General features: G+C 47.3%; 47 protein-coding genes (2 of these 47 cut by a window edge). 23 read left to right on the forward strand and 24 right to left on the reverse strand.

From position 1 onward, the window contains the following. From SHEWMR4_RS14015 to SHEWMR4_RS14045, 7 genes are all read left to right on the forward strand, one after another. Positions 1 to 1,602, forward strand: the 3' portion of a protein-coding gene (locus SHEWMR4_RS14015) for a PfaB family protein (RefSeq protein ID WP_083757920.1). It extends 813 nt beyond the left edge of the window; only the last 1,602 of its 2,415 coding nucleotides appear in the window; the start codon falls outside the window, past its left edge; its stop codon occupies positions 1,600 to 1,602. Continuing rightward, positions 1,599 to 7,556: a beta-ketoacyl synthase N-terminal-like domain-containing protein gene (locus tag SHEWMR4_RS14020; protein ID WP_041408819.1), complete on the forward strand. Its 5,958-nt coding sequence runs from the start codon at positions 1,599 to 1,601 to the stop codon at positions 7,554 to 7,556. The genes SHEWMR4_RS14015 and SHEWMR4_RS14020 overlap by 4 nt, the downstream gene beginning before the upstream one ends. 157 nt (positions 7,557 to 7,713) lie before the next feature. Then, the gene (gene pfaD, locus SHEWMR4_RS14025; protein WP_011623420.1) at positions 7,714 to 9,366 is read left to right on the forward strand and encodes an eicosapentaenoate synthase subunit PfaD; all 1,653 of its coding nucleotides are present in this window, start codon (positions 7,714 to 7,716) and stop codon (positions 9,364 to 9,366) included. Positions 9,367 to 9,880: 514 nt separating this feature from the next. After that, positions 9,881 to 10,300: a hypothetical protein gene (locus tag SHEWMR4_RS14030; RefSeq protein WP_041408820.1), complete on the forward strand. Its 420-nt coding sequence runs from the start codon at positions 9,881 to 9,883 to the stop codon at positions 10,298 to 10,300. 607 nt (positions 10,301 to 10,907) lie between these two features. Next, a complete protein-coding gene (locus tag SHEWMR4_RS20820; RefSeq protein WP_011626732.1) occupies positions 10,908 to 11,084 on the forward strand; it encodes a DUF1328 domain-containing protein in 177 nt (58 codons plus the stop codon). Between the two features lie 22 nt (positions 11,085 to 11,106). Continuing rightward, positions 11,107 to 11,301 (forward strand): hypothetical protein, encoded by a 195-nt coding sequence (locus SHEWMR4_RS14040; RefSeq protein WP_011623423.1) that lies wholly within the window; start codon positions 11,107 to 11,109, stop codon positions 11,299 to 11,301. A gap of 154 nt (positions 11,302 to 11,455) precedes the next feature. Next, a complete protein-coding gene (locus SHEWMR4_RS14045) occupies positions 11,456 to 13,153 on the forward strand; it encodes a diacylglycerol kinase family protein (protein ID WP_011623424.1) in 1,698 nt (565 codons plus the stop codon). An 86-nt stretch (positions 13,154 to 13,239) separates the two neighbouring features. Here SHEWMR4_RS14045 and SHEWMR4_RS14050 read toward each other — a convergent pair whose 3' ends face one another. Continuing rightward, on the reverse strand, positions 13,240 to 14,649 hold the full coding sequence (locus SHEWMR4_RS14050; protein WP_011623425.1) for a sigma-54 interaction domain-containing protein: 1,410 nt from the start codon (positions 14,647 to 14,649) through the stop codon (positions 13,240 to 13,242). A 253-nt stretch (positions 14,650 to 14,902) separates the two neighbouring features. Here SHEWMR4_RS14050 and SHEWMR4_RS14055 point away from each other — a divergent pair, with 253 nt between their 5' ends. Both SHEWMR4_RS14055 and SHEWMR4_RS14060 read left to right on the forward strand, forming a co-directional pair. Beyond that, on the forward strand, positions 14,903 to 15,379 hold the full coding sequence (locus SHEWMR4_RS14055) for a hypothetical protein (RefSeq protein ID WP_011623426.1): 477 nt from the start codon (positions 14,903 to 14,905) through the stop codon (positions 15,377 to 15,379). Between the two features lie 272 nt (positions 15,380 to 15,651). After that, the gene (locus tag SHEWMR4_RS14060; protein ID WP_011623427.1) at positions 15,652 to 16,200 is read left to right on the forward strand and encodes a BON domain-containing protein; all 549 of its coding nucleotides are present in this window, start codon (positions 15,652 to 15,654) and stop codon (positions 16,198 to 16,200) included. Positions 16,201 to 16,333: 133 nt separating this feature from the next. Here the strand turns inward: SHEWMR4_RS14060 and SHEWMR4_RS14065 are convergent, their stop codons facing one another. The 6 genes from SHEWMR4_RS14065 to SHEWMR4_RS14090 all read right to left on the reverse strand — a co-directional run bounded on the left by SHEWMR4_RS14065 (position 16,334) and on the right by SHEWMR4_RS14090 (position 21,676). Then, on the reverse strand, positions 16,334 to 16,750 hold the full coding sequence (locus tag SHEWMR4_RS14065) for a DUF3224 domain-containing protein (RefSeq protein WP_011623428.1): 417 nt from the start codon (positions 16,748 to 16,750) through the stop codon (positions 16,334 to 16,336). A 124-nt stretch (positions 16,751 to 16,874) separates the two neighbouring features. Continuing rightward, positions 16,875 to 17,684: a hypothetical protein gene (locus SHEWMR4_RS14070; protein ID WP_041408821.1), complete on the reverse strand. Its 810-nt coding sequence runs from the start codon at positions 17,682 to 17,684 to the stop codon at positions 16,875 to 16,877. 167 nt (positions 17,685 to 17,851) lie between these two features. Beyond that, entirely contained in the window at positions 17,852 to 18,442 is a 591-nt protein-coding gene (locus tag SHEWMR4_RS14075; protein ID WP_011623430.1) for a histidine phosphatase family protein, read from the reverse strand. 69 nt (positions 18,443 to 18,511) lie between these two features. Beyond that, positions 18,512 to 19,117, reverse strand: coding sequence for a histidine phosphatase family protein (locus tag SHEWMR4_RS14080; RefSeq protein ID WP_227499204.1), 606 nt, complete (start codon positions 19,115 to 19,117; stop codon positions 18,512 to 18,514). 81 nt (positions 19,118 to 19,198) lie between these two features. Beyond that, on the reverse strand, positions 19,199 to 20,242 hold the full coding sequence (locus SHEWMR4_RS14085) for a porin (RefSeq protein WP_011623432.1): 1,044 nt from the start codon (positions 20,240 to 20,242) through the stop codon (positions 19,199 to 19,201). Between the two features lie 90 nt (positions 20,243 to 20,332). Further along, a complete protein-coding gene (locus SHEWMR4_RS14090) occupies positions 20,333 to 21,676 on the reverse strand; it encodes an MFS transporter (RefSeq protein WP_011623433.1) in 1,344 nt (447 codons plus the stop codon). A gap of 319 nt (positions 21,677 to 21,995) precedes the next feature. Here SHEWMR4_RS14090 and SHEWMR4_RS14095 point away from each other — a divergent pair, with 319 nt between their 5' ends. The 4 genes from SHEWMR4_RS14095 to SHEWMR4_RS14110 all read left to right on the forward strand — a co-directional run bounded on the left by SHEWMR4_RS14095 (position 21,996) and on the right by SHEWMR4_RS14110 (position 27,360). Further along, complete coding sequence (locus tag SHEWMR4_RS14095) at positions 21,996 to 23,309, forward strand: ABC transporter substrate-binding protein (protein WP_011623434.1); 1,314 nt, start codon at positions 21,996 to 21,998, stop codon at positions 23,307 to 23,309. Positions 23,310 to 23,359: 50 nt separating this feature from the next. Continuing rightward, positions 23,360 to 25,684: an ATP-binding protein gene (locus tag SHEWMR4_RS14100; protein WP_227499205.1), complete on the forward strand. Its 2,325-nt coding sequence runs from the start codon at positions 23,360 to 23,362 to the stop codon at positions 25,682 to 25,684. Further along, positions 25,674 to 26,951: a sigma-54-dependent transcriptional regulator gene (locus SHEWMR4_RS14105; protein WP_011623436.1), complete on the forward strand. Its 1,278-nt coding sequence runs from the start codon at positions 25,674 to 25,676 to the stop codon at positions 26,949 to 26,951. The genes SHEWMR4_RS14100 and SHEWMR4_RS14105 overlap by 11 nt, the downstream gene beginning before the upstream one ends. Before the next feature lie 166 nt (positions 26,952 to 27,117). After that, positions 27,118 to 27,360: a hypothetical protein gene (locus SHEWMR4_RS14110; RefSeq protein WP_011623437.1), complete on the forward strand. Its 243-nt coding sequence runs from the start codon at positions 27,118 to 27,120 to the stop codon at positions 27,358 to 27,360. A gap of 8 nt (positions 27,361 to 27,368) precedes the next feature. Here the strand turns inward: SHEWMR4_RS14110 and SHEWMR4_RS14115 are convergent, their stop codons facing one another. The 6 genes from SHEWMR4_RS14115 to SHEWMR4_RS14140 form a co-directional block, all read right to left on the reverse strand. Further along, entirely contained in the window at positions 27,369 to 27,875 is a 507-nt protein-coding gene (locus tag SHEWMR4_RS14115) for a YgjV family protein (protein WP_011623438.1), read from the reverse strand. A gap of 133 nt (positions 27,876 to 28,008) precedes the next feature. After that, the gene (locus SHEWMR4_RS14120) at positions 28,009 to 28,617 is read right to left on the reverse strand and encodes a Crp/Fnr family transcriptional regulator (RefSeq protein ID WP_011623439.1); all 609 of its coding nucleotides are present in this window, start codon (positions 28,615 to 28,617) and stop codon (positions 28,009 to 28,011) included. A gap of 4 nt (positions 28,618 to 28,621) precedes the next feature. Next, the gene (locus SHEWMR4_RS14125; RefSeq protein WP_011623440.1) at positions 28,622 to 29,248 is read right to left on the reverse strand and encodes a fumarylacetoacetate hydrolase family protein; all 627 of its coding nucleotides are present in this window, start codon (positions 29,246 to 29,248) and stop codon (positions 28,622 to 28,624) included. A 48-nt stretch (positions 29,249 to 29,296) separates the two neighbouring features. Further along, positions 29,297 to 30,310 carry a succinylglutamate desuccinylase/aspartoacylase family protein gene (locus SHEWMR4_RS14130; protein WP_011623441.1) on the reverse strand — a complete coding sequence of 338 codons (1,014 nt, stop codon included), beginning with the start codon at positions 30,308 to 30,310 and terminating at the stop codon, positions 29,297 to 29,299. 69 nt (positions 30,311 to 30,379) lie between these two features. Beyond that, positions 30,380 to 30,916 (reverse strand): MarR family winged helix-turn-helix transcriptional regulator, encoded by a 537-nt coding sequence (locus tag SHEWMR4_RS14135; RefSeq protein ID WP_011623442.1) that lies wholly within the window; start codon positions 30,914 to 30,916, stop codon positions 30,380 to 30,382. 176 nt (positions 30,917 to 31,092) lie between these two features. After that, positions 31,093 to 31,656: a PhnA domain-containing protein gene (locus SHEWMR4_RS14140; protein WP_011623443.1), complete on the reverse strand. Its 564-nt coding sequence runs from the start codon at positions 31,654 to 31,656 to the stop codon at positions 31,093 to 31,095. Between the two features lie 342 nt (positions 31,657 to 31,998). Between SHEWMR4_RS14140 and SHEWMR4_RS14145 the strand changes: the two genes are divergently transcribed. Then, positions 31,999 to 32,712 (forward strand): DUF2461 domain-containing protein, encoded by a 714-nt coding sequence (locus tag SHEWMR4_RS14145; protein ID WP_011623444.1) that lies wholly within the window; start codon positions 31,999 to 32,001, stop codon positions 32,710 to 32,712. Positions 32,713 to 32,774: 62 nt separating this feature from the next. Here the strand turns inward: SHEWMR4_RS14145 and SHEWMR4_RS14150 are convergent, their stop codons facing one another. Further along, complete coding sequence (locus tag SHEWMR4_RS14150; protein ID WP_011623445.1) at positions 32,775 to 33,386, reverse strand: TetR/AcrR family transcriptional regulator; 612 nt, start codon at positions 33,384 to 33,386, stop codon at positions 32,775 to 32,777. A 155-nt stretch (positions 33,387 to 33,541) separates the two neighbouring features. On the opposite strand from SHEWMR4_RS14150, the gene SHEWMR4_RS14155 reads away from it, so the two are divergent. The 5 genes from SHEWMR4_RS14155 to SHEWMR4_RS14180 all read left to right on the forward strand — a co-directional run bounded on the left by SHEWMR4_RS14155 (position 33,542) and on the right by SHEWMR4_RS14180 (position 40,541). Beyond that, positions 33,542 to 34,168: a glutathione S-transferase gene (locus tag SHEWMR4_RS14155; RefSeq protein WP_011623446.1), complete on the forward strand. Its 627-nt coding sequence runs from the start codon at positions 33,542 to 33,544 to the stop codon at positions 34,166 to 34,168. Positions 34,169 to 34,229: 61 nt separating this feature from the next. Further along, complete coding sequence (locus SHEWMR4_RS14160) at positions 34,230 to 34,898, forward strand: glutathione S-transferase family protein (RefSeq protein ID WP_011623447.1); 669 nt, start codon at positions 34,230 to 34,232, stop codon at positions 34,896 to 34,898. A gap of 176 nt (positions 34,899 to 35,074) precedes the next feature. Then, on the forward strand, positions 35,075 to 36,448 hold the full coding sequence (locus tag SHEWMR4_RS14165; protein WP_011623448.1) for an RsmB/NOP family class I SAM-dependent RNA methyltransferase: 1,374 nt from the start codon (positions 35,075 to 35,077) through the stop codon (positions 36,446 to 36,448). Between the two features lie 569 nt (positions 36,449 to 37,017). Beyond that, entirely contained in the window at positions 37,018 to 37,176 is a 159-nt protein-coding gene (locus tag SHEWMR4_RS14175; RefSeq protein WP_011626757.1) for a hypothetical protein, read from the forward strand. A gap of 239 nt (positions 37,177 to 37,415) precedes the next feature. Beyond that, positions 37,416 to 40,541: an NAD(P)-binding protein gene (locus SHEWMR4_RS14180; protein WP_011623450.1), complete on the forward strand. Its 3,126-nt coding sequence runs from the start codon at positions 37,416 to 37,418 to the stop codon at positions 40,539 to 40,541. A gap of 104 nt (positions 40,542 to 40,645) precedes the next feature. Here the strand turns inward: SHEWMR4_RS14180 and SHEWMR4_RS14185 are convergent, their stop codons facing one another. Then, positions 40,646 to 42,313 (reverse strand): diguanylate cyclase, encoded by a 1,668-nt coding sequence (locus SHEWMR4_RS14185; RefSeq protein WP_011623451.1) that lies wholly within the window; start codon positions 42,311 to 42,313, stop codon positions 40,646 to 40,648. 197 nt (positions 42,314 to 42,510) lie between these two features. On the opposite strand from SHEWMR4_RS14185, the gene SHEWMR4_RS14190 reads away from it, so the two are divergent. After that, entirely contained in the window at positions 42,511 to 43,362 is an 852-nt protein-coding gene (locus SHEWMR4_RS14190; protein ID WP_011623452.1) for a DMT family transporter, read from the forward strand. Positions 43,363 to 43,421: 59 nt separating this feature from the next. On the opposite strand, the gene SHEWMR4_RS14195 is transcribed toward SHEWMR4_RS14190, so the two are convergent. The 3 genes from SHEWMR4_RS14195 to SHEWMR4_RS14205 all read right to left on the reverse strand — a co-directional run bounded on the left by SHEWMR4_RS14195 (position 43,422) and on the right by SHEWMR4_RS14205 (position 46,033). After that, positions 43,422 to 43,961, reverse strand: a complete 540-nt coding sequence (locus tag SHEWMR4_RS14195) for a YfaZ family protein (RefSeq protein ID WP_011623453.1) — start codon at positions 43,959 to 43,961, stop codon at positions 43,422 to 43,424. A 163-nt stretch (positions 43,962 to 44,124) separates the two neighbouring features. Beyond that, positions 44,125 to 44,634, reverse strand: a complete 510-nt coding sequence (locus SHEWMR4_RS14200) for a GNAT family N-acetyltransferase (protein WP_011623454.1) — start codon at positions 44,632 to 44,634, stop codon at positions 44,125 to 44,127. Positions 44,635 to 44,662: 28 nt separating this feature from the next. After that, entirely contained in the window at positions 44,663 to 46,033 is a 1,371-nt protein-coding gene (locus SHEWMR4_RS14205; RefSeq protein ID WP_011623455.1) for a magnesium transporter, read from the reverse strand. Between the two features lie 147 nt (positions 46,034 to 46,180). On the opposite strand from SHEWMR4_RS14205, the gene SHEWMR4_RS14210 reads away from it, so the two are divergent. Beyond that, positions 46,181 to 46,666, forward strand: coding sequence for a glutathione peroxidase (locus SHEWMR4_RS14210; protein WP_011623456.1), 486 nt, complete (start codon positions 46,181 to 46,183; stop codon positions 46,664 to 46,666). A 599-nt stretch (positions 46,667 to 47,265) separates the two neighbouring features. On the opposite strand, the gene SHEWMR4_RS14215 is transcribed toward SHEWMR4_RS14210, so the two are convergent. From SHEWMR4_RS14215 to SHEWMR4_RS14235, 5 genes are all read right to left on the reverse strand, one after another. Then, on the reverse strand, positions 47,266 to 49,083 hold the full coding sequence (locus SHEWMR4_RS14215) for a M1 family metallopeptidase (protein ID WP_011623457.1): 1,818 nt from the start codon (positions 49,081 to 49,083) through the stop codon (positions 47,266 to 47,268). A gap of 468 nt (positions 49,084 to 49,551) precedes the next feature. Beyond that, entirely contained in the window at positions 49,552 to 50,523 is a 972-nt protein-coding gene (locus SHEWMR4_RS14220) for a PstS family phosphate ABC transporter substrate-binding protein (protein ID WP_011623458.1), read from the reverse strand. 226 nt (positions 50,524 to 50,749) lie between these two features. Then, positions 50,750 to 52,048 carry a phosphate regulon sensor histidine kinase PhoR gene (phoR, locus tag SHEWMR4_RS14225; RefSeq protein ID WP_011623459.1) on the reverse strand — a complete coding sequence of 433 codons (1,299 nt, stop codon included), beginning with the start codon at positions 52,046 to 52,048 and terminating at the stop codon, positions 50,750 to 50,752. Between the two features lie 80 nt (positions 52,049 to 52,128). Then, positions 52,129 to 52,818, reverse strand: a complete 690-nt coding sequence (phoB, locus tag SHEWMR4_RS14230; protein WP_011623460.1) for a phosphate regulon transcriptional regulator PhoB — start codon at positions 52,816 to 52,818, stop codon at positions 52,129 to 52,131. A 185-nt stretch (positions 52,819 to 53,003) separates the two neighbouring features. Continuing rightward, positions 53,004 to 53,948 (reverse strand): porin, encoded by a 945-nt coding sequence (locus SHEWMR4_RS14235; protein WP_011623461.1) that lies wholly within the window; start codon positions 53,946 to 53,948, stop codon positions 53,004 to 53,006. A 292-nt stretch (positions 53,949 to 54,240) separates the two neighbouring features. Between SHEWMR4_RS14235 and rdgC the strand changes: the two genes are divergently transcribed. Next, complete coding sequence (gene rdgC / locus SHEWMR4_RS14240) at positions 54,241 to 55,155, forward strand: recombination-associated protein RdgC (RefSeq protein WP_011623462.1); 915 nt, start codon at positions 54,241 to 54,243, stop codon at positions 55,153 to 55,155. A 227-nt stretch (positions 55,156 to 55,382) separates the two neighbouring features. On the opposite strand, the gene SHEWMR4_RS14245 is transcribed toward rdgC, so the two are convergent. Then, positions 55,383 to 57,194, reverse strand: a complete 1,812-nt coding sequence (locus SHEWMR4_RS14245) for a M61 family metallopeptidase (protein WP_011623463.1) — start codon at positions 57,192 to 57,194, stop codon at positions 55,383 to 55,385. Between the two features lie 140 nt (positions 57,195 to 57,334). Here SHEWMR4_RS14245 and SHEWMR4_RS14250 point away from each other — a divergent pair, with 140 nt between their 5' ends. Further along, on the forward strand, positions 57,335 to 57,671 hold the beginning of the coding sequence (locus SHEWMR4_RS14250) for a tetratricopeptide repeat protein (protein ID WP_011623464.1). Its footprint extends 1,826 nt past the window's final position; the window shows 337 of its 2,163 coding nt (coding positions 1-337); it begins with the start codon at positions 57,335 to 57,337; its stop codon lies beyond the right edge, outside the window.

A 57,671-nucleotide genomic window follows, 5' to 3' on the forward strand; every position in this document is an offset into this window, starting at 1 on the left:
TTGCTCAATGCCAACAGGCTTTTTATTCCCATTAGCGGCAACACACATGAGTCTTTAACGGTACAGTTATCACAACTAATTGATTCATTAGATTTATCGGCAAACTTTCCCGATACGGACTGGCTCAGCAGCAAAGGCAATAATTGGTTTAAGCGCTATCAAGCAAAGGATAAATTAACCTTAGTGCTGATGGCTGGCTCAGTTGAAGAGCTTATGCAAGAAGCCAAGGCGATGCGCGCTTATATTGAAAAGACGCAACAGACTCCTGCGCCAGCGCCAGTACCAGCCCAAACGCCATCGGCCAATCTAGCCTTTAAGACCCCTGCGGGCAGTTATTTTACGCCAACGCCCCTCGGCGATACGGGCTTAACCTTTGTCTACCCCGGCGTCGGCACGGTTTACCCGAATATGTTCAGCGACTTGCATGGCTATTTCCCTGAGCTTTATCGCGAGCTTGAACGCGAAGGGGATTTAGCCGCCATGCTGCAGGCCGAGGCGATTTACCAAAGCGCTGCTTATGCCAAAAGTGCAGTTGATGTAAAAAGTGCTGTTGATTTAAAAGATTCTGCAGACATGAGCTTAAGCCAACTTGCGATTAGCGGTGTTGGCGCCAGTTACCTTTTTAGTCGACTGCTAACTCGAGTCTTTAATATCCAACCGCAACTCGCTCTGGGCTATTCCATGGGTGAAGCGGCCATGTGGGCAAGTTTAGATATCTGGCAAACGCCACATGCCCTGATTCACGCCACCCAAAACAGCGCCATCTTCAATCAGGAGATTTCAGGCCCACTGCTTGCGGTGCGCCGCGATTGGCAATTGAGTGAAGATGCACCGCTAGTATGGAACAGCTTTTTAGTGCGAGCCGCTCGCGCCGAAATTAATACTCTGCTAGCTGATTTTCCACGGGTTTATCTGGCGATTGAACAGGGTGATACCTGTATTCTCGCGGGCTGCGAAGCAAGCTGCTTACAACTCCTTAAAAGGCTGAATAAGCGTGGCATTGCCAGCAATAAAGTCACCGCCATGCATACCCCGCCCTCGCAGTCACAGCACAGTGCTATCCAAGGGTTTTATACCTTGGGCTTAAAGGCGAATGCCTACGAGACTCAGGTGCGTTTTATTAGCGCGGCGCAGCAAAGTACAGTCAGTATCGATAGCCAAAGCATTGCCAAGAGTATTGCTGACACCTTTTGTGCGCCGCTGAATTTTACCGCGCTGATTAACACCGCGTATCACCAAGGTGCGCGCTTATTTGTTGAGGTGGGCGCCGATCGGCAAACCAGCACACTTATCGATAAAATCGGCCGCCAACTGGAGTTGAGCGCCGATGGCGTTCAAACACTGGAACAACCGATATTAGCCATGGCATGCAATGCCAAGGGCAGCGATACGATCACCAGTTTACTCAAATGCTTAGCTCAACTTATCAGCCATAGAGTGCCACTCTCCCTTGCGCCGCTTATGCATCAATCGGCAGCTCAGTCAGCCACTCCTGTTGCGGATAAGATTGCAGATAAGACTACAGCGAAAACGATAGCGCCACATTCAGCCAGCGCATTAGGCCATTATTCAAACGTATTCCAAGAAGGAGAACCCCTTTGAGTTCTCAAATGCATGCTCACCCGACTCAGCAAGACAGCACAGCTGTGCCAAACGACCAGCGCCAAAGCTCAAAGGCGATGCCAAAGATTGCCATCGTCGGCCTTGCCGTTCAGTATCCCGATGCCGACACACCTGAGCAGTTTTGGCAAAATCTGCTGGATAAAAAAGATTCCCGCAGCCAAATCGATGCGGCCAAACTCAATGCCAATCCAGCTGATTACCAAGGTGTTCAAGGCCAAGCCGACCGTTTTTATTGCGACAAGGGCGGCTATATCCGCAACTTTCGTTTTGACCCGCAGGGTTATCAGTTACCGCCGACGGCCTTTGATGGGCTCGATGAAAGCTTTTTATGGGCATTAGATTGCAGTAAAAAAGCCCTGCTGGATGCGGGTGTGGATTTAACGGCACCATTACTTGAGCGCACAGGGATTGTAATGGGCACGCTGTCGTTCCCGACCGCAAGCTCCAATCAGCTGTTTTTACCGATTTATCATCAAGCGGTTGAAAAGGCATTAAAAACCAAGCTTAATCAACCCGAATTTGCCCTAGCACCCTTCGCCAATGGTTCAATTGCGGGCACGCAACAGGCCGCCAATGGTGCCATTGCCCACACGGCGTCTAAATTGTTAAGCGATGCCCTCGGCCTTGGCGGCGCACAGCTCAGCCTCGATGCCGCCTGTGCCAGCTCAGTGTATGCACTTAAATTGGCCTGCGATTATTTAACCACAGGCAAGGCCGATATGATGCTCGCGGGCGCGGTATCGGGCGCCGATCCCTTCTTTATCAACATGGGATTCTCGATTTTCCACGCCTATCCAGACCATGGAATTTCGGCGCCTTTCGATAGCAATAGCAAAGGCTTATTCGCAGGCGAAGGCGCTGGCGTATTAGTGCTTAAGCGTTTAGAGGATGCCGAGCGCGATGGCGATAATATTTATGCCATGGTCAGTGGTATTGGCTTATCGAACGATGGCAAAGGCCAATTTGTCTTAAGCCCCAACAGTAAGGGCCAAGTGCAAGCCTTCGAGCGCGCCTATGCCACCGCTAACACGCATCCGAGCAATATCGAAGTGATTGAATGCCATGCCACCGGCACGCCGCTGGGGGATAAGGTTGAGCTCACTTCGATGGAGCGTTTTTTCGAAGATAAGCTCGGCGGCACTATGGCGCCGTTGATAGGTTCGGCTAAATCCAACCTTGGACATTTGCTCACCGCTGCCGGCATGCCTGGGATCATGAAAATGATCTTTGCCATGCGTTCAGGCCAGCTGCCCGCGAGTATCAACCTTAAAGCGCCGATTTCATCGCCTAAGGGATTGTTTAGCGGTAATAATATTCCCACTCAGCTACAGGCTTGGCCCGATAAAACAGGCAACGATCGCCGCCATGCGGGGGTATCTGTATTTGGTTTTGGCGGCTGTAATGCCCATCTGTTGTTGGAATCCTATCAGCCAACAATTCACAGCGCCGAGAAGCAAGCCAACAAACCTGTTTATCAGCAGCAAGCATTAACCGTTATCGGCATGGCGTCGCATTTTGGGCCTTTGGCCTCCATCAATGCGCTGGATAAGGCGCTAATAGCCCAAACAGATACCTTTATTCCGCTGCCACCTAACCGCTGGAAAGGCTTAGATAAACACCCCGATATCCTTAACCAGTTTGGCCTAAATCGCGCGCCCAAAGGCGCCTATATCGAGCAGTTTGACTTCGACTTTTTACGCTTTAAAGTGCCGCCTAATGAGGATGACAGGCTGATCTCCCAGCAATTGTTGCTGATCAAAGTCGCCGACGAAGCGATTCGCGATGCCAAGCTAACCGCGGGCAGCAAGGTCGCGGTGTTAGTGGCGATGGAAACCGAGCTTGAACTGCACCAATTCCGTGGCCGGGTGAATTTGCACACCCAACTTGCGGATAGCTTAAAGAAACAAGGCGTTCACCTCTCTAATGATGAATACCTCGCCCTCGAAGCCATCGCCATGGACAGCGTGCTCGATGCCGCCAAGCTCAATCAATACACCAGCTTTATTGGCAATATTATGGCGTCGCGCATCGCCTCGCTGTGGGACTTTAACGGCCCGGCGTTTACCATTTCAGCCGCCGAGCAATCGGTCGCTCGCTGTATCGATGTGGCGCAAAATTTACTGTCCCAAGAGGCCCTCGATGGCGTAGTGATTGCCGCCGTGGATTTAAGCGGCAGTGTTGAACAGGTTATATTGAAAAACGCTCAAATCGCCGTTGATCTCGATGCCAACAGCGCGAATCCACAGTGGAAGGTGGGTGAAGGCGCGGGCGCTATCGTGCTGACAAACCAGCAAGCGAGCAACAGTCAACAAACGAGTAACAGTTCTCAAAAGGGCTACGGCCAAATTCGTGCTCAGGCATTTGGCACACATCATCAGCTGCCCAAGCTGCTTGATTCGCTGATAACCGAAACGGCTATCGCCAATCCTTCAGTGCCCGCTGCCATCCATATGGTTGAGCAATGTATTGCCCCAGAAGAGCAACTGCCAGCGGAGCAGCTATTAGCGCAGCTTAATCTTATGGGGACGCCATGCAATCGAGTCGCCAATACCCTTGGGCATAACTTTGCCGCTGCGGGTATGGCCAGTCTTTTGAATACCCTGTTAAGCCTAAAGAACGGGTCTGCGGCTTCAAATAAAAACACCGATAAGCATGCATTAGTGTCTACCCAAAGCCAAGGGGTGAGTTCGCTGCTGCTGTTAAGCCAAACGGCAACGCAGTCGGCGCAACTAGAACAGCGCCTTGAGCAAGATTTAACCTTAAGTGAGCAAAAACATTTAATCAAACCAGTGACGCTCGGTGGCCGCGATATCTATCAACATATTGTGGATACGCCACTGCCCGCACTTGCCGCCATCCAAGGCAAGATGCGCCAGTTGCAGCCTGTCGCACCGCAGGCGACACAAACTGTGCCCAGAGTACAAGCTGCACTTGATTTCACGGCTGAAAACGCCACCCCATTTGCCACACCAATAGCAGTAGAGAGCGGTATGTCATCTAACGCACCACACCAATATTCGGCGGCGCCCTTGGCGCAGGATAGGGCATCGCAGGATAGTGCGGCACTATTACAAAACCAGCAACTGTTACAAAACCAGCAATTGGCCCGCGAGGCGCACTTAGCCTTTTTACAGAGCCGTGAGCAAGGGCTCAAACTGGCCGATGCCCTGTTAAAAGCGCAATTGTCCCAGACGACACAAATGGGGTCTGTTGCACCTCATGTTGCCACCAGCGCCAATGTTGCTCCCATCGCAGCGCAGCAAGCGGTATCAGTCCCAGAACTAAAACCAGATCACGCAAATGTCGCTCCCTATACGCCACCCATTCCTGCGGCTAAGCCCTGCATTTGGAACTATCAGGATCTGGTGGAATACGCCGAGGGCGACATTGCCAAGGTCTTTGGCGCCGATTACGCCATTATCGACAGCTACGCACGTCGGGTGCGTCTGCCAACCTCGGATTATCTGCTAGTCTCGCGGGTGACTAAGCTCAACGCGCAAATGAACCGCTATCAGCCGAGCACTATGACCACAGAGTACGACATTCCCGTGGATGCGCCCTTCTTGGTCGATGGCCAAATTCCGTGGGCGGTGGCAGTCGAATCGGGCCAGTGCGACTTAATGCTCATCAGCTACTTAGGTATCGATTTTGAAAACAAAGGCGAGCGCGTCTATCGCCTGCTCGACTGCACCCTTACCTTCCTTGGGGATCTGCCCCGCGGCGGTGACACCCTGCGCTACGATATCTCCATCAACCACTTTGCCCGTAATGGCGATACCCTGCTGTTTTTCTTCTCCTACGAATGCTTCGTGGGCGATAAGCTGATCCTCAAGATGGATGGCGGCTGCGCGGGATTCTTTACCGATAAAGAACTGGCCGATGGCAAAGGGGTGATCCGCACCGAGGCCGAAATTAAGCTGCGCGAGCAAGCACAAATTGCACTGGCCAATGAATATGCCCGAAACGGCAATAAACCACGCTTCACGCCGCTACTTAACTGCGCGCAAACGGCCTTCAGCTACGGCCAAATCCATCGTCTACTGAGCGCCGACATTGGCGGCTGTTTCGGCGGTGAACATGCGGCCCATCAGGCAAAGTTTGGCCTCCAGCCTTCACTGTGCTTCGCCTCGGAAAAATTCCTGATGATCGAGCAAGTTAGCAAGCTCGAAGTACATGGCGGCGCTTGGGGCTTAGGCTTGATTGAAGGTCACAAGCAATTAGCCCCCGACCATTGGTATTTCCCCTGCCATTTCAAGGGCGACCAAGTGATGGCCGGCTCCCTCATGGCCGAAGGTTGTGGTCAGTTATTGCAATTCTTTATGCTGCATATTGGTATGCACCTTGGGGTGACTAACGGTCGTTTCCAACCCCTTGAAAACGCATCGCAAAAAGTGCGCTGCCGCGGTCAAGTATTGCCACAATCTGGCACGCTCACCTATCGGATGGAAGTCATCGAAATTGGCATGAGCCCTCGCCCCTATGCCAAGGCGAATATCGATATTCTGCTCAATGGCAAAGTAGTGGTGGATTTCCAAAACCTCGGGGTGATGATTAAAGAAGAAGCCGATTGCACCCGCTATTCGCAAAGCGATTATTCGCAAGGCAGCTCTTCGCAAAGCAGTTCTTCACAGAGTAATGGTGCCCAAGCAGCAAATATCGCAATCCTCGCGGAACAAGCGCCACTGATGGCGCAAATTCCAGATGTTTCAGCTCCCCTGAATAAAGGCGTTGTACCACTTAAACATGTGAGCGCGCCGATTGCGCCAGCAGGCTCTAAGTACGCCAACCGCGTGCCCGACACCCTGCCGTTTACGCCTTACCATTTGTTTGAGTTTGCCACCGGCGATATTGAAAACTGCTTCGGCTCCGATTTTAGTATTTACCGAGGCTTAATCCCGCCGCGTACGCCCTGCGGCGATCTGCAACTCACCACCCGAGTGGTGGCCATTGAGGGCAAACGTGGCGAACTGAAAAAGCCATCCTCCTGCATTGCCGAATATGAAGTGCCCAGCAACGCGTGGTATTACGCTAAAAACAGCCACCCGAGCGTGATGCCCTACTCTGTGTTGATGGAAATCTCCCTGCAGCCCAATGGCTTTATCTCGGGTTATATGGGCACGACTTTAGGCTTCCCGGGGCAGGAGTTATTCTTCCGCAACCTCGACGGCAATGGCAAATTACTGCGCGAAGTGGATTTACGCGGTAAGACCATAGTCAACGATTCGCGCCTGCTGTCCACCGTGATTGCAGGCAGCAATATCATTCAAAACTTTAGTTTCGAACTGAGCTGCGATGGCGAGCCCTTCTACCGTGGTAATGCGGTTTTCGGTTACTTTAAGGCCGATGCGCTTAAAAACCAGTTGGGGATCGACAACGGTAAAATTACCCAAGCTTGGCATATTGAGCGCGATATCAAAGCCGACAGCCAAATCAATCTGTTAGATAAAAATGGCCGCAGTTTTGTGGCGCAGCAGGGCAAGCCACACTACCGCCTTGCGGGTGGTCAGCTGAACTTTATCGACAAGGCCGAGATAGTAAAAACTGGCGGTAAGAAGGGACTGGGATACTTGTACGCCGAGCGCACCATTGACCCGAGCGATTGGTTCTTCCAGTTCCATTTCCATCAGGATCCTGTAATGCCAGGCTCCCTCGGCGTCGAGGCGATTATCGAATTACTGCAAACCTATGCCATAGACCAAGACCTAGGTGCAGGCTTCAATAATCCGAAATTTGGCCAAATTCTGTCAGAAATCAAATGGAAGTATCGCGGTCAAATTAATCCATTAAACAAACAGATGTCGCTGGATGTGCATATCACCAGCATTGAAGATAAAGACGGAAAACGCATCATCAAGGGCGATGCCAACCTGAGTAAGGATGGCCTGCGCATTTATGAGGTAACCGATATCGCAATCTGCATCGAAGAAGCATAGCGCTAGCGCCTAACTTGCAGCATTAACGACAGTTAGCTTAAGAACAATTAGCTTAAGAACAATTGGTTTCAGAACAATAGACTGCCGCAGTGCAAGGGAATAACCCCACTGCGGCAAACAAATTCAGGTCCCAAACACCTAAAAGTGAATAGCCCAAATGACGAATACCACACTCGATAATAAAAAACTCAGTCCTTGGCCATGGCAGGTTGATGAAGCCGCCATCAGTTTCGATATCGATTCCCTTGGCAAAAAACTTAAAGATCTCAATCAAGCCTGTTACTTAGTCAATCATGCCGAAAAAGGCCTAGGCATAGCCCAAAGTGCCGAGGTTGTGGGTCTTGCAGAAGCTCAACCCAGCAATGGCTTACACAAAAGCAATGGTTTGCATCCTGTGAGCGCCTTCGCCCCCGCCCTTGGCACCCAAAGCTTGGGTGACAGTAACTTTCGCCGTGTGCATGGGGTGAAATACGCCTACTACGCGGGCGCCATGGCCAACGGCATCGCCTCGGAAGAGTTAGTTATCGCCTTAGGTCAGGCGGGCATTTTGTGCTCCTTTGGCGCGGCAGGGTTAATTCCATCGCGCGTTGAAGCCGCGATTAAACGCATTCAAACGGCATTGCCCAATGGCCCCTACGCCTTTAACCTCATTCACAGCCCGAGCGAGCCAGCGCTTGAACGTGGCAGTGTCGAACTCTTCCTCAAGCATCAAGTGCGTACGGTTGAGGCTTCGGCCTTCTTGGGCTTAACACCGCAAATCGTCTATTACCGCGCCGCAGGCCTGAGCCGCGACGCCAACGGCGAGATTGTGATTGGCAATAAAGTGATTGCTAAAATCAGCCGTACCGAGGTAGCGACCAAGTTTATGGAGCCCGCCCCCGTTAAGATGCTGCAACAATTAGTGAACGAAGGGCTTATCAGCGAAGAGCAAATGTTGATGGCACAATCTGTGCCCATGGCCGATGACATTACCGCCGAAGCCGACTCTGGCGGCCACACCGACAATCGCCCTCTGGTCACACTATTACCGACCATTTTGGCGCTAAAAGATACCATTCAAACCAAGTACCAGTACAAAACGCCGATCCGTGTGGGCGCAGGTGGTGGTATCGGCACGCCCGATGCGGCGCTGGCGACCTTCAATATGGGCGCGGCCTATATTGTCACTGGCTCAATCAACCAAGCCTGTGTTGAGGCTGGAGCCAGCGAACATACCCGTAAATTACTCGCCACCACTGAAATGGCCGATGTAACTATGGCGCCCGCCGCCGATATGTTTGAAATGGGCGTTAAGTTACAAGTGGTTAAGCGCGGCACTCTATTCCCAATGCGCGCGAACAAACTCTATGAAATTTACATCCGCTACGACTCAATTGAGGCTATTCCGGCAGAGGAAAGACAAAAGCTGGAAGAGCAAGTGTTTCGCGCGTCATTAGATGAGATTTGGGCTGGCACTGTGGCGCACTTTAATGAACGCGATCCTAAGCAAATTGAGCGCGCGCTGGATAACCCAAAACGCAAAATGGCGCTGATTTTCCGTTGGTATTTGGGTCTTTCGAGCCGCTGGTCGAATACGGGCGAAGTTGGCCGTGAAATGGATTACCAGATTTGGGCAGGCCCCGCCCTCGGCGCCTTTAATGCCTGGGCAAAAGGCAGTTATTTAGATGATTACCGCGAACGCAATGCGGTGGATTTGACGAAACATTTAATGCAAGGCGCGGCCTACCAAGCACGGATTAACCTGTTGTTATCCCAAGGGGTAAGTATTCCAGTCAGCCTGCAACGCTGGAAACCACTGCAGCGTTGCTAATTCGCTTTGCTAAATCGTATCGAGCGGGTTAAGTGAAAACTTAACCCGCTTTTTTACGTTCATTTTTTGGGTTAAGAGCCATTTTTCATCCAGCTTCCGCTCGGCATAATTGCTTTCAATCAATCGAATAAACAATGCCAAAAGCCGATTGGAGTTCCGTTTCCGCTCTGCATTGCCGCTCCAGTGGCACGCCGTAAACCCATCCCTGGGGGCTCAACGGAAAAATCCCTTTTTCCGATGTCCACTGCCGCGACAATGCTCGCCTGCAACACTACCGAATAAATACCACCGGATTTAAAGATGAAGTTCTTATTAACTAGGCGTCTTATGAAATAGTGATGAATTGAATAAAACCACCTGAAATCATTACCATAAGCACTATCTACCCAAAAATATTTTTGCTATGGTAGAAATCAAATTTTAAATCAGTGAGTTGCAAGTTATTTTTGCCAAATAGTCAGAGGTGAAATCATGCGAAAGCTCATAATACAAATTGCTAACTGAATGGTGGAATATGGAAACTATTATTGATCTCGCTAAATTACTTTTCCCTTTAGTCACCTTGCTTGTAGGCTCAGTATTAACTTATGTATTCGCTGTAAAAGCTAAACGGGACGAAGCAGCATTAAAGCATCGAGAAGAACAGTACTCAAAATTACTCGTAAAGCTTCAAGGTTTTGTTGGAGCTACTGCAAATGCTAAAACCAAACGAGAGTTCTTTGAAGAACAATATAAAGGTTGGCTCTATTGTTCTGATGAAGTTGTTGAAGCTATTAATCATATGGTGCAGTTGGTCATAGATAACCATGGCAAAGCACCAGATCCAGAAACTGGTCGGCAAGCTATTGGTAACATTGTAGTTGCAATGCGTAAAGATCTAAAAGGAACAAAACTTACTTATAAATCATTTCGTTATACTGACGTTGTTGGCTAACTCAGTTAACAAGAAGGAAAAACCAGCCATCTATTTTAGAGCAAAAACATATTGTGCTTTTAGTTTACCAACAACCTACTTTCGCAAAATTGCTCAAGTTAGAGTTTTCAAAAGTCGGCAAGATTGAGGATAGAGTATAAAAGTGAGCTAGTCTCTTCAAAAATAACGTTTTTCAGACGTGGCTGCTCAGTCCATAGTATATAAGAGATGTTGGCTACAATTATTTTCAAAATGCTTTATACCACTATAATTAAAGATAAAAATGCTGACAGTTTGTCGCAAAATGTCATTCTTGTTTTTCCCTCGATTTCCTCACTGCAACTCTTACCGAATCGCAGGTAAAAATTGCCTATCTCGCTTATATCAGCCAATACTTCCGCCGATATAAAACTCAAAAATTACACTAATAATCAGCAGATTAACCAAAAATCTCAAAGTTGGCATTAAGCTCGCAATATCCCCTTTGTGAGTTTATTGCGGGATTGAGTGATAACAGGATGTAAGACGTAACCTTGCTTATCCAACTCACCCAGCAACTAGCTCACTCGACGTAAACATGCAGAGTGAAAGAAGACAGAAAAACCGAAATAAGACAAAGGAGGTGGCTATGTTAGGTTGGACCTTAATGTTTCTGGTTGTGGCCATTATCGCCGGACTGTTTGGATTTACGGGGATCGCTGGCGCCGCAGCGGGGATCGCAAAGATTATTTTCTTCCTATTTATTGTATTACTTGTGATTTCCCTGCTGGTCAACGCCCTTAAGGGCAAGGCACCACGCGCTTAAATTGGATAAAAGGAGAATCGATATGAAACCTATGACCATGATTACCACTGCATTTTTAGCCTTATTATTAACCTTTGGACTGTCAGCCTGTAGCGACAACCACGCCGAGGACGCAGGCGAAAAAATCGATGAAGCCATCACAGATACCGGCAATGCGATTGAAGATGCCTGTGAAGAACTGAAAGAAGGCGTTAAAGCGAAAGATACTCGCTGCTAGAACGGATGACGGAAAGTAGATAGTCCCGCAAACGAGTCTATCAGGGGAACCACAGTTCAATTGAGTACCTCCGAACCACTTTATCGTGACAGCTATTGGTCACGATAAAGTGGGTTTCCCTGAGGCTCGCCGCTTATCGATGGAGGAGATGCCAATGCTGAGTAGGATCCACATTAAGTATTTCTACCTGTTCGGAGCGCTGTTATTTGGCTATTTCGCCGTAAGGGGCCACTCCCCTATCCTCACCTTTATTTGGGCATGGAGCAGCCTTTCCCTCGCCCTTGTCGGCTCAGCCTATTGGTTTAATCTCGCCAGTATTTTTAGAAAACGTCAGGATGGATCCATCCCTTGGTATATCCGTTGGGGCTTTATTCCATTTTTATTAGGATGCCGACTCTATAATCTCTGGGCACGGCGCCGCGATAGCGTGCCTTCAATGCAAGCCATTGATAAATATCTATACTTGGGTAGCCGCTTAAGCGCTGCCGATTTACCTAAACTGAATCGTTATGGCATTACCGCCATTTTAGATGTCACCGCCGAATTCGACGGCCTCGATGTGTCCCTGTATGAGGATCATATTGACTATCTGAATATCCCTATTCTTGACCACAGTGTGCCGACTAGCGCCCAATTAAATCAGGCGATTAACTGGTTACATCGCCAAGTACGCGCCCAAAAGCGGGTATTAATCCACTGCGCGCTCGGCCGCGGGCGTTCCGTAATGGTGCTGGCCGCTTATCTTGTGTGCCGCCGCCCCGAACTCAGCTTCGCCGAGGTGCTGCAACAGATTAAAAGCATTCGTAAAACCGCAGGCTTAAATCGCTGGCAACTCAAAGCGCTGGAGCAGATGTACACTCAAGGGGAAATCAAACTGCATAAGCGAGCCTGGATTATCGCCAATCCCGTCTCTGGCGCGGGTAAATGGCAGAGCCATGGCGAACAAATTTGCACTGAGCTGAAACGCTATTTTGAGGTGCAGTTAGCGCTCACCACGCCAGAGATTAGCGCCCAAACCCAAGCGAAAAAAGCACGGCTTCAGGGCGCCGATATCATCATCGCTTGCGGGGGCGATGGCACAGTCACAGAGGTCGCGGCGGAGATTATCGACACAGATATCACCTTAGGCATTATCCCGCTAGGCACCACTAATGCCCTATCACACGCCCTCTTTGGTTTAAGCAGTAAGCTCAATGCCGTCTCTCAAGCCCTTGATAATATTATCCAAGGCCAGACACAGACCATAGACACGGCGCGTTGCAATGCGCGACTGGTGTTACTGTTGGTCGGCATTGGGTTTGAGCAGCAAATGATTGAGTCGGCGAGCCGCGAGCGTAAAAATGCCCTCGGCCAACTCGCCTACCTCGATGGTTTGTGGCGCGCGGTGAACACCGACACCAACCTCGAGTTGCAGCTGACTTTAGATGACCAAACCCCAATGACAGTGCAAACCCACAGCCTAGTGGTTGCCAATGCCGCACCTTTTACCAGCTTACTCGCCCAAGGTAAGGGCGAACCCAATATGACCGACGGCTTGTTGGATATCACTTGGTTAGATTCAAATAATGAGCCAAATGAACAGCTTATCAGTTTGGCTGAACTGGCTTTTACCGGCTGGATTAAAGAGGCCGCCAATAGCGACTCTGCGCCCTCGGCCAACACGGGTAAAGTGAAACATGCCCACGCGAAAAAGGTGAAGATCAGCAGTCAGCCCCCATGCAAGTATGTGATTGATGGCGAGATTTGTGAGCCGGAGGAACTCAATATCGATATCCTGCCCGCCTCTTTGAAGGTGTTTGTGCCCTATCAAGCGCAAAATGCTGAACCGCAGTTAGAGTCAAAAATAAGCTAACACTTTCAAAATCAACTCTTAATCAAACTCTGAATCAAAAGCTGAATCAATGTATTAGCTTATTTTCAGGCATTTAATGTAGGTTACTACTTGGCGACGCTATTGCTAACGGAATCTTCGCTAACGGCATCAACAACGGTTTGAACGTCTGACTCCTGCTCATATTTACTGAGCTTGTTATAGAGGGTTTTAACGCTGATCCCAAGCTGCTCGGCGGTGTCGGTCTTATTGCCCAGACTCGTTTCAAGCGCTTGGTAAATGGCGATTTTTTCTAGCTCCTCAAGGCGCATACCTTGGGGGATCACTACATTTTCCTCCGCAGTCGTCTCTTTTTCCAAACTGGGCGTAAGCTGTAAATGCTCAGGGGTAATCTCATGGTCCGCCAGAATATAAGCGCGCTCAATAGCATGCTTTAACTCGCGCACATTCCCAGGCCAAGTGTGGGCCGCAATCGCCTCTAAACTTGAGGGCGAGAACGCTTTGCTCTGTTTTTCCGCCGCATTGCGATAGGCCAGAAAATGCTTCGAAAGTCCCACTATATCTTCCCCGCGCTCCCGCAATGGCGGCACTTGAATGGGGAAATGCGCTAAGCGAAAGTACAAATCTTCCCGCAATTGTCCTTGCTCTATCGCCACTAAAGGATCGCGGTTTGTCGCCGCCACAATACGCACATTGGCCTTGAGCACCTTAGGGCTACCGACGGGACGATATTCATTATTTTCAAGCACTCTTAATAGCTTAACTTGATGCTCTAGGGGCATTTCGGTGACTTCATCGAGGAATAAGGTGCCGCCTTCGGCCTGCTCAAATACCCCTTGATGATCACGATTCGCACCAGTGAAAGAGCCTTTTACATGGCCGAAGAGTTCACTATCGACCAATTCTGGGCTCAAGGCGCCGCAGTTAATCGCAATATAAGGCTTATTCACCCGCGGGCTGGCTAAGTGAATGGTATTGGCGACCAGTTCTTTACCTGCGCCACTCTCGCCGATAATCAACACATTGCTCTCGGCGGCCGACACGCGGCGGATAGTGCGATACAAACGGTGCATAGGTAACGAGGAACCCACCAGCAGACCATATTGGTCTAATTCGCTAGCAAAGGGGCGAATGCGCGTCGAAGTGTTGGCAACCAGATGCTGGGCAAAATCCGCTAAGGTTTCGCACAGCAACGACATATCGATGGGCTTACGGAAATGGTAGCCCGCGTATTTGGATAAGAGTTTATCGAGATGAGGATTCGGTAGGCCATCGGAGAGGAAAATAAACTCCACATCCGCAATGGCGCTGGACTCGAGTAAGGCTAAGTAATCCTCACGGCTTAGACGGGGCAGCTCAATGATCGCCACATCGATACGATTGGCCTCCAGCTGACTAATCCAAGATAAATCATCGGTACTGCGTAGCTTGTTGTAGGTCTGCGCGCCCTCGAGCTGCACTAATGCCTGCTCGGTCTCGACGTCCTGTAGATGATAGAAAAGCGTTGGTCGGATCATCTTGTGCCACTCCCTGTGAATGAAGCACCACTGTATGCCAGCCGTGAAATTTTAACAATCTCAACGGTAAGAGTTGCCGATAATATGCGAGGCACTGGCGACAATGGATAAATATCATCAGTTAAATCAAGTCATTAACTTATCATTAAAAAGTGAACGAAATATGCATAGAAGCTGAATGAAACTGAAATTTCCATAAAATGTTGGGCAATCCGTGTCGGCGGAGCAGCCCAAACTACCACAGGAGGTCGTTATGACGTCTAATGTTGCGCAACATCAGACCGAGTTGAGCGCCGATATTAAGCTGGTTAATGAGTTAATCGAGCTGACCCAAACCGGCGTGGATTTTTATACTCGGGCCAATACCACTGTCGATGACTACAGCCTAAAACGCATTTTTATTGCCCAAATCAAGACATACCAAGGGATGCAGGCACGATTTAAGCAATTGCTCGCCCAAACATTACAACAAATGGGCTCGCACATAGGCCCGCACTCAGTGCCGCCGTCGCAGACTCGGCCCTATGTCGATGTCGATGCTTTACTTATTAAACAGCAACTCGCCGATGCCCTCGCCGTACTCTGTGAGCTTGAGCGTCAGCGCCTTAATCACCTCAAACAGTTAATTAAAAAGGCCAATCACCCAAGGTTAATCAGCCAATTGGCCGAGGATATTGCCTGGCTACAAATCCATTTGGATACCTTACACCTGCGTAGCCAAGCCCTGTAAGGCGGCAATACCATCCAATAACGCGGCCAACTGAGCCGCGTTTTTGTTGCCTGCGATCTATTTGAGCTTAACGCCTATCACACTTAAGCCAAAAAGCTTAATCACCCTCGGTAATATTTACATTTTGTCGGTAAAAAGCGCCGATTTGCCGATTAAGTCAAACACCTAAAACAGGTCACAAATCCGATTTATTCTAATTAAAATCAGTAGGATAAGAATGTTGGCACGATTCACGCTTTAGTTCCTTCGAGATAACAACGGAGGATATCATTATGAAAAACACGACAACTTTAGCCTTAACCACCTTACTTGTCGGTTCTATCAGTTTAAATGTGGCCGCCGCACAGGATTGGAAAGACGATGCCAAAGATGCTTGGCTCGATGGCAAGGCCGAAACGACTTTGTTGCTCAATACTAACCTTAACTCCTTTGACATTATGACTGACGTGAAAAACGGCCATGTCACCTTAACCGGTCAAGTGGAGAGCAGTGTCGATAAGGCGCTCGCCGCTGAGCTCATCAAAAGCTTAGATGGTGTAAAAGGGGTCGATAACAAGTTAACCGTGATGAAAGAAGACGAAGGCACCAATGAGGTGGTGAAGACCTTAACCGACTCTAAGGTCGCAACGGTCGTAAAAACCCGTCTGTTGTTCTCGACCGACGTATCGGGCACCCAAATTAACGTCGATGTTGCCGATGGCGTAGTGACCTTACAGGGTGAAGTGGCTAGCGACGCCGAGCGTCAATTAGCCCTGACCATTGCTAAAAATACCGATGATGTGAAAAAGGTCGTCGATAAAATCAAAGTCAAAACCTCATAATGGTCCTGACATTCAGCCCTTGCTAATTCAGCTCTTGATAACTCAGCTGTTGGTATTAGTCACTCGGGCAAAAACCACAAAACCAGCTTCGGCTGGTTTTGTTTTATTGGCGCGATGTTATGTTAATCGTACCTTAGGCTTCGGCTTCCTGTTCGAGGCAGAAGCTAAATTCATAAAAATGTTGACCATTTTCGATGCTTATCGCCATAGTGCCATATAACCCAACGAGTTCACCCGCGCCAGAATGGGGGACAACCTCAAGGTGTAAGCGGTTTTGCCCATCGGTCATAATGCCAAAATGTTGCAGCACAAAACTGCCCTGTCTGCCGCACAGCTTACCCACCACTTGCTCTATCGCCACATAGCCCGCCGAGCCTTTTACCGCGGTCATTGCACTGAGCATTTCCCCTTGGCTACGGGCATCTAGCTCACCATAAAAAGTTTTATCTAAGGTCATTCTGCCAAGATTCACACCGCCCACGCCTGTGGCATAGGCACTCTCGGGATTGAGCTTAACATCAAATTTGCCCGTGACTTTGGTCATTTCCATGACACACTCCTTGTTTTAATTTTATGTTTTATCTCAAAATCTTAGCTATAAAAACTGCTAGGTGAAATAAATACCTCAGCCGCAGCTGAGGTAAAATTAACTTAGCATACGCCCAGATATAAACCTAATTCAGCGCTTTTATTTCCAACTCACTCACACCGATTTCAAGGGTTTTAGTCACCTTAGGCTCCTCTGCCATGGGTTGGCCGGCCGCCCTATCACGATAGGTAATGGCGACTTTATATGGCGCCTCAAAGGGATACACAGGTTCGATACTCTCCACCTCGATGCGATCGCCAATAAATACACTGCCCAGGTGCTGCAAACGATTTTGTCCATAATCTAAGCTGAACAGACCGAGGTACCAAAACACACCCGAACCTTGGTTAGTCACTATATAAGGCGCAACGAAGGGCATGGTCTGCTGCTTAGGATCGTCCTGTAATGGCGCATCGCTTTGGGTATCAGGCTCTAATGCAGGATCAAAGTTAAGCGGCGTTATCCGCAGATAATCGAGAAATACCCGACCCTTTTCATCACCTTGTTGATAATCCCCCAAGGCAAATTCCGTTTGCTTGATTTTAATAAAGTGCGTCAATACCACGGGCAGTTGGCTATCGGGTAGCTTTACTTCAAAGGGATTCGCCGTATTTAAGCTGAAAAGTTTAAGCATCACTTCAGAGGCATTCGCCACCGGTTTTGCTTCACTTGGCACCACAGATTCGATGGCATCTTCGCTTGAGGATAATGCCGCCTCTTTAGCTTTAGCCTTAGCATCGGCCTGCGCCATGGCCTCATCGTATTGCAACACTTGGCCATCTTCCATGACCATGTAGATATCATCATTGGTCATGTTAAAACGATAAATGCCCGCAGCAAGAATACTGAGAACAAGGACAGTCGCCGCTATGGTTAATTTGACAAACATACTCATCCGCTCCCCCAATGCGCGCTTTACATGCGCTTTCCACATCACTCAATTTCACCTGAATGTCGGAGCAGTATTACAGATACTGAGTTAAAGCGGAGCGGGAAAAATGTAAAAATTAACACTTTTTAGCGATTTGTCAGGTTTAGTTCAGCTAATCTTGCTTCCGACATTCACAGGCATTGAATTTTTGCAACTTTGCCATCTTCAAGCTTGAAAAAGGCATCCTGCGGCATCTCTTGCGCCCACAGGTCGTGGTAATCCAGATTGGCATAAATCCCGCGGAACACGGCGCCTGACAGCGCATGGGATACGATGATCACTCGCTCTGGAACGGCGGGATCCTTCAGCCAATCTTGAATGCGTTCACTGATACTGGCAAACGACTCCGCATTCGGCGCATAGGTATACCAGTCGGCTAATTCATTTAACTCTGGCTGATTTTGCTTGATATCGGGAACGCGTACCTGCTCCCAATCACCCAGACCCAGCTCCTTTAAACGTTCATCTTTTTGTAAACGCTCAACGGGAAAGCCAATTTGTTGGCAGATGATTTCAGCGGTTTGTACCGCTCGCCCTAATGGACTCACATAAAATGCCCAGTCTTCTGCCTGTTGAACATACTCACTAAGCACGCTGCCAACGGTTTGCGCCTGTAATTGACCGAGTTCGGTAAGGGGTGAATTACAATGTCCCTGCAAGCGTAACTCTGCATTAAACTGCGTTTGTCCATGACGTAATAAATAAATCGTTTTTTTAATCAACTTAATAACCTAAAAATCATTTAAAGAGATGAATGTGTATTTTTACAATAAACTAACTTTGCCAATGCCTTAGGCAACGCTTTTACATTGATAATGGGAAATATCGTTATTGAGGATCAAATGGCATCCCTTGGCATCGGAATGTAAGATACTCAAACTGGCTGGACGAATCGTATTCCATTTAGTTTCAGAATTTTGTTCCGTTAAAAAATGGTTAATTAACAATTTCACCATTAAAGGCTCCATCACAATTAGCACGTTGCCTCGGTATAATGCGCCGATATTTTCGACAATCTCTAATAGGCGTTTTTCGACTATTTTCAATTGAGCATGGATGGAGGAGCAAAATCTGCGGGATTGCGCCATCATGGTATAAATGCACAGGGATAAATCAAAGCATTCACCATTAATTTCAAAGTCGGATTTAAAATCCGCTAGGGCTAACCGCTTGATCACAGAGAAAGCGCGCTTTCGGTCCCTGTTTAATATTTCAGCTGTCTCTATCGATAATGGTGAAGAGCAAGAATATACCATATCAAAACGAATCCCCCTTAAGGAATGTGCCAGCATATTCACATGCACCTCCCCAAGACTGGACAACATTGGTTGAGAAGCGACTGCTGGTTGGAATTCTTCTGTTGCGTCTCCCTGACTAATTAAATATAGATTGGCCAATTTAATCACCTCGACTGCGCCATTAAGTTGGAAAGTTAGCCGAGTGCGATTCACTCAACGCGCTCGGCTTTATTTAACGGGTTAAAAAACGTAGCGAACACCGACAGTAATAACCTTATCGTCGCCAATGTCTTGGGTTATGCCAGACATTTGATACTCGCCTTCATACATAGAAAAATGGGTATAAACGCGGGTCGATTTGGTCAGTTTCTTATCCGCGCCAAGGGTAAATTGACTGATATCCACGTCCGTTATTTGCTCATTTGGGCCAACGAGTTTAGAGAAATAGCCACCCAAACCCGAACTATCCTGACCGTACTCCGCTTTTAATGTCGCTCCCCATAGGTCATAGGTTGCGTTAATAAAATAGGAGTCACCTTCCATATTGGAAAATTTTAAACTTTCGGTATGTTGGAAAATCCCACCCAGCTTCATGTCACCCAGCTTAACTTGGGTCACAAAACGATAGGCATCGATATTGGCGATCCCTTTATTAATGGCGGCAGCAAAATAATAAGGGTTCTTTTTAAGGTCTTTATCACCCAGCGTGGTACTTAAGGCATACAACTCATTATCAGCCCCATAGTTATCCTGTAATAAATAAGTCGCGTTGATATCCATCAGGCCGAATAACTTAGGCGAGTAATACCAAACACCATCGGCACTACGCGTCTGACCAGAGACTAATTGATTAATATCCGCATTGGTCGTACCAAAAATATCGACTTTACCTTCGGCGGTTTTGAAAACCGTATCATTTCGACCGACAAGCAAGGTGCCGTAGGCCGTTTCTACGCCCAGATAAGTATTTCTCGCCGAGAATACTTTACTGGAGTCATTCGCCCGATTAGAGGTATTGTTTACGCCAAACTCCATCTTGTAGACGACATTAATGCCATCACTGATAGCTGATTTACCTTTAACCCCAATATTAGATGAGTTGTTTTCAAGATAAGTCCCGCTCTCGCCCACCTTAACGCCGCTGGTACCGCTATAAACGGTGGAACTTAATTCGGAATGGGTAACGGATAAATCCAGTCGGCCATACACAGAGGGTGACTCATCGGCCAACACGGGTAAGGCGGAAATGGCAAATACTGAAGCGGTTAAGATTACTTTTTTCATCGTGTTTCTCTTACGTAGTTTGATATTAATAATGAGAAAAAACGCTTTAAAAAGGTCATGACGATTAACCCCATGACCTGCTTAGGTTAATCAATCAACCACAGTGACTTTTTTCGCGCGCCATACCGAAGCGGCCAGCACAATGGAGAGTACTGAGGTGCCTAACCAGAAATATTGGGCACTACCAAAGTCATAATGCTTAACACCTGCGACTTCAGTTACCAGGATTAATTTAGAAGAAACAATCTCTTGCACAGAGGCTGCGAGGTAAGAGAACAGTCCGATAAAACCTTTTACAGCACCTACCGCGTTTTTAGGCATTAAGTCACAGGCCGTTAAACCCGCCAGGAACACCACCAGACCACCGATTGAGAAACCGATTAAACCAAGGCCAAAGGCATCCATCATGCGGCTCTCAGAACCCCAGAATAACAGGCTCATACCTATGATATTGGCAAGGCCGTATAAGAAGGTTGGAATATGGCGGTTAGCATTGAAAATTTTGTCAGAAATAAGTCCAGACAAAATAGCCCCGAAGAATCCTGCGATGGGGTATGAAGACATAGCCACACCCGCGTCGATCAGGGAATAGTTTTTCTCCGATTGTAAATACAACACGGCCCATGAACTCATGGCATAACGTGATGAATACATTGCCGCACACGCTAACGCGATAATCCATACCACAGGTTGTCTTAATACAAACAGTTGAGCTTTACGAATGGCTGCTGGATCATGGCCTTTTACTGATTCTGGTTCTTCGCCATATGCTGTTGCAGGATCGGGTAAACCATAAGTACGTGGACGGTCTTTTAACAGGATTAACATACAGGCCGCGGCGGCAAATGCAGCAATACCTGCACCAACAAAGCCAATTTTCCAACCAAAGAAACTGACTAATGAGGCGGTCAGGATCCAGCTAATGGCTTCACCAATGTTACGCGAGCCGCCCCAAACGGAGTAAACACTGCCCCGTTGTTTAGGTGAATACCATTGGAAGATAGAGACACATGAAGGCGCAGAGCCCACAGATTGGAACCAGCCGTTCATCCCCCACAGGATAACGAAGAATAAACCAGCGACACCCATCCCCATGGCCATACAGGTAATGGAAGAGAGCATGAGAGACACAGACATAAAGCGACCAATATTGGCATAGTCTGCTAAGAAGCCATTGGAAAACTTACCGATAGCATAGGTAAAGAAGAACGCCGAGCCCATTAGGCCCAACTCTTCAATGGTCACAACACCCGAGTCGAGCATAGGTTTTTTCACCACACTCAACGCCATACGCACTACATAAAACATGGCATAGCCGAACACTAAGCCAATAAAAACTTGCCATTGATATTTTTTATAAATCGAGCGAATTTTTTCGGGCGTTTCGTCCATAATTGGTCGGTCCGCACCGGTTTGGAAGAATTTTTTTATCATAGCTTGCTCCAACAGTTGGAAGTCTAGTTAGCCAAAAAATAACGATGCACATACCTAAAACCCATGTAACATCATTTTCACAGACACACTAATACCCAGTCAGACTTGCAACAAATTGGCAAAAACGAGTTAGTTTTGACACAAACTCGTCCCTAGAAAGCAAATTCCTATGTGTTAGTACAAAGCGGAATCGATAAAGATGACTTAAGCTATTTCAAACCCAAAAAAATCGAGTCAAATTTGACTCAACCACCGCAAAACAAAAATTAAAAATTTTAAAAAATATGCGTGTTGAGTCACCAATTAAGGTGTGAATGGCATGAGTGACATTAAAATGGATGAAAAAAATCCACTTCAGAAAATAAAAATTAACATCTCGATGTTCCTATTATGGCTATGTTTTAGCCTCTTCTTTGGCGCATTTTTCAATTCCGCCAAAGCGGCCGAACCTATCGTGGTGTTAACCACATTTTCTGAAGAACCTATGGGAGCATTATTCGAAGAATTCAAACAGTTAAATCCAGACATCCCTATTCAAGTGGTGTATCGCCGTACCGGCCCCGCCTTAAAGTGGGTGAAACAATCGTCGATCAATCCGGTTGATATGATTATTTCCTCTAGCCCTACCTTCTTTCATGATTTAGATAATGAGGGACTGATAGTCGCCCCTTCGGAGCGGTACGAGATGCCAGCCTGGTTAATGGTGCACGACCTTACAAAGAGCAATAAAACCATTGCATTAGGTTACTCAGGTATCACGATTATGTATAACCAGCGCTATCTGGAGAAAAACAACTTACCTATCCCCCATACCTGGAAAGATCTCGCTACTGCGCAATTCTCAGGGCATATCATGATGAGCACGCCCAACAATTCGGGCACGACGCATATGATGGTCGAAGGGGTTTTACAGCAGAAAGGTTGGGAACAAGGTTGGGCATTGTTGCGTGAAGTGGGCGGGAATTTGGCCTCTGTATCAGCCAGAAGCTTTGGCGTCAGCGAATCTATCTCTCGCGGCCTCGTGGGTGCTGGCGTCGTTATTGATAGTTATGCTATTGATGCTAAAAACAAATTTACCTTCACTGATTATAACTATTTACCCAACACCGTTATTTTACCGACCTATATTTCTGTCACTTCCCGTGGCAGAAATAAGACCAATGTCGAAAAACTCATTCAATATTTTCTCTCAAGCAACGGCCAAAAATTGATTAGCTCCGGCGCCATTGCCAAACATTCACTCACAGATGCCAGCCTTGCGCAAAATTCTCGCCCCGTGATTAATGAGCACATATTATTTAATCGAGCGACTATTATTAATGCCTTATTTGATCAAGTGATTACCTATCAATTACCTAAACTTCAGCTCGCTTGGAAACTGATCCATCAGGCAGAAGATGCAAACAACATCCAAGAAGATGAACGAAAGACAATCAATGAAGCACGAAAATTAGCCAGTTTAGTGCCTATTAGTGAAGCAGAATCCTTACAGTTACAGCATCAATTTATCCGGCAAACTAATGAATACAAACACTCGACTGAAATAGAACAAATAATGTACCAATGGCGTCAGGAAAGTGAATCCCAATTAGACCAAGCCATTAGTTTAATGAATAGCCTAGCTTCTAAATAACTATGAAAAAGAACTATTTTAAAATACCCACATCTTTAGGCGGAAAATTAATGCTCGCCTTTGCGAGCATGACATTTTTAAATCTTTTTATTGGTATTACCACAGTACTGATTTGGGAGGAGCTCAGTAATAAAATCAATCATATTGTCGAGCATAGTCTCCCTCCCCTTAATGGGGCTTATATTCTTGAGCGCTCCAGTGGCAACCTGCAAAGCATTATCTCTAACAGTTATAAAATTAAAGACGAGCTCGGCTATCAAAATTTTGAGAACGATTTAAAAGATGAAATTGAAACCATTAAGCAAGCCTATATCAGCAGTAATCCCGATCATCAATTGCTCGCAGAGCAACGGCAGGCACTCGAACACTTTTCGAACTTAATTGAGCAACAGGATTCATTGTTAAAGCAAAAAATTGCTTATAGTCAAGAGCTTGATAATCTTCAAAAACGTATCACTTGGTTGCATCAAGATCTCAATGATGAAATGACTCCTTTGATGCAGGAAGTCGAATGGCACGTCACCCGATTACTCTCGCACCCTGTCGATAATCTATCGCCAAATGCCCTGATGAATGAGTTCTTTATTCTGCAGGAATTATCGATCAAGGAGACTGAGCTATTTACCCTAGTGAATGAGATTATTGACCAGAGATACACGCGAGAACTAACCAGTGCCTTCTCATATCTGGATCAGAAAATCGCCGAAATTGAAACCTTAGTGGAGAAACTCACCAGCTTCCCTTCGACAATTAGCCATCGACAAATCATGAAGAATCTCATCACCCTGATTAGCTCTAATGGTGAATTGATTCGACTGCTCAAACTCGATACCCAAGCGCAGGCTGCTTTATCCCAGTTAGCCGACCCCTTAACCCAAGTGTTAACCCAATTTCACCTCAAGAACATTGCGACACTCGAACAATCGAGCCAAGCGTTTAATTCCCTCAATACCAATACCAAATCCATGATCATCAATGGCAAGTTGATTATTGTGCTCATTTCAATCATCTCGATTGTGATCAGTGTATTAGTGCTGACTGTACTTATCCGCCAAAGGGTATTAAAGCGCTTAAACACCCTAGAAATTGACCTGAAAAATGTGGCCGACGGCCATTTAGATTGGCCTATCACCACCCAAGGAAAAGATGAAATTGGCCACATGGGAGACTGTTTACGGCAGTTCTGTGTCGATATGCAGGCCATGGTCAAAAGCAATGCGCTCACCCTAATTAATAACGCCCAAGCCAGCTTGATCACCTGTCATCCCAATGGCGAAATCGAATCCGCTAACCCCCATGCATTGCAGTTATTGAGTCTGAGCACACTCGCACCGCACTTGACCCTATGGCAGGCCTTTCCCGCCGCTTGCCAACCGCAATTATTAGCGCAGTTCGCCGCCGACAGCGAGCTAAGCCGAACAGGCCAGAGTGAATGTATTCTCAATTTAGTGAAACATAACGCGCCGCAATACTTACATTTTCACCTGCAGGCTTTCGAACACGCTCGCCAAGCCAAGTATATGGTCACTATTACCGACATCACTAAGCAAGAACTCAACACCCGTGAACTCGAGCATATAGTGGCGGATAGAACCTTAAACCTCACAGTGAAAAACCAAGAGTTAACCGCAGAAATTGAGCAACGCAAACTGGCGGAAGCACATTTGCATCAGGCACAGGCGGACCTTATCCAAGCGGCCAAAATGGCGGCGGTCGGCCAAACCATGACCAGCCTTGCCCATGAGTTAAACCAGCCACTGTCGGCCGTCAGCACCTATTTGTACAGTTGCCGCTTGGCGCTTGAGACCAATCAACTCGAGTTACTCACTGAGATGCTCGGTAAAACCGAAAAGATGAACCTGAGGATGGCAAAAATTATTTCGGCTATCCGTAACTTTGCGCGCAAGTCCCCCACGCAGGTGGAGAGCGTCAGTATCGATATCAATCAACTGGTGAATAACGCGCTGGTGCTGGTCGAAACCCGTGCGCGAAACGAAAACATCATCATTCATAATGAGTTAACTAAAGAATATCTTATCCAAGTGGATGCGGTTCAAGTCGAGCAAGTGCTGCTCAACATCCTGATTAATGCCATGGACGCCACCGCAAGCCAGGCCGATAAACATATCTATGTGACTGTGCTTGAACAAAGCGCTGCCAAACTGACGCTGGCCATTTATGACAATGGGCCAGGATTTGCGCCAAGTATTTTGCCGCAAATTTTCACCCCCTTTACCACCACCAAGGCCGTTGGTCTAGGCTTAGGATTGAGCATCTGCCGCTCGATTCTCGAACGTTTTAACGCTGACATTTATCTGGCATCACACTTAGATGGCGGCGCTATGATTATTTTGGAGTTCCACAATGCCGATTGAAAATTCGACGCCCTTTACCGTGCTACTCGTCGATGATGATGAAGATGTACTCACTGCATACCGCCATTTATTACAGTTATCGGGCTACAGCGCTAAGGGCACCCACTCGCCGAGTAAGGCCCTTGCCCTGCTCAATGAAAATTGGAACGGAGTTGTCGTCTCAGATATTTATATGCCGGCGATGAATGGCATGGATTTGCTCAATGAAGTGAAAAAAATCGATCCCGAAATCCCAGTCATCATGATCACTGGTCATGGTGATATTCCTCTGGCCGTCGAGGCGGTTAAACGGGGGGCATTCGATTTTCTCGAAAAACCCCTCGACTCGGCACAATTTTTACAGCTGCTCAAGCGCGCACAACAGATCCGCCAAGGGATCATTGAACAACGGGAAGCGATTTCGAGCACCTTTAAGGAGCACCTCTTTGGCACCAGCGAGCAAATCAACCAGATCCGCCAGCAACTGAGTCAAATTGCCAGAATCGATAAAGATGTGATGATTGAGGGGCAAATCGGCACGGGCCGACACTTAGTCGCCTCAGTACTTCATAGCTTAAGTCAGCATAAAAACAACAGCTTAATCATCCATGATTGCAAAGAGTACCCCAGCTTAACCGAGTTAGAGGCCAGCATTGCTAAAGTCCAAAATGGCACCTTAGTGCTGCGTTCATTAACTCAACTGAGCCATGAGCATCAACGCTGGCTATGCACTCGTTTGCTGGATCAAGAAAGACTCAACACCAAAAGCCATAGAACCATTTGTATCTTCGATACTAATCCCGACGATGAAGTCAAAAGTGGTGCCCTGTTGCCCGAACTCTATTACTACTTCTCACAGGCTCGGATCCAATTGCCCACTTTGGCCGAACGTAAGAGCGATATTATTCCCCTGTTCCGCAACTTCCTGAGCCAAAGCTGTAAGCGCTTTGACATCCCTATCCCTAAAATTGACTTAAATTACATAGAGATCCTCAAGCGCCACCATTGGCCTGGTAACATTCGCGAGCTGCGAAACCTTGCCGAACTCTATGCGGTTGGCATTATCAAACTCCCCGGCGAAGAAACCCTTAAATTAGTGCAAGCCCCCGAGGCGCCGCTCGATGAACTCGTCGACGCCTATGAGAAGCAAGTGATTGAGAACATTCTGTATTTGTGTTCAGGCAGGGTAACAGATGCCGCTAATTACTTAGGGATCCCACGTAAGAAGCTGTACCTAAGAATGAAAAAACTGAACTTGGAGAAAGATAAGTTTAAGCCTAAGTCATAAATCGACTCCCTCGGCTTACTCATCGCTCAGATGAGTAAGCCGATTTGCGCTTTTCCATCCAGCTCCAACTCAGGCTATAATCCCCACTCTGGTGGATAGGCAAGTCCTTGCACAGCCCCACAGTGAATCGTTAACCCCTGTTGAATCCTTAAGGATCTGATTGCCTATGACCAATGCATCGACTAGCCCCTTTGCCGTGTTAAACCAAAGCACTGCAACCTCGTTTAATGAACAGAAAAACCTGATTAAACGGGTCTTTAAAGGCAAGCCTGTGCAATGTCCAAGCTGCAATCAAACCCTCAAGGTCGTCTTGCCGGAGACGGCTAAAGCCGACCAAGCCGCTGGTATTTTTTGCCCTAAGGGCTGTACCGATATCGAGCTAGATATGGAAGCCGTGGCAGGTATCTAAGCCTTCCTTCAGGATAAGCGTAATTGTCCTCGAAAATAATGGCGGTAATACCCCACGAGATTACTGCCTATAAACAGTAGCTCCATCAATACCGCCACGGGTGAGCCAACTAAGATATTGTGGCATAACCAAAAACTGGTGCCGACTATCATCAATAAGCGCAGATTTTTATCCGCCTGACAAAAGGCGGCGCGGGTTTGAAACAGCGTACCAATACAACTTACCACGCTCACAAGCCCGCTGTAAGTTAAGCCGCTCATCAGCACCGCCGCCCCGCTAAAAAACCACATAGCCTTTTTAGACGTTGTAAAAATGCTGGTGAGGTAACGCACACTGGCAATCCCCATTAGCCCTGCGGCCGTCCATTGTGCCAATAAGCAAAAATGGATGGAGATTAAGATGCCCGAGACGAATAAGCAGGCGACGATGCGCTCACGCGCCTTAAATTGAAACGAGATCAAATCGAAAACGATGGCGATTGCCACCAATAGTTGCGACAGGGTAAAAGCACTCAAGATAGGCTCCTTTAGGGTTCGATATCGGCCTATGAAATAAACCGATACATTCCGCTATGACTCAGACTGGTAGCCGAGGAGCATGCAGGGGATGACCTAAAAGCGCATTAACTTAAGTTAATTGGATAGCTGTTTATACTGAATCTTGCAAACGTCTACGGATCCGCGACAGGCTAATCGCAGTAATACCAATATAATTAGCCAGTTGGGCATGGGTTAACCGTTCAACCCAGAGGGGAAAATGCTCGAGTAAATGTAAGTAACGTTGCTCTGGTGTGTTGAGCAGCAAGAAGGCTTCTTTTTGTTCTTTATACAATAATTGCTGTTTGAGTAGCGCAAGTTGCACTCGCAGCATCGATGGCTCGTTTAGCACGGCAAGTGGCATTTGTATTAACCGACAAGCACTGACAGTTTCTAACTGATAGGGCGCAATATCCTGCTTTAACCAACTGCGATATAAGAAACAAAGCTCACCTTCGAAGTAAAACTCCTTGCATCGCTCACTGCCCTCTTGGGTATAGTGACAAGCGCGCACTATGCCATCCACCACAAAATAGGCAAAGGTTTGACGCTCGCCTTGGGGTAACAAGCACTCGCCAGTCTGAAATGAAAGCGCCCTTGCTTGACTGAGTAGCGGCGCTAAATGCTCAGGCTCTGCCCCTAAGGCGAGCAAATATTGCCAAAGGGGTTTAATTGCCTGCTCAGTAGTCGCCTGATGGGCCAATGCAGAGGGCGCCGTCATTGCATTACTGGCTTTGCCATTCACATTCGACCAAGGGCGCTTGGTGTAGCGCATCCTTCAGGCCTAAGGCCACCTTAAATACCCGATTCGGTGGAATGATGCCGACCCCTTTTGGGGTGCCTGTCATCACAATGTCGCCGTCTTCCAAGGTAGTAAAGCGTTGTAATTCTTCTAGAATAGTCTGCGGGTTATAGATCATTAACTCAATATGGCCCGCTTGGGTTAACGCCCCATCGATCGTCAAGCTGAATTCAAATGCCGCACAGGCATCCTCGATAGCGACAAAGGGACTAAAGAGCGCCGCGCCATCGAAGGCTTTGGCTTTTTCCCAGGGTAATCCCTTGGCTTTCAGTTTGCTTTGCAGCTCTCGCTTAGTGAGATCTAGCCCTACCCCAACATGGCTAAAACGCCCCTGCTGATAGATAAAGCACAGCTCAGTTTCATAGTGCAGCGCTTCGCCTAAATGCTCAGCATGCAGCACTGTGCTAATCGCCGAGTTGGGTTTGAAAAACACCACCATGTCTTCGGGAATGTCATTACCCAGCTCGTGGATATGGTCGACATAATTACGCCCAATACAAAGAATTTTACTCGGGCAAATCTGTTTATCACCGACGTTAACAGTCTTCATTTGACTCCTCATTGCGCGATTGGCTGTAAAGCTAAGGCACAGTTAATATCAGGCGTATTCCATTAAAAATTCATCGAGTTGTTCGTTGGCGATTTCAATTTCATCCCCCTCGAACTGCGCAATATGGAACATGCCCTCACCTTCGTTGGTCACAGGTATATTGCTGATCCCTATGATGATGCCATCGGTTGGGGCGCGAATGGCTACGCTATCGCCCCCATGCGGACTCACAATATGGGCGATGATATACCCCTTATTGACCCGCTGCCCGAGTTTAAGCTTCATATTCACTAAACCATCGGACTCACTGCGAACCCAATAACTGCGTATTGCGCTGACACTGGCGACCTTGTTACTGACTCGCCCCTTGAGCATACCAAGGCTTCGCATCACATTGAGTACGCCCTTAAGACCCGACTTAATCGCCAGTTCACTAAAGCGCAGCGCCTCGCCCGCCTCATACAAAATACAGGGAATGCCCTGTTGGTTCGCATAGCCACGCATCGACACGCTGCGCGCCTTGGAGTGCATGATAAGTGGCGCGCCGAAGGCATTGGCCATGGCTAACATGGTTGCATCGCCGGTGTCGCAGCGGATCTGCGGCAAGTTATCCCTATGAATAGCGCCCGTATGTAAATCAATCACATGGGTTGCATGCACCAGTAATTGGGTGGCAAAAAGGTTGGCTAAACGGCTCGCCAGCGCACCTTTGCTCGAGCCGGGGAAACAACGATTAAGATCGCGTCTATCGGGGAGATAACGGGATTGTTGAATAAAACCAAACACATTGACTATGGGCACCACAATCAGGGTGCCGGCCAAATTCTTAGGATTGACGCGCCCAAGCAAGCGCCGACAGATCTCAATGCCATTGAGCTCATCGCCATGGATGGCAGCGCAGACTAACAGTGTCGGACCAGGTTTGAGGCCATGGAACACTTCAACATGAATATCGAGTTGGGTATCGGTATAGAGCTTAGCGGCGGGAAGTTTTATCCCCATTTGCGTGCCCGCAATGACTCGCTTGCCTTCAATTTCAAACGCTTCGCGCTTTTTTACCATAGTCACTCCCTGATGCTATCCCTAAGACGCCATACAACAGTTTGTCTCTCGTCCCCCAAATTGGGTCGATTAACGTTCAAAGTGAGCAAGCCACGTCTTTAAAATCTGCTGCAATGTTTCGCGCTCGGCACTCGGCACCCCTGCCAATAATGCGCTTTGGCATTGAATATGTTTGGGCAGCGCCGCATCAATCAACGCCTTGCCTTCGGTGGTGAGCGACACATGCACGGCGCGGCGATCTTCCTTACTGTGCTCACGGGCAATCAGCCCTTTATTTTCAAGCCGGTCTAAGCGACTGGTCATGGCGCCAGAGCTTAACATCATGCTCTGATACAGCTGCGAAGGCGATAGCATATAAGGCTCGCCCGAACGTCTGAGGGTCGCGAGCACATCAAACTCCCCCTGACCTAAGCCAAATTCGCCATGGCACAGGGCGATAGCGTTTTCCATATATTTGGTCAGGCGCGCGATGCGCCCTAACACCGCCATTGGCACTAGATCCTCTGTCACCCCTTGAGCCTGCCACTGCCCAAGGATGTTATCCAATCCGTCTTCAGCGGGAGTCGACTGTTGCTTTGCGCCGGGTGATTGCGGTTTTTTGTCCATCACTTTATCTCTACATAAAGATTCTTCACGTGCTACACATTTTATCGCCTAATTTAACTATTTGTATATGCGGATACTTTTAATAGGTAGACAAAATAAAATACAGCATAAAAAAAACGCCCAATTTATAAAAATTGGGCGGTTCAGGTATCAAGCTAACAGCTTAAAATCGTCGATTAAGACTTCTTCACAAAGCAGGTCAGGATCACGATGCGAGTGCCATTTACACGACCTTCGATATGCTCAGGATTATTGGTCAACGAGATATTGCGAACCGCTGTGCCGCGTTTTGCCACAAAGCTGGTGCCTTTTACGTTGAGATCTTTGATGATAACCACGGTATCGCCCGCGTTCAGTACCGCACCGTTACTGTCTAAGGTCGGAGGTGTATCATCGCTCGCGGCAGCGGCTTCGGCATCACCCCAAGCACGTAAATCCTCTTCCAGATACAGCATATCCAGCAGATCCTGCGCCCAGCCTTCACTGCTTAGACGTTTCAGCATGCGATATGACATCACTTGAACCGCGGGAACTTGGCTCCACATGCTGTCGTTCAGACAACGCCAGTGGTTCATGTCCATAGTATCCGGCGCTGCGATTTGGCTGCTGCAATTTTCACAGATCATGATCTCGTTTTCATGACCATCGGAAGCCGGTAAGTCATAAATAGAGAGTTCGACTTCACTTCCGCAAAGTTCACATTTGCCGCCACAGCGAGTTAGCAATTCATTTTCAGTCATTTTTTCTGTCTACATGCGTAATAAAACGCGGATTATGCCATAAATTGGCTTTTCACGGCAGGGGCTGGAGCAAAATAACCATAAACTTTATGGGACTAAACTTAATTATTATGGACGAAATAAAAATATTCTTCTTAAAAATCATAGTGTAATTTACATTTACTCGAGAATATGTGTTTAGCTTTCTCACCTTGGTTTCCAAGCATAAACCACCACAAACATTAAGGTTTAGAACACCGAACCTGAGTCATAGAACCATCTGACACATTTGAAATTAAACTCAAGGCTGGCAATATAGAATGCTCGCCCACGGCGCGCATAAAAATTAAGGGATTCGGAATAATGGCGATGCAAGTATCTTCAAGCTCACATGCCACTGGTGCGACATTTACGGCCGCCAGCTTAGATTTTCTCAAACTACTGGCGCTCAATAACTCCCGCGACTGGTTTAAAGCCCATCAGGAAGAATATGAGAATAAGGTCAGAAACCCCGCACTGCGTTTTATCGAGCAAATTCAGCCTGATATCGTTGCTATTTCCCCAAGATTAACGGCAGTTGCCAAAAAAGTCGGCGGCAGCTTAATGCGTCCACAGCGGGATAGCCGCTTTAGCAACGACAAGACGCCCTATAAGACCAATGTGGGGATCCAGTTTCGGCATTTTCAGGGCAAAGATGTGCACGCACCTGGGCTGTATTTGCACATTGCCGAGGATGGTTGTTTTATTGCCGCCGGTATTTGGCATCCCGAATCCAAGGTGCTAAATGCGATTCGAACTTGTATCGATGAAAACCCCAACGGCTATAAAAAGGCGCTGCAAACCTTAACAAACCATGGATTTGTAATGGATGGTGATAGTTTGACTCGCCCACCAAAAGGATTCGATAAGCATCACCCAATGCTGGACGAACTCAAACGTAAGGACTTTATCGCACTAAAACCAATCCCCTTTGAGCGACTCTGCCAAGCCGATGCCGCTCGCTACTGCGCCGAACAATTCGCCCATTGTAGCCAATTGATGGCCTATTTGTGCTTTGCCCTCGAATTAGACTTTTAGTTTTTGTATTTGAATAGGCCAAGCATTCACTTGGCCTTATGCTTTTCGGTTTAACCTACGCCCTATTTCACATCGACGGGCTTAAGTGGTGTCAACGCGAGACTCTTAAGGTATTCGCTTAATACCTGAAATGCATTATCCAATAAGGCGTATTCTTTAGCCTTGCCTAACACTCTAATCCCTTGTAATTGCAGCACTAAAAAAGCCGCTAACGATTCAGGTTGAGCAGAAGGAGAAAGTTCCCCCTGTAACTGACTGTATCTTAATACCTCAGTAAAATCGCTCTGCAATTGGGCAAATAGCCGCTGGCACTCCTCCTGCACACACTCATCATCGAGGCATTTTTCCATCACCGCATTCTGCATAAAACAGCCGTACTCTTGCTCGCGCTGCAAGGCCACAAATCGTGCTAAATAGGTCAAGATGTCACTCAGCCCTGCCTGTGCGTGCAGAATTTGCTCCTTCGCGCCGAAGGAATAGTGGTCGAGATAAAAGCGCAGGGATTCGCGATACAAACTCTGCTTATCGCCAAAACTGTTATACAAGCTGAAGCGATTAATCCCTAAGTGTTCGACCAGATCCGCAACCGAGGTCTCGGCAAATCCCTTACGCCAAAACAGCTCCATCGCCTGAACGAGCTTTTCTTGTCTATCAAAATTACAACTGCGTGCCATGGTCCAAACCTACATTGATGCCTGCATTAAACGGAATATCATAGGGCAAAAACATTCTTGACTGACCGTTTAGATATGGCTTAAATTCTATCCTAACCGATCGTTCCGTTAAAGCCCTATTTAGGCAAACTTACAGATTAACAGAAGGAAAGAGCATGAAGCTTTATGAATTAGCCCCAACGCCAAGCGCAAGACGCGTGAGTATTTTCCTCGCAGAAAAAGGCATCGATATTCCACGTGTGAGTGTGGACATTCGCGGCGGTGAAAACCTTAACCCTGAATTCAAAGCCAAAAGTGTCAACGGCCGCATTCCCCTGCTCGAACTCGATGATGGCAACCATATCTGTGAGTCCGTCGCTATTTGCCGTTATCTCGACGAGATCTATCCGAGTGACACTTCCTTATTTGGCAACACGCCGCTGGAGCGCGCTAAAGTGGAAATGTGGCAACGTATCATTGAGTTACAAGGTTTTACCGCAGGTTTTCAAGCCTTTAGAAATCTAACGGGTATCTACAAAGACAGGGAAAATTGTGTCGAAGCCTGGGGCGCAGAATCACGCCAACGGGTCATTGACTTCCTACCGACCTTAGACCAACAATTAGCCAAATCAAGTTATGTTGCGGGCGATAACTTTACGATTGCCGACATTTCTGCATACGTTTTTATTAGCTTTATTAAAAACTTAGATATTCTGGTGGATGACACTCTGCCCCATATTCAGGCTTGGTTTGCGACAGTGGCCCAGCGGCCTGCGATAGTGTCACTTACCCCGAAAAACTGACAGCGATGCCCTGTTGGGCAGCCAAGTTAAGCACTAACCAGTTAAGACTTAAGGGATAACTATGATTGATTTATATACCGCCGCGACCCCGAACGGTTTTAAAATTTCCATCGCGCTCGAAGAAATGGGTCTCGACTATCGAGTGCATAAATTAGATTTCAACACTAACGAACAGAAACAGCCTGAGTTTCTGGCCATTAACCCTAATGGCCGTATTCCAGCCATTATCGACCGAGATAACGAGGACTTTGTGGTGTTCGAGTCCGGCGCGATTCTTCTGTATCTGGCTGAAAAAACGGGTAAGTTTTTGCCTACCGATCCTAAAAAACGCTCACAGGTCATTCAATGGCTGATGTTCCAAATGAGCGGTGTTGGCCCAATGATGGGGCAAGCTAATGTGTTTTACCGTTACTTCCCCGAAAAAATCCCTGCGGCTATTGAACGTTACCAAAAAGAAGGTCGACGTTTGTTTGAGGTAATGAACACTCAGTTAGCCAAGCATCAGTATCTGGCTGGTGATGAGTACACCATTGCCGATATCGCGACTTGGCCTTGGGTGCGCATCCATGAATGGAGCGGCATCAACATGGAAGGACTCACTCACTTGCAACGTTGGTTAGATGAGCTAGCCCAAAGACCCGCTTGCCAAAAAGGCATAGTGACACCTCCGCCTTCGGTCTTAAGTGACGAAGAGCGTGCTAAACAAATCCAGAAGATGGTGACTAAGTAGGTCATCCTATCCTCTGCGCATTCGTTTTCCCCATCAAGCCCCAACTCGCATTGGGGCTTTTTTACTGCTAGTGATACGTAAAACTGCTACACTCTGCGCCACTTATTGATTTGCTTGGCCATATTCATCCCATCGGATGGACATCACTCGGCCGAGCCCCTTATCAGGCTAACTTTATGGGCAATCCAAACGGCTTATCATCAGCAACCATGGCATCTACAGTGAATATCGAACCGCAAACCCTCGCGCAAAAACGCGGATTAAGTTATGCCAATACCATCAAGTTATTGTTCGATGAGATTTTAAACACCAAGCAACCCGCCGACCGAGTTCTGGCGAACTACTTTAGGGAACATAAAAAGCACGGTTCTAAGGATCGCAAAGTGATCCGCGAATCCTTATTTAGCCTGTTCCGTTGGTGGGGCTGGTTTAAAGCCACAGGCGATCATCAACAGGCGCCACAATTTTTTGCCATGCTCAGCGCAAGTGCCTTAATCGAAGCCCATCCATGGCAGGATATCGCCAGTGCCTGGCATGATCTCGCCCAATCGCCGATTGATTATCAACAACTTCAATCCCTTAGCGTTAGCAGCTTAACAGATAAATTGGCACTGGTACGGCAGCAATTTCCCCAAGCGTCCTTCGAACTCACGGATTTATTACCCGAATGGTTTTGGCAAGTATGCCCAATAGCCCCAGAGCTGCGTCCAAATCTCATCGAAGCCATGTCTAGCCGCCCACCAATTTGGGGACGCACGCAGGGAATCAACAGCCAAACAGCAGTCAAACAACTGCAAGCACTTGAGATAGATGCAAGCCTCAGCCTCTATTTTGAAGATGCTATCAACCTTGGCACTAAGAGCATGAATCTCAATGAAATATCACTCTATAAAGAAGGCAAAATCGAGATCCAGGATTTAGCCTCGCAAGTGATAGGTCAAATATGCGCACCAGAGCCTTGGCAACACTGGTGGGATACCTGCAGTGGCGCAGGCGGAAAAACTCTGCAATTGCGATCACTGATGCAAACGGCCACGGCTAAGCACAATCCATTCGTGGGCAGCATAGTCTCATCGGATATTCGTGCCCACGCCTTAGAAGAACTCAGCAAACGTGCCCAGCGGGCAAAGTTTGATGGTATCAGCATTGCACGCTGGCGCAGTGATGCACTGCCAGTCGACGCCAACCATTTTGATGGGGTATTAGTCGACGCCCCCTGTAGCTGCACGGGCACATGGCGCCGCAATCCCGATATGCGCTGGCTCGATAGCCTCGATGCCGTCACTGATAAAGCGGCACTCCAACTGGATATTTTAAGCCGCAGCAGCAAAGCGGTAAAACTGGGTGGAAGCTTAGTCTATGCCACTTGCTCATTGTCACCCGTTGAAAATGAGCAAGTAGTTTCCGCCTTTTTACAACAACATCCCGAGTTCAGCTTAGTGCCGATCCGCCACCCCTTTACTGGCGAACAAACAGAAATGTTGACCGTGTGGCCCTTCGAAGCCAATACAGATGGAATGTTTGTGGCGCGCATGCAGCGCAATCTCTAGGGCGTGTTGACGTTTCAGGGGTATTTTTGCAGCAATTTGGCTGGCTTTAATGCAAGGCAAAGTCCGTGCAGTGTAGTTATTCTACATAAACGGACGATAACGCAGCAGAAACGTCAGCCAAATGCTGCCCGAAGGGTTCGTCTGGCAAGCCCTTGCTCTTACTTTCTGTCATAAGAGCCGCTCGTCATTTGAGTAGAATAACTACACATCATTCCTCGTTTCGCGAGCACGTGCTTGCCAGAACGAACAAAATCTAATCTCGAAACATCAACACGCCCTAGCACTAACTCCTTATTTTTTATCAGAACTTGGCACTCATATCCTGAGTGCCATTCTTTTTGCCTCCGCACAATATCAATGCGCTTTTTATCTTATTCATTTAATAATCATCAAGATAAACCCTAGATTGCGGCGTAAAATCGCCAACCCAATTCCATCGAGACGTATCCCCCCTTCTTGGACAAAACTTTTCACCATCAGTGATGAAATATTTCGCTTTAGCTTAATCTCGCCTTTGGGTAAAAAGATCGAGTGCTGAGAATGGCACAGGTATTTTTGGAATTTTGACCATGTCACACTCCTATGAATTTGACGACGATGATGCGCCATGGGGCGATAACGTCAAAGGTAAGCAAAAAAACAAACGCGTAAAACAACGTCGCAGGGACACTAAGCGCCGTTATTCAGATGATGCAGAGGTGGATTTCTATCAGCATAAATCGAAGTAACCGATAAACTACCCGTTTGCCTTAGCAAATTCGTGCTTTAATAAGTCAGTCAAATCCGAGCAAGTTGGATAACCTCCAACTTGCTAGTTAGTCCAAGCGTTTCCCCTCTTCTCTGTTTTGATTCAATTGTAAAATCAATAGGCTAATGAGCTGATTTACCCTATGCTCTTTAGGGTTTATTAACGCCCTTTGTTTACCAAACCACCTGACACATCTTAACGGGTTTAAAGGATGATCCCATGGAAAAACAACGCCCCGATTTTATCTATCCCCCTGGCAGTATGTTAATGCACTCGCCCTTAGTGTTGAATAAAGCCGATATGTACGGTTTTTTTCTCAAGGGAAAACTCGCCAACCTGCAGCGCTCCATTGATAAAACGCTCAATCAAGTGGCCGGAAGCGCCATGTACTTTAAAGTGCTGTCGCCCTATGTACTGACAACCTTTACCCAAATCGAGAAAGCCTATTCAGAAGACCCGACCGACAGGGCCAAGGGTTGGATCCAAGAAACCGACATCATCACTTGGGTCATGGTCGGTCGCCAAGACAATAGCAACGGCGCATCCATCAGCCATGTGTATTTTCAGCCGCTGCATATTTGGGTGAATGATGCGATGGCCCTGATCAATGGCCGCGAGTTGTTCGGTTATCCCAAGTATTTGTGTGAATACACTATGCCCGCGGTCGGAGAGCCATTAACTCGACTCTCCCTAGCAACAAAGAGCTTCTTACACTTTAGCCCTGACACTGAACTTGCCATGCACCCGCTGATTGAGGTGAATTGCAATGCCAAGCCCGAGGCGCAGCTCACCACGCTAGAAGCCATAGCCCAAACCTGGCAACTCTTTAAAGAACAAACGGATTTTATTCCAGAGCTGGATAAGCTAGGTGAGGAGCAACTGTTTCACTTGCTGTTTAAGCCCGCTATCGACCAAGTGTTTTTAAAGCAGTTTCCGGATGCGTCAGGCCAAAAAGCGGTTTATCAGGCGATTACGGCGGCGCCCGCACAGGTCAACAAAGTGCACAGTGTTGCCCTGTTGGAAAATGACTTTGTCGCCACCATTTTTGATAACGCCAGCTTCCCACTCAAAGAGACCCTAGGCGTCGAGGTTGGCGAGCAACATGTATTACTGCCCTACCATGTGAACTTTGACTTTGAAGTACCGCCGGGCGAAGTGCTGGTCGATAATTCTGAAATCAAAAAACAGAAAATTGCCATTCTCGGCGGAGGCGTCGCCGCCATGACCGCCGCCTGTTATCTCACCGACAAGCCCGGCTGGCAGAATCAATATGAGATTGATGTCTATCAATTAGGCTGGCGAATCGGCGGCAAGGGCGCAAGTGGCCGTAATGCCGCAATGGGACAACGGATTGAAGAGCATGGCCTGCATATCTGGTTTGGTTTTTACCAGAATGCCTGCGCCTTGATGCGTAAAGCCTATGAAGAATTAGACCGCCCGCCAGAAGCGCCGCTAGCGACCTTCTTCGATGCCTTTAAACCCCATAATTTTATTGTGCTGCAGGAGGAAATTAATGGCCGCTCCGTTAGCTGGCCGATCACCTTTCCCACACTCCCAGGGATCCCTGGAGATGGCACCGAAACCTTAACCTTCTGGAAGGTCGTTAAGGCCGCCTTTGCTTGGATAAAAGAATGGCTAAAGGACATGGACTCCCTGCTGGAAGCCGATGAAAAAGCCATGGCGACACCGAAAAACTGGCTCGATATCAGCTGGTTTGAACGGCTGAAGGATAAGTTAGAGGATTCGGTCGATGATGCGATGGAATCCCTAGACGCCCTAGGTGACAAGCTCGAATGCCATTTTAATCAAATGATTGGCCGCGAATGCGATGAGCATGTCCACAGCGAGAGTGACGATGGTTTGGTCGAATCCGCCGTCGATGCCCTGCACCAAAGGTTGGTTAAGCGCTTTAGCGACCATTTAGACACTAACGATGAGTTACGCCATTTGTATATTGCCGTCGACTTAGGCTTAACCATCTTAAAAGGAATGTTTGCCGATGATGTGTTTGAAAAGGGTTTCGATGCCATCAACGACTATGATTACCGCGAATGGCTAACTAAACACGGCGCCAGCCAAAAATACACGGTCGACAGCGCGCCGGTACGCGGTTTTTATGATCTGGTGTTTGCCTACGAAAGAGGCAACTTCGACAAACCCAATGTCGAAGCGGGGACTATTATTCGCTCCATGCTGCGTATCGCCCTGTGTTATCAAGGCGGAGTCATGTGGAAAATGCAGGCGGGTATGGGCGATGTGGTCTTTACCCCTTACTATGAAGTGCTGAAACGGCGCGGGGTGAACTTCCACTTCTTCAATCGAGTTGATAATTTAGAATGTCGCGACAACAGCATTCAAGCGATTGAGATCACAGAGCAAGTCGCTCTGGCACCTTCGGTTAAAGACTACAATCCACTCGTGGATGTTAAAGGCTTAGCTTGCTGGCCCAGCACGCCAAATTACGACCAGCTAGAGCCTGTTCAAGCCGCATTGCTAAAAGCCCATGATATTAATCTTGAGCACTTCTGGAGCGATTGGGACAATCTGTACGAGGCGCAATTTGGTCAGGCGCTACCGAAAAAACGTCTGCAAAAAGGCGTGGACTTCGACAAAGTGATTTTTGGTCTGTCATTAGGAGCGGTTCCCCATGTGGCGAGCGAAGTTATGGCGCAGAGTCCGGCGCTCAAAACCTGTGTCGATAAAGTGCAGACAGTCGCGACCCAAGCCTATCAACTGTGGATGAATCAAGATCTTAATGGTATTGGTTGGCCCAATTATTCAGAGGATGGCGAGCAGCCAGTCTTATCCGGCTTTACCGAGCCCTTCGATACGTGGGCATCGATGGACCAATTGCTCGATAAAGAAGACTGGCGGGGCATAGAGCCAAAAAATGCCAGCTATTTCTGCTCGGCGTTGCCTGTGGATGCTTATCCTCCGCGTACGGATATTGGTTTCCAGCAGCGCAAAACCGCCGAAGCCAAGGCTGGCGCCATCAATCAACTCAATACAGAAATTCATAAGCTGTGGCAGCAGGTTGGCGACAGCTTCCCCTGGGAATGGTTGCACGATGAACAGCAGCGCCAAGGCGAAGCGCGATTCGATAGTCAATATTGGCGCGCCAATGTGGATCCTTCCGAGCGTTATGTCCTGTCAGTGAAAGGCAGCTCCCAATATCGGATCACCACGGATGGCACAGGTATCGACAATCTGTATATGACGGGAGATTGGATTAAAACCGGCCTCAACGCCGGTTGTGTGGAAGCTGCGACGATGGCGGGAATGCATACTGCCAAAGCCATATGCGGCCATCCGGCCATTATCAAAGGCGAAAAGGACTTCGCCTAAATGCCAAGGGGCTGCATTATGCAGCCCTTTTTTATCCAACTATTTGTATCTGTTCAAATTGAAAGAGGCGCTCGATTAAATGGAGGATCCTTTAAATAGACACTCTAAATCGAGACAATCTCGCCCGCGCGGGTATCGGCGTATTCCTGACGGCGCTTTTCCATCCGCGACTGATACAAACTACTATCGGCGCTGCGAAGCCACTCGTGGGGCTCGGCCACATCGGTATTGATGGCGAAACCAAAACTAAACTGGCAATCCTTCAAGCCTTCTTCTGCAAATTGTGCCGTTAATCCCTTTAAGCTGCTGGTTAAGATCCCCATGCCATTTGCGGGCAGGATCAGCACAAACTCATCGCCACTGATCCGATAAATTTTAAGGTGGGCAATATTAGTCGCCTGCAAAACCTGTACTAAGTGTTGCAGTAAACGATCGCCCTCTTGATGCCCTAAGGTATCGTTCACCATTTTAAGGCTGTCGACATTGAGCAACACCAAAGCCATTGGCTGAACCACTTTTTTGCCAAAGGCCAATTGTGAATTCATAAACTCATCAAAGGCATAACGATTACCGACCCGAGTTAAACCATCGAGCCTAGCCTTTTCCCAAGCGATTCCTAACTCTTCGATATGCGCCTTACGTTCCTCGGATAGGAGTTTAAGCTTGTTCGCTAACGCGAGGGATAACAACAGGGCATCCACAGTGCCGCCCAACAGCGTGGCAAACTCGGCATGTTCGATAAAATCTGGGGTGATCCCCATATTGCCCGGAAGAATAATTAACGCTGGCAGCAATAAGCAGCTAAAAGCCATAATAAAATAACGGGCGGGAGCAAAGCCTTTCATCAAACAGACATTGCCGCAGGTAATGGCCAGTGCAATCCACAGCATGATTAATACCGAGGCAATAATCGCGGTGTAGGACAATAACCAGATACTGGTTGGCAGAGCTAAAATGCAGGCGATTAACAGGTACTTGCTAAGGCGCCATAATCGCGGCGAATAGCTGGGAAGCTGTAAGAAGTGTTTGTAGAACAGGATGTTAAATATCGGCAAACTAATAAAAAACAGATGATGCAACTCAAGCTGATAAAAGTGGAATAGGTGCGCCGGTAAATGGAAGGTCAAGGCCCAACCACCAAAATAGGTCAACACATACAGGCCGTAATACATAAAGGCCTTATCAAAAATAGAGAAGTAAATCAGTAGATTATAGAGGGCAATAAAAAACAATCCTCCTAAACAAATCATTATGGCTAAGGCCATGCGATCCGTCGTCAATTGGTGCGCTTCTTCCAACTCAATTGCCAGCTCAGGGGCTGATGAGAAGTATCGGCTGCTCAGCCGAGTCACTAACCAATAATCCGTCCCCATATTTAGCCTAACTTTACGACCATAATCGAACAAAAACTCATAGGGCGCATAATAACCACTCTGGGCGAATTGCACTGAGCCATCGCTGCCGAGCAACCAATAATCGACATACTCCACAATGGAATTACTGGCATCCACCACCCAACGGGTTTGTCGACTGTTAACCATTACGGGAGACACCATCCAATAATCGCCCCCGGCGAGACTTACCGAACTGGCTTCCTCAAGCTGGCTCATCCATTGGGTGACTTGATTAAAGTCAGAGGGCGGAAGTTGTTTAGCATCGGCATGGAATAAATAGGGGGAATCCAACGCAATTTCAGCGCTAAAGGCAAACGGACTAAATGTCCAAAGAAGCAGCAAAAAGCACCAGAAATTGTGTAAGTTAGTTTTGCTCATAGGTATCTTGGTTTATATACCAGCGTCTAGTTCCACGCAGAAAATCATTTTAGAGTGTTAACTTTATGACTACATTTTATTTTTTACAATTGATTAGACCAAATTAGTCGGTAATCGGGTACCTTATGATGATATTTTAGTCGTTCACTTACAGGTTATTCCCTTAGCCACCATTTCAGCCGTTAACTTGGATACCTATGGCACCCTTATTGATGATTCTAGCTGCCCAGTTGTTGATTGCCAGCGGTAACCTATTGGTTAAATTGCTTGAAACGAATGCCCCCGTGTTTCAACTGGTGCTTTATCGCCAATTATTCGCCACGCTCTTAGTATTACCTTTTGTTTGGCGGCTACAGGGGAACCTTAAGTTAAGCCCCTTTTACAAGGTGCACTTGAGCCGAGCGCTATTAATCGGGCTAGGTAATGCCATCTTTATGCTGGCGGTACTGCACTTACCTTTAGCGACTGTGACTGCAGTCATTTATACATCACCGTTATTACTGTTGTTATTGTCCGCCTTCTTTTTAAATGAGCGTATTGGTTATCGTCGCACCGTCGCGGGGATTATCGGTTTTACGGGCATTTTGCTGATAAGCCAGCCGACAGAATTTAACCTCTATATCGGTCTAGCCTTTTTTGGCGCTATGACCTCAGCAACCAACAGCCTCATTTTGAAGGCATATTCAACCCATGAGCATCCCTTTTCAACACTCTTTTGGTCTAATGCCTTTGCCATGGTTTTTCTGATACCGGCAACCTGGTACGAAGGCGCCGACTTTAGCCTGCCCGTCGCGCAAGTTGGTTTGGCCTTAGGCCTGTTTTATATCGGTATGACCTACCTCATTATCCACGCCTATCGGCGTGCCGATGCCAGCCAAATGGCGCCCGTGGAATACACAGGCCTTATTTTTGCCGCATTGTTTGGTTGGTGGTTTTTGGATGAGCACTTAAGCATTGTGGTGTGTATTGGTATAGGACTGGTGATCTTCTCCTCCATCCTGCCAAGCTACAGCGAACTGAAAGCCAAATGGAAAAGCCGGCGAAGTTAACCTTGGCCGGCTTTGACATCAAAGTGGCCTCTGTTAAGGCCACTCACAATAAGGCGAGATTAGAAGCGGAACTTACCGCCGATGTAAACGCCATCTTCGAAGGTAAAATCACGGGCGTTATCATATTCGAAGGCAATCTTACGGTAACCGACATAGAACGCCATATTAGGATTCACACGGTACTGCACCTTTGAATCCAATTCGTATTGACCATCGACATTACCGAAAGACAATACCGATGGCGCATAGTAAGCCGCGGCATGCAAAGAGATGTTTGGCCCTAACGCCAAGGCATAACGTCCACCTACGGATATAGCGCTACCATTTGGCGCATCATCTGCCCATAACTGGCTTAACTTAGCGCCAACTTCAAAATGATGCACACCCACATCATGGGTCATGTGCATTGCGCCTTGGGCAATATGACCGCTATCATCTGAATAAATATATCCTAATACTGCATTGACATCTTTATTCACTTGCAGCTCTAACTCGGTAGAGACCACATCGTTGTTTAACCCAAGATTAAATTCTGACGCATTCACCTGCAGCGCGGCTGCACTCAATAATAAGACACTTGCTACTCTGAACTTAGCCATAAAAACACCTCAATAATGACTGTGGGTAATGGCGCGGATCATACCGAATAAAAAAAGAAAATCTGCATATTTAGCAGAGAGTCGCAAAGATTTTTGAATTTGAAACCAAACGAAAACCGGTAAAAAACACAAACAAAACTTAAAGCAAACAATTTAGAAACATTTAACTTACTGGAACCCGATCTCCAACGAGGGATTGCATTATGCCATCGATATCCAGCTTATCTTCGAGGGCTAAGTAATACCAACCAACGGTATTCCCCGTTCCTCTAATACTTAAATAATTCCGCCAAAAGTGAAATCCGGCCTTGAGTAAATTCACTCGGCTAGCGTTGTTTTCATCTCGAATGGTGGCAAATAACAGGGTTATCCCCAGCGCTTTAGCCACTTCAATCCGCTTAAGGGTAAGCCCTTGGGCTATGCCACGGCGGCGGTACAAAGGCGAGACCACCAGATAGCCTAGCTCCCCTACGGGGCCATCCCCCGCCTTAATCGCCGCGCAGCCAACCATCTCACCCTCAAGGGTTTTCGCCAATATTACAGCGCGGGACAGAGCAAAGGCCTGATGGTCGAGGGGATGCGCGTTGTCATCCCGTTGATCGATTAATGCCGCCGCAGCCGCTAATTCGGCTGCGTTTTGGCAAAGGACAAATTGAATATCGTTTTGATTCATACAATTGAGTTAAACAACCAACATCTACTTAGAGATACAGTATCGTCGCCATGCCGAGGAAAGTGAAAAAGCCCACCACATCGGTCACTGTGGTTAAAATAACTGAGCCTGAGAGCGCCGCATCTTGGTTAAATCGCTGCAACACCATAGGCACAAACACCCCAGCCAGCGCCGCGACCGCCATATTGATCAAAATCGCGCAACCTATCACTATGCCTATGGTACTGTCGGCAAACCACCAGCCCGCCACGAGTCCAATCACAATAGCCCAGAGGGTACCATTGACTAAACCAATGCCTAACTCGTTCTTCATTAACGAGAATAAGTTACCCGCAGAGATCTGCCCCATCGCCATGCCGCGGATCATCAAGGTGAGCGACTGACTCCCCGCAATCCCGCCCATGGACGCCACTATCGGCATCAACACAGCAAGTGCCACCACTTGCGATAAGACGTTCTCAAATAACCCAATGGTTGCCGAGGCCAAAAATGCCGTGAGTAAGTTAATCCCTAACCACACGGCGCGGCGCTGCGCACCTTTGATGATCGGGGCGAATAAGTCGTCGGACTCATCCATACCCGCGGTTGCCATTAATTGCGCTTCGTAATGTTCACGCACTAAGGCGGTAGCGGCCCTTAGGGTGACACGGCCAATCAGTTCCCCAGCCTCATCAATAACCGGTAACTCAATTTCGCGGCTGTGTTCAATTGCCTCGGCGGCATCGAGTAGCGTCGTATCTGCGGTTAAGGCGCGGCTATCTTCCGATAACAGTGAAATCAACGGTTCAGAGGGATCATGCTTGAAAATATCATAACGTCTAACCGTACCTAGGTATTTATCCTCCTCATCGACGATAAATAAGTTGTCGTTACAGTCGAGTTCGATTCGCCTGAAAAACCGCTGCGCTTGGGCCACAGTCGCCTTATCGCTGAGCACTAACATTTGATGATCGGTATAACGACCAATCTCATTTTCCGAGTATTGATCGTACAACTCGAAGCGCTGCCGCTGACGTTCGCCCATTTGCGCCAAGGCTCGGTCGGTAAAACTTTCAGGGAGATAATCACTCCACTCAATCAAATCCTCAGGACTGAGCTGCGCAAACAGCAGATCCACCTCATTGTCGGGCATCTGCTTTAGGATCCCCATACGCGGATCGGCGCGCATTAAACTCAGCACTGTCACACGGTCACTAAACTCAACCTGTTGCCAACGCTCGTAACGCTCGTCTAAAGGTAAAGACTCTAGCACTAAAGCAACCGTGCCAGGCTCAGCTTCATTTAAGATTTCACTGAACACTTCAGCCTGTTCTTCACCTTCAACTTCAGTGAGTTGCTGAACAACCTGCCCGACATCGGCCTGTGTGTTTGTTTCGTATTCGGCTTCATGTTCAGTCACATAAACGCCCTTCTGCTGAGATAAAAATTAGCGTAACTATATTGATATTGAAGAAGATTAGCAAATCCACAAAATAAATTGCACACAAATCAATTGATAACAATCAAACTATTATTTATGCTAATCACCACACCTAAGGAGGTAATGATGACATCGACTATCTATAGCCATAGCGCAAACGACATTCAAGGTAATCCAACGGCACTGGCGCAATATCAAGGCAAAGTGATCTTAATTGTGAACACCGCCAGTGAGTGCGGTTTTACACCACAGTACAAGGGCTTAGAAGCGCTCTATCAAAAATATAAAGCGCAGGGATTGGTGGTTTTAGGCTTCCCATGCAATCAGTTTGGCGCCCAAGAAAAAGCCGATGAGAAAGGTATTCAAAGTTTTTGTGAACTCAACTTTGGCGTGAGCTTTCCACTGTTTTCGAAAATCGAGGTAAACGGTGAGCACACTCACCCTTTATACCAGTACCTCAAAAAAGCGGCTCCAGGCGTATTAGGCACGGAACGCATTAAGTGGAATTTCACTAAATTCTTAGTTAATCGTCAGGGCGAAGTGGTCGCTCGCTTTGCGCCAACCACAAAACCAGAGGCCATTAGTGACAAGATAGAAGCGCTTTTAAAATAATCCGCACGCTATCCCATTGAAATTTTATTATTAAATAAAAAATTTAAGTTATTTTTTATTTTCGATGGAACTTTAATTCTATAAGCCCCTCAAACATATTGAACAGCGAATGTCTTTTTCATGTTCATCATTCTCCCTGGGGCTTCTAGCGCAGCCCCCTTGACCTAGGAATAGGTCACTAGGCAACCAATTGGTTGCCTTTTTTTATGTCTATGTTTTATATGTAAAATAAATGTAGCCACTCACCAACGGCTCAATTTGCTGATGTCAGCAAGCCCAAAAATAAATTTAAAATTTTTTAGCCGCCAACTGAACTTTATCAAAAGGTCTTAGTCTGACTATATGTAAGGATTAACAAATCCGCTTTGATGCAGAATTGATTGCTAAATGAAATGTTTAGCAAAGGATTAAATGGATAAAACCCGCCGTTTAATTCAATGAAACAGTTTCAAGTTATTGCATAGAGTCGAATTGGTTGGTCGTTCATCATCATCTCCCTTTTGGGAAACAATCGAATACACGCTAGCGCAATGCATTCCTTTGTCTCCTACTTTGATTCTTTTATGGCAACCTTAGGTTGCCATTTTTTTATCTGAATTTTATCCCTTCAGCATTCTATCCAGTTGCACTTGAATCGAAGGATGGTATCCCGCCCGCGCACTGGCATAGATTTGTTGTAACTCCGCGTGGTATCCCGCAACCTGTAATTCAGCATAAAGTGGGCGGACAAACTTACCGCGGCCAATGCGCTGTAAATAAGCACTTAAGGCGGGCAGCACTGGATCATAATGATTGCGGATAGCGACCCTAAACCAATCGCAGGCAATTTCAGCGTTAGTAGACTCGGTGAACTTAAAGGTATCGTCCAAATCCATCAGTTGTACCTGCGACACCACTTCGGGCAATTGAGTCAAAAAGTATTGCCAATGGTGGACTCGCCAGCCCTTAACCTTAAGCTCGCTGGCCGCTTTGCCCTGTAAGAAGTCATCCAAGGCGCTATCAACCTTATCTAAACTTCGTGATGTGGGCCCCACATAACCTTGCGGTAACCCTTCGCCATAAATCCATTCCTGCAGCTCAGCTTCGTTTATTTTATCGGGATAGGCTTCGACTAAAGCGACTTTGGCATATTCGACAAACACTTCGGTGGTGATCGCCTTAAAGGCAAAGTGCTGCACATAGGCAAACAGAAACTTATCAAATTCGGCGCGGCCAAGACGATGCTCTAGCTCATGGACGAACATCGATGCCTTATCGTAGGTAAAACGGTTAAAAGCCAGATTAGGATCAACCTGCTGCACATTGGCGGGCAGCGTTTGCCTGTGGCGCGGTAACATGGCCATTTCTTCGGTTAATCGGCCAAATTCAATGACCCATTCCAGCTCGGCCTGCTCCTTACCATAAACCGCTTCGACAATCCGATTGGTGAAATAGGTTGTAAAGCCTTCATTCAACCAGAGATCGCGCCATGTGGCATTGCTCACCAAATTGCCCGTCCACGAGTGTGCCAACTCATGGGCCACGGTCGACACTAAGCTTTTATCCCCCGCAATCAGGGTTGGGGTTAAAAAGGCTAGACGCGGGTTTTCCATGCCACCAAAGGGAAAGCTCGGTGGCAAGATGATCATGTCATAACGCCCCCAGGCATAAGGGCCTAAGAGCGATTGCGCCACATCCAGCATATGCTCGGTATCGGCAAACTCAGTAGCCGCGGCCTCTAGCATGCAAGGTTCGGTATACACGCCGCTGCGCGGACCTATGCCTTGAAAGGCTAAGTCGCCCACCGCTAAAGCCAGCAAATGGGTGGGAATGGGCTTTTCCATCTCGAATTGGAATTGCCCCTCGAGCGGTGTATCGGGGTCGTTCATCGCACTCATCACGGCACGCATGCCCTTTGGCACCTCAACATGCGCATCGAAGGTTATTCGCACCTTTGGCGTATCTTGCAGAGGAATCCAACTGCGAGCATTAATGGGCTGAGACTGACTAAAGAGATAAGGTAATGCTTTGCCCGCTGTTTGTTCAGGTGTAAGCCACTGCAGCCCTTCAGCCTCCGGCGAGGTGTGGTAGCGAATGCAAACTTGTTCGCACTGCTCTTGGGGCAACTGGATGACTAATTTCTGCCCGAGAATCTCATCAGCCGCTTCAAGATGAAATGCCAGCGCCGTTTCATCCTCAGTCGTGACCGATAAAATGCGTAAGTCGCGACTATCGAGCCATAGTTCACCAACCTGTGACTCAAGATAGCGCAGCGACAGTGTTGCCTTCCCCTGCAAACGACGAGCCGCAAAGTCGACTTTAAGCGCGAGGGATAAATGCGTGACCTGTGCTTGGTCGCTATTAGCAAATGAATGGTAATCTCGGTTGTGATCCCAGGTTTGGGGTTCAATTGGGACTGGTTGGTTTTCTGGCGGCATCTGTTAAGCGACCTGTTATCGGTAAATGAGCTAATCCTATTATCGGTCGCTGATTTACTCCTGCGCAATCGAATAAACCTTTCCCGCATCCGCATTTTGTAACATTGCTTGAGTCGATAACGTGCCATCATCGACTTGAGTTAAGCTGTAAAAATAAAATTTACATATTTTTCAATGTATAAAGGTTATAAGAAAAAATATTTTCGAAAATTTTCTATTTTTGCTGAACTAATTTCGCGCCCTTGAGTCAGATATTATGAACCGAATCTTTGCAATGAGTTTCTTCGTTCATCATCATTCTCCTTTAGATGGTTTCTAGCGCGACCGTCCCCGGATTCCGAATTGGAATTTACAGCAACCTTATTAGGTTGCTTTTTTTATGCCCACTTTTCAGTCTTGGGCAGCAATGAATCTTCCCAAAACAAAAAGGGCCTCCGAAGAGGCCCTTAATGGTTTAGCGATTAAGAATTAGAGGCGAATGCCTAACTGTTCTAAATCTTTAGCGACTACGCTCTTAGGCAGAGTCACATAACCGTCTTTTTCTACCACTTGCTGACCTTGCTTAGACAGCACGTAACGGATGAATTCTTTTTCCATTGGTGCTAAGTCTTTGTTTGGTTGCTTGTTAACGTAGACATATAAGTAACGTGACAATGGGTAAGTACCGTTAGCTGCGTTTTCTGCAGTCGCTTCAATAAACTCGTTACCTTTCTTCGCAATGGCAACGGCTTTCACGCCAGCAGTTTTGTAACCGATACCAGAGTAACCGATAGCGTTCAGTGATTGAGAAACTGACTGAACCACAGAAGCAGAACCTGGTTGCTCGTTTACGTTGGCCTTGAAGTCACCTTTACACAGAGCGTGCTCTTTGAAGTAACCGTAAGTACCAGATACTGAGTTACGACCGTACAGTTGTACGTCTTTTGCTGACCAGTTACCGTCAAGGCCTAAATCGCCCCAACGTTGGATATCACTGCTACCACACTTGTGAGTAGAAGAGAAAATGCCGTCAACTTGTTCAACAGTTAACCCTTTGATTGGGTTATCTTTGTGTACGAATACCGCTAAAGCGTCAATCGCTACACGTACTGCTGTTGGCTTGTAACCATAGTGCTTTTCGAAGGCTTCTTCTTCGTTAGGCTTCATCTTGCGGCTCATTGGACCGAATTGTGAAGTGCCTTCAGTTAATGCTGGTGGCGCAGTAGAAGAACCAGCAGCTTGAATTTGGATGTTGACGTTAGGGTACATCTGCTTAAATTCTTCAGCCCACAGAGTCATCATGTTGGCTAAGGTATCCGAACCTACAGACGAAAGGTTGCCTGATACACCACTTGCTTTCTCGTAAGTTGGCAAAGATTGATCAACAGATGCCATTGCAGTGGCAGAGAATACACCAGCGGCTGTGAGGGTCATCGCGCCGACAAGCTTTTTCAGTTTCATTATGTGCTCCAGTAATAAGCTAACTAATTTCTAACTTAAGTTTCTTCAGACGCAGCCAGTATCAATCGCTACAATGACAATTCTATGTCCAAGATGTGACACTTAGATGACAAAACACATTTTTCGCATTTTTTTGCAAAAAAGGTCATTACCCAGTACTGATAAAAACAAAACAGGCCCTAATGGCCTGTTTTAAATATAAAAATAAATTAAGTCTGCGCAGCCGTTATTTTTTACGGACGATTAAATGGTGTGGGATCACAAAGCTAAAGGTGCTGCCTTTGCCCAATTCACTACTGATATTGAGCTCACTGTGGTGGTGACTCAGGGCATGTTTCACAATAGCTAAACCAAGGCCACTACCACCCGTTTGCCTTGAGCGCGCACTGTCGACGCGATAAAAGCGCTCGGTTAAACGGTTAATATGCTGCGGCGCAATCCCCTCGCCCGTATCCGTCACACTAAAGAGACCACCGGTCGCCACACTGCGCCATTGCACGGTAATTTTGCCGCCGGGTTCTGTGTAGCGAATCGCATTCGAAATCAAATTAGAACAAGCACTTCTAAGCTGTAACTCATTGCCATGGGAGTTGAGTCCCGCCTCACAATGGAAGCTAAGTTCATACTTATCCTGCGCCAGCGCCTTGGCCTCTTCCTTCAAGACCTCCATCAACTGCGCCATATTCACCGTATTCTCAAGGTTTATATCGACCGCATCTTCGATACGTGATAACACCAACAGCTGCTCCACCATCGACTGCATTCGCCGTGTCTGTTGCTGCATTAAGGCTAAGGGCTTGGCGTTCATCGAACCGGGTTCGGCCATGCTTTGCATCATCTCTAAATAGCCCTGCAATACGGTGAGCGGGGTTTTCAGTTCGTGTGACACATTGGCGACAAATTCTTTACGCATGCCTTCGAGCTGTCTTATCCGCGTAATATCACGGGCGATCAACAGTAGCTGCCTATCACCATAGGACATGATACGAATTTCGAGTAGGCGCCTATCCGAGACAGGTGAGGCCAGCTCTAAGGGCTCCTTATATTCTCCCGCCTTAAGATAGGCGGAAAAATCAGGATGACGGATCAAGTTATCAATCCGTTGACCATTATCCTGTGGCCAGACAAAGCCTAAAATCAGCTGAGCTAACTTGTTACACCATAAGATATTGTGCTCTGAGTCGAGCACGACTGCCGCATCGGGCAAGGCCTCGGCGCCTTGGCGAAAACGTCCTAGCAAGGCGGCTAATTGGCCAACTCGACGACGATTTTTACCTTGCAGACGATATATGCCGTTAAACACCCCTTCCCAACTACCACTGCCCTGGGGAGGCGTTAATTTTCTATCACGCCATAACCAAAAATTGAGACGAGCTAACTGACGGTAATGCCAGAACACCAGTCCAAGCAATCCGATGATAAGTATCCAGAGGGGTTTCCCTACCAATAAACCAATTAGCAAACAAAGCAGTAAGAACACCGCTAAGCGCGAAAACAACCGGTACCCTGAATAAGAGTCGAACATAAATAAACCCAGACATCAGGCTAAATAAGAGGAGCACAAGATAGCTTAAAAGCTAACCTGTGCCTATCTCTTATTTGGCACTAAATGCGTGTAGAGAAACGATAACCAGCCCCACGAACCGTTTGAATGAGGCGGTCATGGCCCGACTCTTCGACCGCTTTACGCAGGCGACGGATGTGAACATCGACGGTTCTATCTTCCACATACACATTGGTTCCCCAGACGTTATCGAGCAGCTGTTCGCGGCTGTAAACACGTTCAGGGTGTGTCATAAAGAAGTGTAATAAACGGAATTCCGTTGGCCCCATGTCGAGCACGGTATCGCCAACACTCACCCTGTGGCTCACGGGGTCGAGTAACAATCCTTGTACATCGATGGTTTCTTCGAGGCGGGTCGGTGCGCTACGGCGCAATACGGCCTTGATACGCGCCACCAGCTCCTTGGGTGAAAAAGGTTTAGTGATATAGTCATCGGCGCCCACTTCGAGTCCCTTAACCTTATCTTCCTCTTCACCGCGAGCGGTTAACATAATAATGGGGATCTGACGGGTAAATTCATCCTGCTTGAGGCGTTTGGCCAATTGAATACCACTTCCACCAGGAAACATCCAATCCAACAAAATCAGATCGGGGTAAGGCTCCTTTAGCAGCGCAATGGCCGAATCAAAATCTTCCGCCGCAGAGGTTGTAAACCCATGCTGTTCCATTACAAAAGTCAGCATCTCGCGGATGGCTAACTCGTCTTCTACTATCAATATCCTTGCAGTCATAAGTGATTTTCTGTCAGTGAATGTCAACACGGTTATTATTAGTCATTTTTATTACAGATTTATGAATAAGCGTGCCGCAAAAGCGATATTGTCGCGATAATTGTCATATTAAGTTTATATAACTGTTTGTTTATCGCAATAAAAAAGGAGGCCTAAGCCTCCTTAATTCAACCTTAATGCTGAGATTAGAACTTGTGTTCTAAGCCTACAGCTATGTATTTGTCATCGTCGTTAGACGCTTCCATAGAACGGTTAGTATAGAAAGCAAACACTTTCGTAGGCTTACCTAAGCTGTAGTCCGCACCCACTGACCATGAATCACCTAAGTCTTCCATGTCTTGGTATTGGGCTTTTAACGTCACAGCATTGATATCATAAGCGGCGCTAAACAGGTAACCGTTCACGCTGTCAGTGTTAACAGGTAAAGCGTTTTTGTAGGTTTGTTCCTGTTGTTGATACATACCACCTAAGGTTAAATCAGCGATTTTACCTTGTACCGATGCACGCAGGATTTCATAACCTTTTACGTCAGAATCGTAAGCGATAGCGGCGTAGAAAGGTGATTTTTTCAGTTTAGCGTCACCGTACATAGCGGCTAAGCTGAAACCGTCTTGAGCTTGTTGGTCAGCATCGCCTTCAGCAGCATAAGTTGCACCGAATACGAAACCACCGATTGAAGGTGACAGGTAAGTTGCAGTTTGACCTAAACGGTTTTCACCTTTGAACAGGCTCTTTAAGTCACCTGATAAATCGTTGAACTGGTCAACGTTACCTTGAGAGATCTTTAACAGAGTGTCGTTACGACCAACAGAGAAAGAACCAAATGCACCTTTTAAACCAACGAATTGGTTACGGGCTTTGAAGTTGTCGCTTGTTGCAGCGCCAGTATCAACTTCGTACTCTACTGTGTAGAACGCTTCCAGCGAGCTAGACAGTTCGAAATCACCCTTCACACCAAAACGAGAAGCATTACTTTGAATAGTTGTTGTAGAATCACCTTTCTCATCATTTGATTGAGCGGTAACGTTCAACTTACCATAAACAGTCAGTGGCTCAGCGGCATAAGCAGAAGCCAGAGTTGCAGAAGCTAGCGCAGAAGCAAGTAGAGTTTTACAAAAAACGTTCATCATTTAATCCTTTCGACGTTATGTTCGTCTTGGTTATTGGTTTGGAACGACCGAAAGTTTGCAATGAATCTGTTTCAGTTTTATTTCAATTGTGACAACTTGGGTCAGTCACCACGAAACCGCACTCCCCTTCAAAGATAAAACCGAGACATACCAAGGGTTACAGGCAGATTTTTTTCAATGTTACATTTTGATGAATTCTGCAACCGGGGCAAAATTTAACGATTTAAGGTAGGTTTACCCCGCTGCAACTATGCCGTAAACTGCGACTTTATTTTTCCAATGAGCGCATCTTATGTGGTTTAAAAATCTTACTCTTTACCGTTTCAATAAACCTTTTTCCATCGAGACAGAAGCACTTGAAACCGCACTCGCCGATTTCACATTTTCCCCATGCGGCAGCCAAGACGTCAGCAAATTTGGTTTTTCCAATGCCTTAGGTAAACAAGGCAGCACCTTAGTGCACAGCGCCAATAATCGTCACCTTATCTGTGTCACTAAAGAAGAAAAAATTCTGCCAGGCCAAGTGATTAAAGAATCATTAGAAGAAAAAGTGGCGCTAATTGAAGACGAAGAAAATCGTAAGCTCGCCAAAAAAGAAAAAGATGCGCTGAAAGATGAAATCATCACTAGCCTATTACCACGCGCCTTTTCACGTCGCAGCCAAACTCGCGCGCTGATTTTACCTGAGCTGGAAATGATCCTCGTTGATAGCTCTAGCGCCACTAAAGCCGAAGAATTATTAGCCTTATTACGCAAGGCCTTAGGTAGCTTGCCAGTGATCCCATTAAGCTTTAAAGCGCCAGTTGAATCGAACCTCACTCAATGGTTAAAAGATGGCAGCGCACCATTACCCTTTGAAATGCAAGATGAAGCCGAGTTGAAATCGGCCGCCGATGAAGGCGGTATCGTGCGCTTTAAGCAGCAAGATCTGAAAGAAGATGAAGTACTTGCCCACCTTGAAACCGGCAAAGAAGTGCATAAGCTCGCCCTGCACTTTGGCCAATCAATTGCGCTACTGCTGCAATCCGACGCCAGCGTAAAACGCTTAAAATTCTCCGAAGAATTTAGAGCGGGTAATGATGAGCTAGGTAATGAAGATCCAATGGCGCGTCTCGATGCCGACTTTGCCTTAATGGGCAGTGAGTTAGTCGCGCTGATGCACGCCCTAGTTTCGGCATTAGGCGGCCTTGAAGAGACTCAAGCTTAGACTTAACGCTTAAGCAAGCTTTTAAAGCACAGCCATATTTAGCGAAAGCGCCAAACGAGCTTAAGCTAAATCAAACGAAATAATGTATAAAGGCGCCGCAGTTGAACTTAGCTCACTGCGGCGCCTTTTTAGTATCTATGACTGAAGTCATACATTAGGTGCGATTCGAGGGAGCGATTCAAGTATGCCAACCTTAATTGCCGCCACTCACTCAAATCGCAAACGAATTAGCTTTTCGTCAGCAGCTCACCCTTATTATCGAACGGCCAATCAATGCCAAGCCAGGCTTTGAAGAAGGCTTTTTGCTGCTTAGTCGCCTTTGCATCGCCTTTTAGCGCTAGCTTACCGCTTTGTTTCTCACCTAAGGTTAACGCCACTTGCTTGATTTTGTCGTTGTTAAATAAGGTGATTTCGACTTTATCACCCACTTTAAAGTCTTTGATGCGTTTATCAAAACCTTGTGCCGTGACCTTTAAGCCATTAATCGCGAGGATTTCATCCCCTGCCACGATACCGGCCTGCCACGCGGGGCCATTACGCAAGACTTGAGAAAGCACTAAAGAGCCATGTTCGCTGCTTAAAGTCATGCCCGTAAAAGGCTCAGCTTTAGAGTCTTTACCATAGGACATGACTAAACCAGCCTGAGACAACAGGCTTGAAAACTCAAGACTCAGCGGACTATTCACATGGCTCTGCCACCAGGGGCCATAATCCTTACCCGATAAATCCTTCAGAATTTGCTGCACATCGGCCACAGTGTAACCCTTAGGCACGCGGTAATCCTGATAGAGTTTACGGTGTACATCGCGGTACGAGTGGGCAAGATTCGAGTCGGTCAGCAGGGAGAAATCCAGCGCCAGTGAGGTTAAATAACCTTCAGAGTAAATATTCACACTGTGGTTAATAGCATAATCACCACCCGTGCTGCTCCACTCCCCTAAACTGGCCTCGGCCACAGATTGAATTTCGCGTCCGGGAGTCAGCTCACTCTTCTCAATGCGTTTAGCGAGATCTTCTAAAAACTCCTTAGGCGTCATCACTCCTGCACGCAGCAGTAACTGACCTTGGAAATAACTGGTCGAGCCCTCGGCAATCCACAAAAGTTCGGTCATGTTTTCATGCTGATAATCGTAAGGGACCAACCCCGCTGGACGATAGGCTTTAACGTTCCAGGTATGAATAAACTCATGGGAGGCGGTGCTGATAAAGCGTAGGTAGTCCTTACGCTCGCGAAAACTAAACCGAGGCAGTTGGATGACCGTCGAGTTCAAATGTTCGGTTGCGCCACTCGCGCCGCTAGTGGCGTGCACCATATACACATAACGCTCAAAGGGATAACCATCCCAAATCGCCTTGGCTTGACCACTCAGCGCGGTTAAATCTTTCACCACCTTGTCGGCATCGTAGTTGCCTTCGCCCCACAGCACTAACTCATAATCTTTACCATTAGCGCTAAAGGTTTTGTGGGTGCTCACGCCGGTTTCGATGGGCGAATCAATCAGCACATCATAATTAGGCGCCACAAAGGAATGCGCCGCGTTACCTGACGACATACCCGAATAGCTTTGCCAGTTTTCGGGAACCGTTAATTGTACTGCAACAGCATCGGCTCGAAATTGCGGGCTATACATAAATACGCCACTGGCATCTAAATAGGCGTGGGTAGCATCGATATGACGCACACGTTGACCTAATTCATTGGCATAGAGCTGATAATTCACTGTCACGCTGGTGGGCTTATCGAGGGCAATTTGCCATTCACCGCTGGCGGTGCGTTTCCATGGTAGAGCGTTGCCAAGAGCATCGGTCGCGCTAAATAAACGCACACCGTCGGATAGAGGTAACACTTGGTATTTGCCCGTACGCCACACGGGTAGATTGACATTGAACTCACCCGCTTTAGCCTCGGAGAAAGTCACACTCACCTTCGCAAGGTGATGTTCTGGTTGGCTTAAATCAATTTTGTAATCCACATCGGCAAATACGTTAGCCGACCCTAATACACTTAATACCAAAATAGATAATCTACTGGGTTTCACTCTGACTTCCTTCCGTCTTCTGTTATTATGCTTCTTATATTTTTTCCAAGTATAACAAGTCGATGTAGCATCCTCATTAGGCGCTAACAAAAGCTAACAAAATAAGTTCCTTGACTTAGGGAATATAGGGCCACCTACACATGCATAAACTCATTGTTATTTTCGTGACCTTGTTGATGTCTATTTCTTTTCAAACAAAGGCTACCGATCTTGAGGCCGAAGAAATAGAATTGCGTGAAACGCCGCAGAAGATGTATGACAGACTTAATCAGTCCATCTCTTTTCCTATTGCCTTTAAGAATCGTGAACAATTTGAACGTGCCGCCCAAGAGCAGGGTTACAGCAGTGATGAATTCGAGCATATTCTGCAACTGCTTGCGCGGTTAAATCTCGAGCCGAATGTGAAATCCAAGGTTGGCTTTCAAGACGCCAATAGCCTGATTGAATTACTGGCAAGCATAGCGCAGAGTCCCTTCG

Origin of the sequence: Shewanella sp. MR-4 (assembly GCF_000014685.1) — a bacterium.
In the GTDB taxonomy this organism is placed as follows: domain Bacteria; phylum Pseudomonadota; class Gammaproteobacteria; order Enterobacterales; family Shewanellaceae; genus Shewanella.

What these genes read in the sequence shown, in the direction of transcription:
- pfaD (WP_011623420.1), top strand. Translation starts at nt 7,714, where the DNA reads ATGACGAATACCACACTCGATAATAAAAAACTCAGTCCTTGGCCATGG.
- SHEWMR4_RS14030 (WP_041408820.1), top strand. Translation starts at nt 9,881, where the DNA reads ATGGAAACTATTATTGATCTCGCTAAATTACTTTTCCCTTTAGTCACC.
- SHEWMR4_RS20820 (WP_011626732.1), top strand. Translation starts at nt 10,908, where the DNA reads ATGTTAGGTTGGACCTTAATGTTTCTGGTTGTGGCCATTATCGCCGGA.
- SHEWMR4_RS14040 (WP_011623423.1), top strand. Translation starts at nt 11,107, where the DNA reads ATGAAACCTATGACCATGATTACCACTGCATTTTTAGCCTTATTATTA.
- SHEWMR4_RS14045 (WP_011623424.1), top strand. Translation starts at nt 11,456, where the DNA reads ATGCTGAGTAGGATCCACATTAAGTATTTCTACCTGTTCGGAGCGCTG.
- SHEWMR4_RS14050 (WP_011623425.1), bottom strand. Translation starts at nt 14,649, where the DNA reads ATGATCCGACCAACGCTTTTCTATCATCTACAGGACGTCGAGACCGAG.
- SHEWMR4_RS14055 (WP_011623426.1), top strand. Translation starts at nt 14,903, where the DNA reads ATGACGTCTAATGTTGCGCAACATCAGACCGAGTTGAGCGCCGATATT.
- SHEWMR4_RS14060 (WP_011623427.1), top strand. Translation starts at nt 15,652, where the DNA reads ATGAAAAACACGACAACTTTAGCCTTAACCACCTTACTTGTCGGTTCT.
- SHEWMR4_RS14065 (WP_011623428.1), bottom strand. Translation starts at nt 16,750, where the DNA reads ATGGAAATGACCAAAGTCACGGGCAAATTTGATGTTAAGCTCAATCCC.
- SHEWMR4_RS14070 (WP_041408821.1), bottom strand. Translation starts at nt 17,684, where the DNA reads ATGAGTATGTTTGTCAAATTAACCATAGCGGCGACTGTCCTTGTTCTC.
- SHEWMR4_RS14085 (WP_011623432.1), bottom strand. Translation starts at nt 20,242, where the DNA reads ATGAAAAAAGTAATCTTAACCGCTTCAGTATTTGCCATTTCCGCCTTA.
- SHEWMR4_RS14090 (WP_011623433.1), bottom strand. Translation starts at nt 21,676, where the DNA reads ATGATAAAAAAATTCTTCCAAACCGGTGCGGACCGACCAATTATGGAC.
- SHEWMR4_RS14095 (WP_011623434.1), top strand. Translation starts at nt 21,996, where the DNA reads ATGAGTGACATTAAAATGGATGAAAAAAATCCACTTCAGAAAATAAAA.
- SHEWMR4_RS14100 (WP_227499205.1), top strand. Translation starts at nt 23,360, where the DNA reads ATGCTCGCCTTTGCGAGCATGACATTTTTAAATCTTTTTATTGGTATT.
- SHEWMR4_RS14105 (WP_011623436.1), top strand. Translation starts at nt 25,674, where the DNA reads ATGCCGATTGAAAATTCGACGCCCTTTACCGTGCTACTCGTCGATGAT.
- SHEWMR4_RS14110 (WP_011623437.1), top strand. Translation starts at nt 27,118, where the DNA reads ATGACCAATGCATCGACTAGCCCCTTTGCCGTGTTAAACCAAAGCACT.
- SHEWMR4_RS14120 (WP_011623439.1), bottom strand. Translation starts at nt 28,617, where the DNA reads ATGACGGCGCCCTCTGCATTGGCCCATCAGGCGACTACTGAGCAGGCA.
- SHEWMR4_RS14125 (WP_011623440.1), bottom strand. Translation starts at nt 29,248, where the DNA reads ATGAAGACTGTTAACGTCGGTGATAAACAGATTTGCCCGAGTAAAATT.
- SHEWMR4_RS14130 (WP_011623441.1), bottom strand. Translation starts at nt 30,310, where the DNA reads ATGGTAAAAAAGCGCGAAGCGTTTGAAATTGAAGGCAAGCGAGTCATT.
- SHEWMR4_RS14135 (WP_011623442.1), bottom strand. Translation starts at nt 30,916, where the DNA reads ATGGACAAAAAACCGCAATCACCCGGCGCAAAGCAACAGTCGACTCCC.
- SHEWMR4_RS14140 (WP_011623443.1), bottom strand. Translation starts at nt 31,656, where the DNA reads ATGACTGAAAATGAATTGCTAACTCGCTGTGGCGGCAAATGTGAACTT.
- SHEWMR4_RS14145 (WP_011623444.1), top strand. Translation starts at nt 31,999, where the DNA reads ATGGCGATGCAAGTATCTTCAAGCTCACATGCCACTGGTGCGACATTT.
- SHEWMR4_RS14150 (WP_011623445.1), bottom strand. Translation starts at nt 33,386, where the DNA reads ATGGCACGCAGTTGTAATTTTGATAGACAAGAAAAGCTCGTTCAGGCG.
- SHEWMR4_RS14155 (WP_011623446.1), top strand. Translation starts at nt 33,542, where the DNA reads ATGAAGCTTTATGAATTAGCCCCAACGCCAAGCGCAAGACGCGTGAGT.
- SHEWMR4_RS14160 (WP_011623447.1), top strand. Translation starts at nt 34,230, where the DNA reads ATGATTGATTTATATACCGCCGCGACCCCGAACGGTTTTAAAATTTCC.
- SHEWMR4_RS14165 (WP_011623448.1), top strand. Translation starts at nt 35,075, where the DNA reads ATGGGCAATCCAAACGGCTTATCATCAGCAACCATGGCATCTACAGTG.
- SHEWMR4_RS14175 (WP_011626757.1), top strand. Translation starts at nt 37,018, where the DNA reads ATGTCACACTCCTATGAATTTGACGACGATGATGCGCCATGGGGCGAT.
- SHEWMR4_RS14180 (WP_011623450.1), top strand. Translation starts at nt 37,416, where the DNA reads ATGGAAAAACAACGCCCCGATTTTATCTATCCCCCTGGCAGTATGTTA.
- SHEWMR4_RS14185 (WP_011623451.1), bottom strand. Translation starts at nt 42,313, where the DNA reads ATGAGCAAAACTAACTTACACAATTTCTGGTGCTTTTTGCTGCTTCTT.
- SHEWMR4_RS14190 (WP_011623452.1), top strand. Translation starts at nt 42,511, where the DNA reads ATGGCACCCTTATTGATGATTCTAGCTGCCCAGTTGTTGATTGCCAGC.
- SHEWMR4_RS14195 (WP_011623453.1), bottom strand. Translation starts at nt 43,961, where the DNA reads ATGGCTAAGTTCAGAGTAGCAAGTGTCTTATTATTGAGTGCAGCCGCG.
- SHEWMR4_RS14200 (WP_011623454.1), bottom strand. Translation starts at nt 44,634, where the DNA reads ATGAATCAAAACGATATTCAATTTGTCCTTTGCCAAAACGCAGCCGAA.
- SHEWMR4_RS14210 (WP_011623456.1), top strand. Translation starts at nt 46,181, where the DNA reads ATGACATCGACTATCTATAGCCATAGCGCAAACGACATTCAAGGTAAT.
- SHEWMR4_RS14215 (WP_011623457.1), bottom strand. Translation starts at nt 49,083, where the DNA reads ATGCCGCCAGAAAACCAACCAGTCCCAATTGAACCCCAAACCTGGGAT.
- SHEWMR4_RS14220 (WP_011623458.1), bottom strand. Translation starts at nt 50,523, where the DNA reads ATGAAACTGAAAAAGCTTGTCGGCGCGATGACCCTCACAGCCGCTGGT.
- phoR (WP_011623459.1), bottom strand. Translation starts at nt 52,048, where the DNA reads ATGTTCGACTCTTATTCAGGGTACCGGTTGTTTTCGCGCTTAGCGGTG.
- phoB (WP_011623460.1), bottom strand. Translation starts at nt 52,818, where the DNA reads ATGACTGCAAGGATATTGATAGTAGAAGACGAGTTAGCCATCCGCGAG.
- SHEWMR4_RS14235 (WP_011623461.1), bottom strand. Translation starts at nt 53,948, where the DNA reads ATGATGAACGTTTTTTGTAAAACTCTACTTGCTTCTGCGCTAGCTTCT.
- rdgC (WP_011623462.1), top strand. Translation starts at nt 54,241, where the DNA reads ATGTGGTTTAAAAATCTTACTCTTTACCGTTTCAATAAACCTTTTTCC.